Source organism: Caulobacter sp. GW821-FHT10C03 (assembly GCF_059415485.1).
The window spans coordinates 1-55,479 of sequence record NZ_JBWKNI010000013.1 but is presented as its reverse complement, the minus strand read 5'-3'; the positions used below and the strand labels follow the sequence as shown (position 1 = coordinate 55,479).

The 55,479-nt window shown below is 69.1% G+C and carries 53 protein-coding genes (1 of these 53 only partly in view); 35 read left to right on the top strand and 18 right to left on the bottom strand.

From position 1 onward, the window contains the following. The 3 genes from infC to AC07NG_RS17080 all read left to right on the top strand — a co-directional run. Positions 1 to 113, top strand: partial view of a translation initiation factor IF-3 gene (infC, locus tag AC07NG_RS17090; protein ID WP_110119117.1) — the end only. It extends 409 nt beyond the left edge of the window; only the last 113 of its 522 coding nucleotides appear in the window; the start codon falls outside the window, past its left edge; it ends in the stop codon at positions 111 to 113. 66 nt (positions 114 to 179) lie between these two features. Continuing rightward, positions 180 to 917: a 2OG-Fe(II) oxygenase gene (locus AC07NG_RS17085; RefSeq protein WP_494595269.1), complete on the top strand. Its 738-nt coding sequence runs from the start codon at positions 180 to 182 to the stop codon at positions 915 to 917. A 79-nt stretch (positions 918 to 996) separates the two neighbouring features. Continuing rightward, positions 997 to 2,958 carry an alpha/beta hydrolase family protein gene (locus AC07NG_RS17080; protein ID WP_494595268.1) on the top strand — a complete coding sequence of 654 codons (1,962 nt, stop codon included), beginning with the start codon at positions 997 to 999 and terminating at the stop codon, positions 2,956 to 2,958. Between the two features lie 195 nt (positions 2,959 to 3,153). Here AC07NG_RS17080 and AC07NG_RS17075 read toward each other — a convergent pair whose 3' ends face one another. Continuing rightward, on the bottom strand, positions 3,154 to 4,143 hold the full coding sequence (locus AC07NG_RS17075) for a GlxA family transcriptional regulator (RefSeq protein ID WP_494595266.1): 990 nt from the start codon (positions 4,141 to 4,143) through the stop codon (positions 3,154 to 3,156). Beyond that, a complete protein-coding gene (locus AC07NG_RS17070) occupies positions 4,140 to 4,685 on the bottom strand; it encodes a cysteine hydrolase family protein (protein WP_494595265.1) in 546 nt (181 codons plus the stop codon). The genes AC07NG_RS17075 and AC07NG_RS17070 overlap by 4 nt, the downstream gene beginning before the upstream one ends. Before the next feature lie 217 nt (positions 4,686 to 4,902). On the opposite strand from AC07NG_RS17070, the gene AC07NG_RS17065 reads away from it, so the two are divergent. From AC07NG_RS17065 to AC07NG_RS17020, 10 genes are all read left to right on the top strand, one after another. Continuing rightward, positions 4,903 to 5,091 carry a hypothetical protein gene (locus tag AC07NG_RS17065; RefSeq protein ID WP_110119113.1) on the top strand — a complete coding sequence of 63 codons (189 nt, stop codon included), beginning with the start codon at positions 4,903 to 4,905 and terminating at the stop codon, positions 5,089 to 5,091. 37 nt (positions 5,092 to 5,128) lie between these two features. Beyond that, entirely contained in the window at positions 5,129 to 5,929 is an 801-nt protein-coding gene (locus tag AC07NG_RS17060; RefSeq protein ID WP_494595263.1) for a transglutaminase-like domain-containing protein, read from the top strand. Between the two features lie 97 nt (positions 5,930 to 6,026). Then, complete coding sequence (locus AC07NG_RS17055) at positions 6,027 to 7,247, top strand: MFS transporter (RefSeq protein WP_487288163.1); 1,221 nt, start codon at positions 6,027 to 6,029, stop codon at positions 7,245 to 7,247. A gap of 160 nt (positions 7,248 to 7,407) precedes the next feature. Next, positions 7,408 to 7,608, top strand: a complete 201-nt coding sequence (gene rpmI / locus AC07NG_RS17050) for a 50S ribosomal protein L35 (RefSeq protein ID WP_018061454.1) — start codon at positions 7,408 to 7,410, stop codon at positions 7,606 to 7,608. 15 nt (positions 7,609 to 7,623) lie between these two features. Continuing rightward, a complete protein-coding gene (rplT, locus tag AC07NG_RS17045; RefSeq protein ID WP_058347692.1) occupies positions 7,624 to 7,980 on the top strand; it encodes a 50S ribosomal protein L20 in 357 nt (118 codons plus the stop codon). Between the two features lie 232 nt (positions 7,981 to 8,212). Beyond that, the gene (gene pheS / locus AC07NG_RS17040) at positions 8,213 to 9,286 is read left to right on the top strand and encodes a phenylalanine--tRNA ligase subunit alpha (protein WP_494595260.1); all 1,074 of its coding nucleotides are present in this window, start codon (positions 8,213 to 8,215) and stop codon (positions 9,284 to 9,286) included. Beyond that, complete coding sequence (locus AC07NG_RS17035; RefSeq protein ID WP_494595259.1) at positions 9,286 to 9,654, top strand: hypothetical protein; 369 nt, start codon at positions 9,286 to 9,288, stop codon at positions 9,652 to 9,654. Before pheS ends, AC07NG_RS17035 begins: the two co-directional genes overlap by 1 nt. Further along, positions 9,651 to 12,089, top strand: coding sequence for a phenylalanine--tRNA ligase subunit beta (gene pheT / locus AC07NG_RS17030; RefSeq protein ID WP_494595257.1), 2,439 nt, complete (start codon positions 9,651 to 9,653; stop codon positions 12,087 to 12,089). Before AC07NG_RS17035 ends, pheT begins: the two co-directional genes overlap by 4 nt. 87 nt (positions 12,090 to 12,176) lie before the next feature. Beyond that, on the top strand, positions 12,177 to 12,449 hold the full coding sequence (locus AC07NG_RS17025; RefSeq protein WP_110119106.1) for a GNAT family N-acetyltransferase: 273 nt from the start codon (positions 12,177 to 12,179) through the stop codon (positions 12,447 to 12,449). A 173-nt stretch (positions 12,450 to 12,622) separates the two neighbouring features. Continuing rightward, complete coding sequence (locus AC07NG_RS17020; protein WP_492853660.1) at positions 12,623 to 13,501, top strand: 3-hydroxybutyryl-CoA dehydrogenase; 879 nt, start codon at positions 12,623 to 12,625, stop codon at positions 13,499 to 13,501. Between the two features lie 98 nt (positions 13,502 to 13,599). Here the strand turns inward: AC07NG_RS17020 and AC07NG_RS17015 are convergent, their stop codons facing one another. Genes AC07NG_RS17015 through AC07NG_RS17000 form a run of 4 tightly spaced genes read right to left on the bottom strand, consistent with a single transcriptional unit; the run spans position 13,600 to position 16,507 of the window. Then, on the bottom strand, positions 13,600 to 13,986 hold the full coding sequence (locus AC07NG_RS17015) for a type II toxin-antitoxin system VapC family toxin (RefSeq protein ID WP_492853661.1): 387 nt from the start codon (positions 13,984 to 13,986) through the stop codon (positions 13,600 to 13,602). Positions 13,987 to 14,009: 23 nt separating this feature from the next. Beyond that, on the bottom strand, positions 14,010 to 14,282 hold the full coding sequence (locus AC07NG_RS17010; RefSeq protein ID WP_492853662.1) for a hypothetical protein: 273 nt from the start codon (positions 14,280 to 14,282) through the stop codon (positions 14,010 to 14,012). A gap of 36 nt (positions 14,283 to 14,318) precedes the next feature. Beyond that, positions 14,319 to 16,190, bottom strand: a complete 1,872-nt coding sequence (feoB, locus tag AC07NG_RS17005; protein ID WP_492853663.1) for a ferrous iron transport protein B — start codon at positions 16,188 to 16,190, stop codon at positions 14,319 to 14,321. Beyond that, on the bottom strand, positions 16,187 to 16,507 hold the full coding sequence (locus AC07NG_RS17000) for a FeoA family protein (protein WP_110119101.1): 321 nt from the start codon (positions 16,505 to 16,507) through the stop codon (positions 16,187 to 16,189). Before AC07NG_RS17000 ends, feoB begins: the two co-directional genes overlap by 4 nt. A gap of 199 nt (positions 16,508 to 16,706) precedes the next feature. Here AC07NG_RS17000 and tipF point away from each other — a divergent pair, with 199 nt between their 5' ends. From tipF to AC07NG_RS16980, 4 genes are all read left to right on the top strand, one after another. Continuing rightward, a complete protein-coding gene (gene tipF, locus AC07NG_RS16995) occupies positions 16,707 to 17,978 on the top strand; it encodes a flagella assembly cyclic-di-GMP phosphodiesterase TipF (RefSeq protein ID WP_494595254.1) in 1,272 nt (423 codons plus the stop codon). Between the two features lie 144 nt (positions 17,979 to 18,122). Continuing rightward, positions 18,123 to 18,590 carry a nuclear transport factor 2 family protein gene (locus tag AC07NG_RS16990; protein ID WP_494595253.1) on the top strand — a complete coding sequence of 156 codons (468 nt, stop codon included), beginning with the start codon at positions 18,123 to 18,125 and terminating at the stop codon, positions 18,588 to 18,590. Positions 18,591 to 18,661: 71 nt separating this feature from the next. Beyond that, positions 18,662 to 19,426 (top strand): methylated-DNA--[protein]-cysteine S-methyltransferase, encoded by a 765-nt coding sequence (locus AC07NG_RS16985; protein WP_494595251.1) that lies wholly within the window; start codon positions 18,662 to 18,664, stop codon positions 19,424 to 19,426. Continuing rightward, positions 19,423 to 20,109, top strand: coding sequence for a 2OG-Fe(II) oxygenase (locus AC07NG_RS16980; RefSeq protein ID WP_494595250.1), 687 nt, complete (start codon positions 19,423 to 19,425; stop codon positions 20,107 to 20,109). The genes AC07NG_RS16985 and AC07NG_RS16980 overlap by 4 nt, the downstream gene beginning before the upstream one ends. 99 nt (positions 20,110 to 20,208) lie before the next feature. On the opposite strand, the gene AC07NG_RS16975 is transcribed toward AC07NG_RS16980, so the two are convergent. After that, the gene (locus tag AC07NG_RS16975; protein ID WP_494595249.1) at positions 20,209 to 21,288 is read right to left on the bottom strand and encodes a YadA-like family protein; all 1,080 of its coding nucleotides are present in this window, start codon (positions 21,286 to 21,288) and stop codon (positions 20,209 to 20,211) included. Between the two features lie 287 nt (positions 21,289 to 21,575). On the opposite strand from AC07NG_RS16975, the gene AC07NG_RS16970 reads away from it, so the two are divergent. From AC07NG_RS16970 to AC07NG_RS16955, 4 genes are all read left to right on the top strand, one after another. Continuing rightward, entirely contained in the window at positions 21,576 to 22,436 is an 861-nt protein-coding gene (locus tag AC07NG_RS16970) for a TIGR01459 family HAD-type hydrolase (RefSeq protein ID WP_494595247.1), read from the top strand. A 62-nt stretch (positions 22,437 to 22,498) separates the two neighbouring features. Then, positions 22,499 to 22,918, top strand: coding sequence for a MaoC family dehydratase (locus tag AC07NG_RS16965; protein ID WP_487288150.1), 420 nt, complete (start codon positions 22,499 to 22,501; stop codon positions 22,916 to 22,918). A 14-nt stretch (positions 22,919 to 22,932) separates the two neighbouring features. Next, positions 22,933 to 23,874 carry a bifunctional riboflavin kinase/FAD synthetase gene (locus AC07NG_RS16960; protein WP_487288149.1) on the top strand — a complete coding sequence of 314 codons (942 nt, stop codon included), beginning with the start codon at positions 22,933 to 22,935 and terminating at the stop codon, positions 23,872 to 23,874. A 69-nt stretch (positions 23,875 to 23,943) separates the two neighbouring features. Beyond that, positions 23,944 to 24,927: a hypothetical protein gene (locus AC07NG_RS16955; protein WP_494595245.1), complete on the top strand. Its 984-nt coding sequence runs from the start codon at positions 23,944 to 23,946 to the stop codon at positions 24,925 to 24,927. Here AC07NG_RS16955 and AC07NG_RS16950 read toward each other — a convergent pair. Further along, positions 24,924 to 26,228 carry an acyl-CoA dehydrogenase family protein gene (locus tag AC07NG_RS16950; protein ID WP_110119093.1) on the bottom strand — a complete coding sequence of 435 codons (1,305 nt, stop codon included), beginning with the start codon at positions 26,226 to 26,228 and terminating at the stop codon, positions 24,924 to 24,926. The genes AC07NG_RS16955 and AC07NG_RS16950 overlap by 4 nt on opposite strands. A gap of 168 nt (positions 26,229 to 26,396) precedes the next feature. Between AC07NG_RS16950 and AC07NG_RS16945 the strand changes: the two genes are divergently transcribed. The 3 genes from AC07NG_RS16945 to AC07NG_RS16935 all read left to right on the top strand — a co-directional run bounded on the left by AC07NG_RS16945 (position 26,397) and on the right by AC07NG_RS16935 (position 29,629). Beyond that, a complete protein-coding gene (locus AC07NG_RS16945; protein WP_487288147.1) occupies positions 26,397 to 26,987 on the top strand; it encodes a GNAT family N-acetyltransferase in 591 nt (196 codons plus the stop codon). 144 nt (positions 26,988 to 27,131) lie between these two features. Continuing rightward, positions 27,132 to 28,349 carry a hypothetical protein gene (locus AC07NG_RS16940; protein ID WP_494595243.1) on the top strand — a complete coding sequence of 406 codons (1,218 nt, stop codon included), beginning with the start codon at positions 27,132 to 27,134 and terminating at the stop codon, positions 28,347 to 28,349. 83 nt (positions 28,350 to 28,432) lie between these two features. Beyond that, positions 28,433 to 29,629: a hypothetical protein gene (locus AC07NG_RS16935; protein ID WP_492853671.1), complete on the top strand. Its 1,197-nt coding sequence runs from the start codon at positions 28,433 to 28,435 to the stop codon at positions 29,627 to 29,629. Here AC07NG_RS16935 and AC07NG_RS16930 read toward each other — a convergent pair. Continuing rightward, on the bottom strand, positions 29,626 to 30,030 hold the full coding sequence (locus tag AC07NG_RS16930; RefSeq protein WP_494595241.1) for a VOC family protein: 405 nt from the start codon (positions 30,028 to 30,030) through the stop codon (positions 29,626 to 29,628). The genes AC07NG_RS16935 and AC07NG_RS16930 overlap by 4 nt on opposite strands. A 110-nt stretch (positions 30,031 to 30,140) precedes the next feature. Here AC07NG_RS16930 and AC07NG_RS16925 point away from each other — a divergent pair, with 110 nt between their 5' ends. Continuing rightward, a complete protein-coding gene (locus AC07NG_RS16925; protein ID WP_494595240.1) occupies positions 30,141 to 31,358 on the top strand; it encodes a hypothetical protein in 1,218 nt (405 codons plus the stop codon). A 166-nt stretch (positions 31,359 to 31,524) separates the two neighbouring features. Here the strand turns inward: AC07NG_RS16925 and mutL are convergent, their stop codons facing one another. Further along, on the bottom strand, positions 31,525 to 33,468 hold the full coding sequence (gene mutL, locus AC07NG_RS16920; RefSeq protein ID WP_492853674.1) for a DNA mismatch repair endonuclease MutL: 1,944 nt from the start codon (positions 33,466 to 33,468) through the stop codon (positions 31,525 to 31,527). 130 nt (positions 33,469 to 33,598) lie between these two features. Here mutL and AC07NG_RS16915 point away from each other — a divergent pair, with 130 nt between their 5' ends. Together AC07NG_RS16915 and AC07NG_RS16910 are read left to right on the top strand one after the other, a co-directional pair. Beyond that, complete coding sequence (locus AC07NG_RS16915; RefSeq protein WP_494595239.1) at positions 33,599 to 34,597, top strand: TraB/GumN family protein; 999 nt, start codon at positions 33,599 to 33,601, stop codon at positions 34,595 to 34,597. A 62-nt stretch (positions 34,598 to 34,659) separates the two neighbouring features. Further along, complete coding sequence (locus AC07NG_RS16910) at positions 34,660 to 35,604, top strand: TraB/GumN family protein (RefSeq protein ID WP_494595237.1); 945 nt, start codon at positions 34,660 to 34,662, stop codon at positions 35,602 to 35,604. On the opposite strand, the gene AC07NG_RS16905 is transcribed toward AC07NG_RS16910, so the two are convergent. Beyond that, positions 35,601 to 36,680 carry a S1C family serine protease gene (locus tag AC07NG_RS16905; RefSeq protein WP_494595235.1) on the bottom strand — a complete coding sequence of 360 codons (1,080 nt, stop codon included), beginning with the start codon at positions 36,678 to 36,680 and terminating at the stop codon, positions 35,601 to 35,603. The two genes, AC07NG_RS16910 and AC07NG_RS16905, sit on opposite strands and share 4 nt — an antisense overlap. A gap of 91 nt (positions 36,681 to 36,771) precedes the next feature. Beyond that, complete coding sequence (locus AC07NG_RS16900) at positions 36,772 to 37,794, bottom strand: hypothetical protein (RefSeq protein ID WP_494595234.1); 1,023 nt, start codon at positions 37,792 to 37,794, stop codon at positions 36,772 to 36,774. Positions 37,795 to 38,096: 302 nt separating this feature from the next. On the opposite strand from AC07NG_RS16900, the gene AC07NG_RS16895 reads away from it, so the two are divergent. Then, positions 38,097 to 38,621 (top strand): methylated-DNA--[protein]-cysteine S-methyltransferase, encoded by a 525-nt coding sequence (locus AC07NG_RS16895; protein ID WP_494595232.1) that lies wholly within the window; start codon positions 38,097 to 38,099, stop codon positions 38,619 to 38,621. Here AC07NG_RS16895 and AC07NG_RS16890 read toward each other — a convergent pair. Together AC07NG_RS16890 and AC07NG_RS16885 are read right to left on the bottom strand one after the other, a co-directional pair. After that, the gene (locus AC07NG_RS16890; RefSeq protein WP_492853679.1) at positions 38,618 to 39,046 is read right to left on the bottom strand and encodes a DUF4345 family protein; all 429 of its coding nucleotides are present in this window, start codon (positions 39,044 to 39,046) and stop codon (positions 38,618 to 38,620) included. The two genes, AC07NG_RS16895 and AC07NG_RS16890, sit on opposite strands and share 4 nt — an antisense overlap. Positions 39,047 to 39,085: 39 nt before the next feature. Continuing rightward, complete coding sequence (locus AC07NG_RS16885) at positions 39,086 to 39,469, bottom strand: VOC family protein (RefSeq protein WP_494595230.1); 384 nt, start codon at positions 39,467 to 39,469, stop codon at positions 39,086 to 39,088. Positions 39,470 to 39,670: 201 nt separating this feature from the next. Between AC07NG_RS16885 and groES the strand changes: the two genes are divergently transcribed. Together groES and groL are read left to right on the top strand one after the other, a co-directional pair. Further along, positions 39,671 to 39,961 carry a co-chaperone GroES gene (gene groES, locus AC07NG_RS16880; RefSeq protein WP_110119081.1) on the top strand — a complete coding sequence of 97 codons (291 nt, stop codon included), beginning with the start codon at positions 39,671 to 39,673 and terminating at the stop codon, positions 39,959 to 39,961. A gap of 63 nt (positions 39,962 to 40,024) precedes the next feature. Continuing rightward, positions 40,025 to 41,668, top strand: a complete 1,644-nt coding sequence (gene groL, locus AC07NG_RS16875; protein ID WP_487288134.1) for a chaperonin GroEL — start codon at positions 40,025 to 40,027, stop codon at positions 41,666 to 41,668. A 157-nt stretch (positions 41,669 to 41,825) separates the two neighbouring features. On the opposite strand, the gene AC07NG_RS16870 is transcribed toward groL, so the two are convergent. Next, entirely contained in the window at positions 41,826 to 42,476 is a 651-nt protein-coding gene (locus AC07NG_RS16870; RefSeq protein ID WP_494595229.1) for a tetratricopeptide repeat protein, read from the bottom strand. 211 nt (positions 42,477 to 42,687) lie between these two features. On the opposite strand from AC07NG_RS16870, the gene AC07NG_RS16865 reads away from it, so the two are divergent. From AC07NG_RS16865 to AC07NG_RS16855, 3 genes are all read left to right on the top strand, one after another. After that, positions 42,688 to 43,518, top strand: coding sequence for a TonB family protein (locus AC07NG_RS16865; protein WP_494595228.1), 831 nt, complete (start codon positions 42,688 to 42,690; stop codon positions 43,516 to 43,518). A gap of 31 nt (positions 43,519 to 43,549) precedes the next feature. Continuing rightward, positions 43,550 to 43,861, top strand: a complete 312-nt coding sequence (locus tag AC07NG_RS16860; RefSeq protein ID WP_494595226.1) for a hypothetical protein — start codon at positions 43,550 to 43,552, stop codon at positions 43,859 to 43,861. 272 nt (positions 43,862 to 44,133) lie between these two features. Further along, a complete protein-coding gene (locus AC07NG_RS16855; protein WP_494595224.1) occupies positions 44,134 to 44,817 on the top strand; it encodes a Fe2+-dependent dioxygenase in 684 nt (227 codons plus the stop codon). 188 nt (positions 44,818 to 45,005) lie between these two features. On the opposite strand, the gene AC07NG_RS16850 is transcribed toward AC07NG_RS16855, so the two are convergent. From AC07NG_RS16850 to AC07NG_RS16840, 3 genes are all read right to left on the bottom strand, one after another. Beyond that, positions 45,006 to 46,532 carry a tryptophan halogenase family protein gene (locus AC07NG_RS16850; protein WP_494595223.1) on the bottom strand — a complete coding sequence of 509 codons (1,527 nt, stop codon included), beginning with the start codon at positions 46,530 to 46,532 and terminating at the stop codon, positions 45,006 to 45,008. Between the two features lie 38 nt (positions 46,533 to 46,570). Continuing rightward, a complete protein-coding gene (locus tag AC07NG_RS16845) occupies positions 46,571 to 48,124 on the bottom strand; it encodes a tryptophan halogenase family protein (protein ID WP_494595221.1) in 1,554 nt (517 codons plus the stop codon). A gap of 125 nt (positions 48,125 to 48,249) precedes the next feature. Further along, positions 48,250 to 51,330: a TonB-dependent receptor gene (locus AC07NG_RS16840; protein ID WP_487288127.1), complete on the bottom strand. Its 3,081-nt coding sequence runs from the start codon at positions 51,328 to 51,330 to the stop codon at positions 48,250 to 48,252. A gap of 666 nt (positions 51,331 to 51,996) precedes the next feature. Here AC07NG_RS16840 and AC07NG_RS16835 point away from each other — a divergent pair. Continuing rightward, positions 51,997 to 53,034, top strand: coding sequence for a LacI family DNA-binding transcriptional regulator (locus AC07NG_RS16835; protein WP_110119074.1), 1,038 nt, complete (start codon positions 51,997 to 51,999; stop codon positions 53,032 to 53,034). Positions 53,035 to 53,101: 67 nt separating this feature from the next. After that, positions 53,102 to 55,357 (top strand): beta-glucosidase family protein, encoded by a 2,256-nt coding sequence (locus tag AC07NG_RS16830; RefSeq protein ID WP_494595219.1) that lies wholly within the window; start codon positions 53,102 to 53,104, stop codon positions 55,355 to 55,357. Positions 55,358 to 55,479 lie beyond the last annotated feature (122 nt).

The window sequence follows — 55,479 nt, the reverse complement described above, 5'->3', positions numbered from 1 at the left end:
TCGGCATGAAGCTGCTGCTCAAGGTCAAGGCCGACTTCGAGGAGATCGCCAAGGTCGAGTACGAGCCCCGCATGGAAGGCCGCCAGATGATCATGATCCTGGCGCCCCGCTAAGCTTCGGCTCTATCTTCGAAAACGCCCCGGTCACCACCGGGGCGTTTTTCGTTTCCGGTATCGTCCATGTCCCAGCCCGCCCAGCAAGCCCCCCTGTCCCTGGACCCCGGCCTGACGCCCGGGGCCTGGCGCGACGCCTTCGCCCGCAACGGCCGTCTGCACGTTCCGGGGATCCTGACCGCCGACTCGGCCGCCCGCCTACACGCGGCCCTGACCCTCGACACGCCGTGGAGCGGCGTGGTCGGGGTCGGCAAAAAGCTGTGGAACCTGCCGCTGGACGGCCCCGGCGCCCTGTCGCCGGCCGACGACCTGGCGCTGGACCGCCAGGTGGCCGAGGAAACCCGCAACGGCTTCGGCTTCCGGTTCGACAATTTCCGGGTCAGCGACGAGGTCGAGGCCGGCCGCCGCGAAGGCCGGCTGGTCGAGGCCGCCTACGACCTGCTGAACGGCGAAGCCTTCCTGGACTTCGTGCGCGAGCTGACCGGCGACGACCGGCCCGTCTATTGCGACAGCCAGGCCACCCGCTATCGCCCCGGCCACTTCCTGACCGAGCACGACGACCACGCCGACGGCAAGCACCGGCTCTACGCCTACGTCCTCAACCTGACGCCGAACTGGCGGGCCGACTGGGGCGGGCTTCTGCTGTTCCTCGACGGCGACGGCCACGTGGCCGAGGGCTACAAGCCCAGCTTCAACGCCCTCAACATCTTCCGCGTGCCGCAGAAGCACGCCGTGACCTACGTCACGCCGCACGCGGCGGGCCCGCGCCTGTCGCTCACCGGCTGGATCCGCTCGCGACGCTGATTTCGCGCACCCCCGCTCGACCTCCCGGCAAGGTAGAGCTTATACTCGCCCCGGGGACTCTTCTGGGGGCTGTAGTTTCGTGCGTATCAAGGATCTTGCGATCGCCATCTGCGCGACCGCCCTGCTGTCGGGCGTCCAGGCCAAGGCCGCGCCGCTGTCGACCTACGGCAAGCTGCCGACGATCGAGGATGTCGAGATCTCGCCGGACGGCACGCGCCTGGCGGTGTCGCTGACCGACGGCGAGCAGCGCGTGCTGACCATCCACAACGCGGCCGACAACAAGCTGATCAAGGCCCTGCGGATGGGCAACAACAAGCTGCGCTGGGTGCAGTGGGCCGACGCCTCGCACCTTCTGGTCACCGTCTCGTCGACGGCCAGCGTCGTCGGGCTGGAAGGGCCCAAGCGCGAATACTGGATGACCTCGCTGTACGACCTGGACACCGACAAGGCGCGCCTGCTGCTCGACAACCAGCCGGATTCGATGAACGTCGTGCTCAGCGCCGCCTCGCTGCGCTCGGTCGACGGCGCGCCGACGGCCTTCGTGCAGGGCATCCACTTCGTCGACAACTTCGGCCGCAACACCCTGTTCGCGGTCAATGTGAAGACCGGCCGCACCCGCATGATCGAGGCGCGCTCGGAAGACACCGACGACTGGCTGGTCGGCGGCGACGGCGTCCCGCTGGCCCAGTCGCAGTACGACGAAAGCAAGGGCGCCTGGGTGCTGCGCATCAAGGGTCCGAAGGGCTGGACCATCGTCGACCGGGCGGTCAGCCCGATGGGCTCCTACGGCGTCTCGGGCCTGGGCCGCGACGGCAAGTCGGTGCTGGTGGCCCGCGTCAACGACAAGAACGAGACCGTCTATCGCGAATACGCCGCCGACGGCTCGCAGGTCGACGTGCCGATGGAGATCCCCTTCGACGGCCTGCTGCGCGATCCCGGCAACGACGCCCTCATCGGCGGCGTGTCGCTGGTCGGCGACAAGACCCGCTACGTCTTCTTCGATCCCAAGGATCAGTCGCGCTGGAACGCCGTCGAGAAGGGCTTCGCTGGCTCGCGGGTGTCGCTGGCCTCGTGGTCGGCCGATCGCAGCAAGGTGGTCGTCCGCGTCGACTCGCCGACCGACGGCCCGGCCTACGCCCTGGTCGACATGACGGCCAAGACCGCCTCCTGGATCGGCGACGAGTACAAGGATCTGGCCGCCGCCGACATCGCCGAGGTCCGCCCGGTGAAGTACAAGGCCGCCGACGGCCTGGAGATCACCGGCTACCTCACCCTGCCCAAGGGCCGGGACCCGAAGAACCTGCCGCTGGTGGTGCTGCCGCACGGCGGTCCCGAAGGCCGCGACATGCCGGGCTTCGACTGGTGGGCCCAGGGCCTGGCCTCGCGCGGCTACGCCGTGCTGCAGCCGAACTTCCGCGGCTCGGAAGGCTTCGGCTGGGACTTCATCAAGGCCGGCTTCGGCGAATGGGGCCGCAAGATGCAGACCGACCTGTCGGACGGCGTCCGCTGGCTGGAGAAGCAGGGCATCGCCGATCCCAAGCGCGTCTGCATCGTCGGCGCCAGCTATGGCGGCTACGCGGCCCTGGCCGGCGCGGCGCTCGATCGCGGCGTCTATCGCTGCGCCGTGTCGGTGGCCGGCCCGGCCGACCTCAAGCGCATGCTGCAGGACGACCAGGAACGCCACCTGTCGCGCAACAACTCGACCCTGCGCTACTGGCTGCGCTTCATGGGCGCCGACGGCATCCGCGATCCCGACCTGGCGGCGATCTCGCCGGCCAGGCTGACCGACAAGATCGACATCCCGATCCTGCTGATCCACGGCAAGGACGACACGGTCGTTCCCTATGTGCAGAGCAAGATCATGGCCGACGCCATGGCCCGGGCCGGCAAGCCGACCGAGCTGGTCACCCTGGCCAGCGAGGACCACTGGCTGTCGCGCGGCGCCAGCCGCCAGCAGATGCTGAACGCCACCGTGCAGTTCCTCGAGAAGCACAATCCGCCCGACCCGGCCGCTCCGGCCCAGACCGCGGCCGCGCGCTAGCACGGCAGGTTCTGTGGGTGGTCCTCGTCCTTCGACAAGCTCAGGATGAGGACCATTTGCAGGCCCGGGCAGTAGAAAAACCTCATCCTGAGCCCGTCGAAGCATGCCCTTGGGCGGGCCGCGCCAGCGGCGCGACCCGAGGGGACGAGGTTTTCGTCTCAGACGTCGAATGCCGATCCGACCTTCGCCCTCACATCAGACAGAAGCCCGCGCCGCCTTGGGCGGCGTGGGGTGATGGCGGCTCCAGACGCGGCGTAGCTGGCGGGTCGAGGCGAAGCCGGCCCGCTCGGCGACGCTTTCCATGTCCAACCGCGTCGCCGACAGCATCTCGCTGGCCAGCGCCAGGCGCAGGCGGTTGACGTAGTCGGTCAGGTTCATGCCCGCATGGGCGTTGAACAGCCGCGACAGGTGGCGCGGGCTGGCGGCGGCGAGGTCGGCCAGGATCTCCAGGCTCCAGTCGCGGGCCGGGTCGGCGGCGATGGCGTCCTGCACCCGGTGGATGGCCGGATGGACGTGGTTGCGCCCCTCCAGCCACGGCGACAGCTGCGGGTCGGACGGTCCCCGGCGCAGATAGACCACCATCTGGCGGGCGATCGACACGGCCTGGGCCGGGCCGCGCAGCCGGGCGACCAGATGCAGCATCAAGTCGACACCCGAGGTGACGCCGGCGCTGGTCAGCCGCTCGCCGTCCTCGACGAACAGGCGGTCCTCGAGCACCCGGGCGCTGGGCGCCAGGCGGGCCAGTTCCTCGGTGCAGGCGTGGTGGGTGGTGCAGGCCCTGCCGGCCAGCAACCCCGCCCGCGCCGCCAGCAGGCTGCCCGAGCAGATGCAGGCCAGGGTCACGCCCGGTCGCACCGCGTGGGCCAGCCAGGCGACGATGGCCGCCTCGTCCTCGCCGTCCGCGACCGAAGCCCCGTCACCGCCCAGCACCTGATCGACATTGCCCGAGACGATGACCAGCGCACCCTCCGGCAGGGCGTCGGGCAGCGGCTGGATCCCGGCCAGCGTCAGGCCGATGGAGCTTTCCACGCTCGGCCGGGCGGCGACATAGGTCACGGCGAAGCCCGGCGCGCCGGGCTCGAACGTCGCCCGCCGCAACACCTCCAGCGGTCCGGCCACGTCGAGCAGCAGGGTGCGCGGCGGCAGGACGACGAAGACGGGGATGACGGCGGGCGGCTGGCTCATGCGGCTTCGAGGGCCTCTTCCACGGTGGCGATGCGGGCGAAGCGCTCGTGCAAAACCAGCTCGGTGCGGGTCTTGATGTCGTCGACGGTGAAGACCCGCCCGTGGCGGTCGGTCATGTCGAAGGTCAGGGTGGCCTCGGTGACGTAGTCGACGGCGAAGCCCAGGTCCGAGGCGTGGCGGGTGGTGGTCTCGCAGCACTGCTCGGTGCGGATGCCGCTGACGATCACCTTGCCGATGCGGTTACGGATCAGCCAGACCAGCAGGCCGGTGCCGGCCAGGGCGCTGTGGGCGGGCTTGTGGAAGGTGACGTCGGGCTCGAACGACAGCCCCTCGACCGTGCGCACATGGCCCGAGGCCAGGCTGAACAGCCCTTCTTCCTCGACGTGCAGGATCTGCACGACCGGCAGGCCTTTGGCCTTGGCGCCGTCGATCAGGGCCTGCTGGCGCTCGAGATAGACCCCGGCCACGGCCGGATCCCACGAGGCGCGCTGGCGAAAGGAGTCCTGGGCGTCGACGACGATCAGGGCGGTGGCGGCGGACATTTGCGTAGCTCCGTGGCGATGACGATGCCGCAAGCTACCCACGCCCTTCAAGGCGAATAAGGAAGCTGACGGACGAAGAGCGGACAGAAAAAGACATCAGGCCATCGCACCGTCTTCGCCCCATCCGCCGCGCCGGCTCGCTTTCGGCGACGTTCCGCCCCATATGATGGAGCGTGGAGCCCGCCTCGGACTTCGCCGCCGGCGAGGAGCTTCCCCCTTGAGACATCCCCTTCGTGCGCCGGAGTACCGTGCGCTGGCCGCCGCCGCTCTCGAAGCGGCCGGCAAGTGCGGCCTGCCCCACGTCCAGGCCAAGCACGAACACGCCGCCCGCACCTGGAGCGATCTGGCCGACGCCGAAGACGCGCGCGCGGCGACGCGGGTCCGAATGACGACGTCGGGCGTTTAGCGACGCCACCTTCCGCTCCAGCCTGGAATTCCGCGCGATGCGTCTCTCGATCGACTGCCGCCTGCGCTACGAGGTGCGGACCCCCACCAGCTTCATCCTGGCGATCCAGGCCGCCGACGGCGCCGACCAGAGGGTGCTCGACGAGACCATCCTGCTGCCGCCGGGCGTGAGCGCCGACTTCTTCGTCGACGCCTTCGCCGGCAACCGCTTCATCCGCTTCCTCGCCCAGCCCGGGCCGCTGGACATCGGCTACATCGCCCAGGTCGAACGACGGGCGCTGGTCGATCAGCGCGGCTTCATCGGCGGCGACGTGGTCAACGACCTGCCCGCGACGGTGCTGCCCTATCTGAACCCCAGCCGCTACTGCCCGTCCGACCGCCTGACCGCCTTCGCCCGCCAGACCTTCGGCGCCCGCCCCCAGGGCCTGGGCCAGGTCCAGGCGATCGCCGACTGGATCGCCGCGACCATCACCTACGAGGCCGGGACCAGCAGCGACACCACCTCGGCCATCGACACCCTGGTCGACCGCAAGGGCGTCTGCCGCGACTTCGCCCACATCGGCATCGCCCTGTGCCGGGCGCTCGACATGCCGGCCCGCTTCGCCGCCTGCTACGCGCTGGACCTTCAGCCGGCCGACTTCCACGCGGTGTTCCAGGTCTATCTGGACGGCGCCTGGCGAACCTTCGACGCCACCCGCCGCGCGCCGCTGGGAGGCCTGGTCCCCATCGGCTTTGGCCGCGACGCCGCCGACGTGCCGTTCGCCGCGACCTTCGGCGACGCCCGGTTCGAGGCCAAGTCCATCCTGGTGACACGGGTGGACCAGACGCCCGCCTCTTAGTGGCGGCTCCCCACGAATCGTCCGCATCCGGAAACTGACATTTCAGTCGCTTTTCCGGGCCATCGGGCGTAGAGGAGCCGCCTCGAAGGTTCCCGTCATGTCCACGCTCTCTGCTCCGGCAACTGCGCCGGCGCCCGTCCACAGTTCCCGCGCCCTCTACGTCCTACTGCTGGTGGTGTTCATCAACCTGGTGGGCTTTGGGCTGGTGATCCCGCTGCTGCCCTTCTACGCCAAGGCGCTGAACGCCAGCCCCTGGCAGGTGACGGCGCTGTTCTCGGCCTATTCGCTGGGCCAGTTCCTGGCCGAGCCGTTCTGGGGACGCCTGTCCGACCGCATCGGCCGGCGGCCGGTGCTGATCGTCACCATCCTGGCCAACACCCTATCGTACGTGGCCCTGGCCTTCGCCCCGACCATCGCGGTGGCCTTCGTCATCCGCTTCTTCAGCGGCGCGGCCAGCGGCAACATCTCGACCATCCAGGGCTACATGGCCGACGTCACCCCGCCCGACAAACGGGCCGGGCGCATGGGCCTGCTGGGCAGCGCCTTCGGGGCCGGCTTCGTGGTCGGCCCGGCGCTGGGCGGCCTGCTGGCCCACCCGGACGCCGGACGCCTGGGCTTCCAGATCCCGCTGTTCGTGGCCGCGGGCCTGGCGGCGGCGGCCTCGCTGGGCGTCTTCCTGTTCGTGGTCGAGAGCCGCGCGCCCCGCAAGGACGCCCCGCCCCCGCCGCCCCGACGCGAGGCCCTGAAGGCCGCCTTCGCCCATCCAGTGCTGTCGCGGGTGCTGATGGTCACCTTCGTCTCCACCGCCGCCTTCTCGGGCATGGAGGCGATCTTCGGCCTGTGGACCTCGGCCCGCTTCGGCTGGGGCCCGCAGCAGGTGGGGCTGTGCTTCGCCGTCATCGGCGTGGTGGCCTCGCTGGGCCAGGGCGTGCTGACCGGACGCCTGGCCCGCCGCTACGGCGAGCCCAAGGTGCTGACCACGGGCCTGGCCATCATCTGCCTGTCGATGGCGATCACCCCGTTCGTGCCCAGCGGCCATTTCGTGCCGCTGTTCGTGGGCCTGACAGCCTTTGGCCAGTCGCTGGTGTTCCCGTGCATCGCCGCCCTGATCTCGCGCGCGACGCCGCCCGACCAGCAGGGCGCCATGCTGGGCCTCAACATGGCCGGCGGCTCCCTGGCGCGGATGAGCGGTCCGATGATCGCCGGTCCGCTGTTTGGCCTGACCATGGCCGGTCCCTACTGGTTCGGGGCGTTGCTCACCGTGCCGGCCGTCGCCCTGGCGGTGACGGTGGGCCGCCGCGCCAAGGCCGCGCCCTGACCGGGAGCGGCAGTTGGGCATAAGAGTCCGCCAGGCCTTGCTTTTCACCCGGGGTTCCCGTATTCACCCCGCCTTTCCGGAACCGCCTGGCCAATTTGGCATGCCATGGCGGTTCGTCTCGCTATCCAGAGGACGGGGCCGTTAAACGCTCCGACGCGAAATGCCTAAGTTGAAGACGAAGTCGGGCGCCAAAAAGCGCTTCAAGATCACCGCCACGGGCAAGCTGAAGGCCGGCGTCGCCGGCAAGCGCCACCGCCTGATCGGCCACAACGGCAAGTACATCCGCCAAAACCGCGGAACGAAGGTGATGAGCGAGGCTGACGCCAAGACCATCCGTTCGTACCTGCCCTACGGCCTTTAAGAGGAGCGCTGACACATGGCTCGCGTTAAACGTGGCGTCACCGCCCACGCCAAGCACAAGAAGGTTCTTGAACAGGCGAAGGGCTTCTACGGCCGCCGCAAGAACACCATCCGTACGGCCAAGGCCGCGGTCGACAAGGCCGGCCAGTACGCCTACCGCGACCGCAAGGTGCGCAAGCGCGCCTTCCGTTCGCTGTGGATCCAGCGCATCAACGCCGGCGCCCGCACCGAAGGCTTCACCTACTCGCAATTCATCCACGGCCTGGACGTGGCGGGTATCGTGATCGACCGTAAGGTCCTGGCGGACATCGCCGGCAACGACGCCGTCGCGTTCAAGGCCATCGCCGACAAGGTTCGCGCGGCCCTGGCCTAAGGAACTTCCGAGCCTCACCGCTCGAACGATCCTTTAAAAGCCCTCCGGCGCGAGCCGGAGGGCTTTTTGCTGTCCGCCTGTCGGCGGCCCCCTCCGGCCCTCCGGGCCACCTCCCCCAACGGGGGAGGATCCACGCCGCGCCACCAAGATGCTCCCCCTCTGGGGGAGCTGTCGGCAAAGCCGACTGAGGGGGTCGCCCCCCGGCCGCAAATCCTCTAGACGGAACCCCGTCATGACCGATCTCAACACCCTCGAATCCGACGTCCTGGCCCAAGTGGCCGGCGCGGCCGACCTGCAAGCGCTAGACACGGTCCGCGTGGCCGCTTTGGGCAAGACCGGCTCGATCTCGGGCCTGCTCAAGACCCTGGGCGCGATGAGCCCCGACGAGCGCAAGGAACGCGGCGCGGCGATCAACGCCCTGCGCGACCGCGTGCAGTCGGCAATCACCGAGAAGAAGGCCGCGCTGGAAGCGGCCGAACTCGACGCGCGCCTGGCCCGCGAGACCCTCGACCTCACCCTGCCCGGCCCCTATCGCCGCAAGGGATCCGTCCACCCGACCATGCAGACCATGGACGAGATCGTCTCGATCTTCGCCGAGATGGGCTTCGCCGTGGCCGAAGGTCCGGACATCGAGGACGACTTCCACAACTTCACGGCCCTGAACTTCCCCGAGAAGCACCCGGCCCGCGAGATGCACGACACCTTCTTCTTCAACCGGAAGGAAGACGGCGAACGCATGCTGCTGCGCACGCACACCAGCCCCGTGCAGGTGCGCACCATGGTCAGCGAGAAGCCGCCGATCCGCATCATCGCGCCGGGCCGCACCTATCGCGTGGACAACGACGCCACCCACACGCCGGTCTTCCACCAGGTCGAGGGCCTGGTGATCGACAAGGGCATCCACATGGGCCACCTGAAGTGGACCCTGGAGACCTTCCTGGCGCGGTTCTTCGAGACCGACGCGGTGACCACCCAGTTCCGCCCGCACCACTTCCCGTTCACCGAGCCCTCGGCCGAGATGGACGTGCAGTGCGACCGCTCGGGCGGCGAGATCAAGATCGGCCAGGGCACGTCGTGGCTCGAGATCCTGGGCTGCGGCATGGTCCATCCGAACGTGCTGCGCGCCTGCGGCATCGATCCGGACGAGTACCAGGGCTTCGCCTTCGGCGTCGGCGTCGACCGCCTGGGCATGCTGAAGTACGGCATGCCGGACCTGCGCGACATGTGGTCGTCGGACAGCCGCTGGCTGGCCCACTACGGCTTCTCGGGCTTCGCCGCGCCGAACCCCGCCTCGGGGCTCAGCTGATGAACGCGCGTCCGACCATCGACGGCTCGGCCAAGGTCTTCGAGAACCTGGAGATCTCGCTGATCGACCTGTTCCGCGCCCAGCTTCAGGGCGGCGTCAACATGGTCGCCGGCCGCACCTTCAAGAACTGCCGCCTGCATGGGCCGGTGGTGATGCTGGCTCTAGAAGGCGTGACCTTCGAGTCGACCAACTTCGGCTTCAACGGCGGCGACGTCGCCAATCTCGTTCTGCGCCCGGCCGGTGAAAAGGTCATCGGCGCCCTACCCTTCAAGGATTGCGCCTTCATCGGCTGCCAGTTCTTCGCGGTCGGCTTCACCGGCCCCGAGACCTTCCTGCAGCAGATCCTGGCGTTGGAAACCACGCAATGAAGTTCACCCTTTCCTGGCTCAAGGATCACCTCGACACCGAAGCGACCGCCGCGCAGGTCGTCGCCGCCATGACCATGGCCGGCCTCGAGGTCGAGCACGTCACCGACCCGGCCGCCAAGCTGGCCGCCTTCAGCGTCGCCAAGATCGTCGAAGCCGTTCAGCACCCCAACGCCGACCGCCTGCGGGTCTGCCAGGTCGACACCATCGACGGCCGCAAGGAGATCGTCTGCGGCGCGCCGAACGCCCGCGTCGGCCTGACCACCATCTACGCCCCGATCGGCGCCTATGTGCCCGGCCTGGGCGTCACCCTGGTCGAGAAGCCGGTGCGCGGCGTCGTCTCCAACGGCATGCTGTGCTCGGGCTCGGAGCTCGAGGCCGACGACGGTTCGGAAGGCATCCTGGAACTGTCGAACGACCTGGCCGTCGGGACCCCGGCCGCCACGGCGCTGGGCCTGGAAGCCGTCATCGACTTCGAGGTCACCCCCAACCGTCCCGACTGGCTGGGCGTCGCCGGCATCGCCCGCGACCTGGCCGCCGCGGGCGTGGGCAAGCTGAAGGACCAGTCGATCGCTCCGGTCGCCGGAACCTTCCCCTGCCCGATCACGATCGAAGTCGATGGCGAGGCCTGCCCGGTGTTCGCCGGCCGCCTGATCAAGGGCGTCAAGAACGGCCCCTCGCCGCAGTGGCTGCAGGACCGCCTGAAGGCCATCGGCATCAATCCGAAGTCGGCCCTGGTCGATATCACCAACTACATCTCGTACGACCGCGCCCGGCCGCTGCACGTCTATGACGCGGCCCTGCTGTCGGGGACCAAGATCGAGACGCGCCTGGGCCGTCACGGCCTGAACGGCGACGAGCACCTGATCGCGCTGGACGGCAAGACCTACGAGCTGACCCCGGCCATGTGCGTCATCGCCGATGCGAACGGCGAGCGTCCGATCGGCCTCGGCGGCGTCATGGGCGGCGAGAGCACCGGCTGCTCGGAAGCCACCGTCGACGTCTTCGTCGAAAGCGCCTGGTTCGAGCCGATCCGCATCGCCCAGACCGGCCGCGAGACCGGCATCAACAGCGACGCCCAGTACCGCTTCGCCCGCACGGTCGACACCGGCTCGGTGGTTCCGGGCCTGGACCTGGCCACCAGGCTGATCCTGGAACTGTGCGGCGGCGAGGCCTCGGAAGTCGTCGTCGCCGGCGAGGCCCCGGCCGCGCCCGGCCCGATCCTGTTCGACCCGGCCTATGTGCAGGCCCTGTCGGGCCTGGAGATCGCGCCGGAAAAGAGCCTGGAGATCCTCCAGGCCCTGGGCTTCAAGGTCGAGCCGCCCAAGGACACGCCGGTCGCCGAGTTCGCCACCCACGCCGAGAGCGTGGTCTGCGTGACCCCGCCGAGCTTCCGCCGCGACGCCCACGGCAAGGCCGACCTGGTGGAAGAAGTGGCCCGCATCGCCGGCTACGGCGCCCTGCCCTCGACGCCCCTGCCCGAGGTCGCCCGCGCCGTCGGCGGCGTGCTGACCCCGCGCCAGGTGCGCGCCCGCGCCGCCCGTCGCGCCCTGGCCGCGGCCGGCTACGCCGAGGCCGTGACCTGGAGCTTCACCAGCCGCGCCACCGCCCAGCTGTTCGGCGGCGGCGCCGACGCCCTGGTGCTGGCCAATCCGATCGCCTCGGAACTGGACTGCATGCGCCCGTCGGTGCTGCCCAACCTGATCGAGGCCGCCGGCCGCAACGCCCGCCAGGGCTTCCCGGACGCGGCCCTGTTCGAGGTCGGCCCGGTGTTCCTGGGCGATGGCCCCAAGGACCAGCGCACGGTCGTCGCCGGCATCCTGGCCCCGCGCCCGCCGCGCGCCTGGGACAAGCGCTCGGCCGAGGACGTGTTCACGATCAAAACGGATCTGATGAACCTGCTCGAAGAGATCGGCGCGCCGGTCGCCTCGCTGCAGACCGCGCAAGGCTCGGCCTCGTCGTGGTGGCACCCCGGCCGCTCGGCCCGCCTGCAGCTGGGCCCCAAGGCGGTGATCGCCGAGTTCGGCGAGATCCACCCCGCGGTGCTCAAGGCCCTGGACGTCGCCGGCCCGGTCTACGGCTTCGAGATCACCCTGGAGGCGATCCCCGAGCCGAAGAAGAAGGCCGTGAAGACCAAGCCGGCCTTCAGCCCCTCGGCCCTGATGCCGCTGAGCCGCGACTTCGCCTTCGTCGCCGACAAGGCCAAGGCGGCCGGTGACCTGGTCAAGGCCGCGGCCGGCGCCGACAAGGCCCTGATCGCCTCGGCCCGCGTCTTCGACGTCTACGAGGGCCCCGGCGTTCCGGAGGGCTCCAAGTCGGTGGCCATCGAGGTGCTGGTCCAGCCGCGCGACGCCACCCTGACCGACGCCGAGATCGAGGCCCTGTCGGCCAAGGTCGTCGCCGCGGTCGAGAAGGCGGGCGGCAAGCTGCGGGCTTGAGCTTGATCCTTCAAGCCTAGACGCCATGTGAGGGGCGAAGGTGATGCTGCGCTGCATCCACCTTCGCCCCTTTCGCGTTTCAGGCCCATGAGCGACGACCTCTTCAGCCACAATCCCGCCAAGAGCCGCTACGAGCTGGACGTCGACGGCCTGATCGCCTTCGCCGATTACCAGCGCAGCGGCCATCGTCTGGTCATCCCGCACGTGGAGGCCGATCCCGCCCTGCGCGGCACCGGCGCCGCCGGCCGCCTGATGGTCAAGGTCGCCGAGGTGGCCCGGGCCGAGGGCATGCGGATCACCCCGCTCTGCTCCTACGCCGCCGCCTGGCTGCGGCGAAACGACCCCGAACTGATCGCCTGACGCCTTCCGACAGGCGGATAATCCGGGAACAGGACGGGGAACGTCGCTCACCCGACGTTTGCGGCGCAGCAAAGCCCTTGGCGAGCGTGCGGTTCCTCGTGCTAGAACTTCGGCGACGGTACAGCGCGCCCTGCCGGGAGCTTGCGCGATCGTGAGCGAAGGCTTGGATTTTCATGGTTGATATCAAGACGGTCGGCGTAATCGGCGCCGGTCAGATGGGTTCGGGCATCGCCCATGTCTGCGCTCTCGCGGGCTACGACGTCCGCCTGCACGACATCTCGCGCGAGCGCATCGACGCGGGCCTGGCCCTGATCGAAAAGAACCTCGCCCGCCAGGTCACCCGCAACATCATCGACCAGGACGCGGCCGACGCCGCCCTGGCCCGCATCTCGGCCGCCGAGGCCATCGAGGCCATCGGCCAGACCGACCTGGCCATCGAGGCCGCCACCGAGAACGAAGAGCTCAAGAAGGCCATCTTCCGCGGTCTGCAGCCGCACCTGAAGCCCGACACCCTGCTGGCCTCGAACACCTCGTCGATCTCGATCACGCGCCTGGCCTCGGCCACCGATCGCCCCGAGCGCTTCATCGGCCTGCACTTCATGAACCCCGTCCCGCTGATGAAGCTGGTCGAGATCATTCGCGGCATCGCCACCGACGTGCCGACCTACGAGACGGCCGTGGCCTTCGCCAAGTCGCTGGGCAAGATCACCAGCAACGCCGAGGACTTCCCCGCCTTCATCGTCAACCGCGTGCTGGTGCCGATGATCAACGAGGCGATCTACACGCTGTACGAAGGGGTCGGCACGGTCGACGCCATCGACACCGCCATGAAGCTGGGCGCCAACCACCCTATGGGCCCGCTGGAACTGGGCGACTTCATCGGCCTGGACACCGTGCTGAGCATCATGAACGTGCTCTACGAAGGCCTGGCCGACAGCAAGTACCGCCCCTGCCCGCTGCTGGTGAAGTACGTCGAGGCCGGCTGGCTGGGCAAGAAGACCGGCCGCGGCTTCTACGACTACCGCGGCGAGGTCCCGGTCCCGACGCGCTAAGGGCGCCAGGGTTAGGTGCATGCGGCTAACCCGTCCGGGGCGCACTTTAAGCATTTGAATCTGGAGCTTGCTGATCAGCAGGCTCTAGACGCGTCGGACTACCAGAGGATCGGAACGTCGTAGGCCCGCACGTCCTCGTCCACGGTGACGAGGTGAAGGCCGCGAAGCTGCGCCTGCGCGACCAGGATGCGATCCCACGGGTCACGGTGATGGTCCGGCAGCGCGGCGGCGGTCGCGCAGTCGCCAGGGAGGATCGGAAGCCAGGAAAGGCCCTGATCCTCTACCGCCTTCTCGAGATCGACCGGCATGCGTTCAAGGGGTGCTCCACGCGCCCTCAGTCGCTTGTAGAGCACCTCGTACATCGACACGGCGCTGACAAAGATTTCGTTGTCCAGATCGAGCATCGCCGCGGACGCCGCTGGCGAAAGTCTCGCCTGATCGCTCAGGCTCCAGATCAGGACGTGAGTGTCGATCAGCAGCCGCATTCCACGCCCCGGACCTGATCAGCCTACTTCCGCGGAAAGATAGGCTTGTCCATCAAGGCTTCGATCTCGGGATCGGGGCCGATGAAGAGGTCAGCCGGCAGGTCCAGCTTGAGGTGCTCCCAAACGCCCAGCCGGCGCTGCGCCTTGGGCGCATCGCGCTCTTCGGGGATCTTCTCGACATTCACCGTCGCAATGACCTTGCCATCGCGGATGAGCGTCATGTCCTCGCCTGCGTCGATCACGGCCAGGAGTTCGTCGAGGCTGTTGTGCTTGGCGATGTCGAACCGGATCGTCATGGGCGAAGCCTAACACGGCCTCGCCCGCTCGACGACTCACCCCGCCCCGAGCGCCACGGCCACGTGGTAGACGACGAACGCCGCCAGGTAGGCCAGGGTGACCATGTAGACGAACATCACGGTCGGCCAGATCCAGCTGTTGGTCTCGCGCTTGACCACGCCCAGGGTGGGCATGCACTGCGGCGCGAAGACGTACCAGGCGAGGAAGGCCAGGGCCGTGGCCAGCGACCACTGGCTGTTCAAGGTGGCCGACAGGGCGTCGGTGGAGCCGTCGGCCCCGCCCACGGCGTAGACCGTGCCCAGCGCCGCCACGGCGACTTCGCGGGCCGCCATGCCGGGGATCAGGGCCACGGTCATTTGCCAATTAAAACCAATGGGCTGCATGACGGGGGCCAGGAAATGGCCCAGGCGCCCGGCGATGCTGTAGTCGATGGCCGGCCCCGTCGCGCCTTCCGGCGGATAGGGGAAGGTCGACAGCACCCAGACCAGCACCATCAGAGGCATGATGATGCGGCCGGCGCGGTTCAGGAAGATCTTGGCGCGGGTCCACAGGTTGAGCAGCAGGTTGCGCGGCTCGGGCCAGCGATAGGTCGGCAGCTCCATCATGAACGGCTCGACCGTGCCCCGCCAGAAGATGCGGCGGATGACGAACGACACCAGCAGGGCGAAGACGATGCCGGCGGCGTAGAGGCCGAACATCACCAGGCCCTGCAGCGACAGGCCGTTGACCGTGGTCCGCGGGATGAAGGCGCCGATGATCAGGGTGTAGACCGGGATCCGCGCCGAGCAGGTCATCAGCGGAGCCACCAGGATGGTGGTGAGCCGGTCCTGCTTGTTGTCGATCACCCGCGTGGACATGATCCCCGGGATCGCGCAGGCGAAGCTCGACAGCAGCGGGATGAAGGCCCGGCCGTGCAGGCCCGCCCCGCCCATGATCTTGTCCATCAGGAAGGCCGCGCGGGTCATGTAGCCGCTGTCTTCCAGCAGCAGGATGAAGAAGAACAGGATCAGGATCGGCGGCAGGAACACCAGCACGCTGCCGACGCCGGCGATCAGGCCGTCGGCGATGAAGCTGGAAAGCAGCCCCTCGGGCAGGTGGGCGGTGACGAAGGCGCCGAGCGCGGCGAAGCCGCCGTCGATGGCGTCGGCCGGGATGGTCGCCCAGGTGAACACCGCCTGGAACATCACGAACAGCAGGCCAAACAGGATCACCAGGCCGGCGACGGGGTGCAGCAGCACGTCGTCGATCTTGCCGGTCACCGTGTCGGGCCGCTCGGGCGGGCGCACGCAGGTCTTGAAGATGCGCTGGGCCTCGGCGTGGGCGGCGCGGATCTCGCCCGCGCTCGGCTCGCGCCAGGTGTTGTCGCCGACGTTCGAGTGGGTCAGCGTCAGGGTGTCGACCTGGGTCAGCAGCTCGTCGAGGCCGCGCTTGCGGGTCGCCACCGTGGTCACGATCGGCGCGCCGACCTCGCGGGCCAGCTGCTCGACGTCGATCCGCAGGCCCTGGCGCTGGGCGATGTCGAACATGTTGAGGGCCAGGACGAACGGCCGGCCGACCTGCTTCAGCTCGAGCACCAGGCGCAGGACGAGGCGCAGGTTGGTGGCGTCGGCCACGCAGACCAGCACGTCGGGCGCGGTCTCGCCGGCCAGGCGGCCCAGCACGGCGTCGCGGGTGACGACCTCGTCGGGGCTGCGGGCTCGCAGGGAATAGGTGCCCGGCAGGTCGAGCACGCTGACGGTGCGGCCGCCCGGCGTGACCAGCTGGCCTTCCTTGCGCTCGACGGTGACGCCGGCGTAGTTGGCGACCTTCTGGCGAGCCCCGGTCAGGGCGTTGAACAGCGCGGTCTTGCCGGAATTCGGATTGCCGACCAGCGCGATGCGCGAGGGCCGGATAGCGGTGTCGGTCAAAGCGTCTTTCCGTCGAACTGAACGGTCACGGCGCGCGCCTCGCGGCGGCGCAGGGCCACGCGGGTGTCGTCCACCCGTACGGCGATGGGATCACGGCCAAAGAGGCCTTCCTGCAGGATCTCGATGCGGGCGCCTTCGACGAAGCCCATCTCCAGCAGGCGCCGCTCCAGCTCCTCGGCGGCCACCGCCTCGGGCGAACCGGTCTCGCCGCGCACCGCCACGATCACGCCCTTGTCGCCTCGCGCGGCCGTGCTCAGGGCGCGGGTCGGGGCGTCGGAAGCTATGGAGGCGTCGGCGGTGAGGACGGCGTCGGTCATCTGGGGCCTCGCGGCAAAAAGTTGCGAACGATTATCAGCCCTAACCGCCACTGTCGACGAAAGGATGACCGCCGCGAACGGCGGTCTCGAAAAAAATCAACAGGGGATGCGCGGCGTAATGGCCCAGCAGCGTTAATCTATTCGACTCAAGGCCGCAGCGGTTGCATTAATTTTTGCAAGCGATTCGTAGGGACCTGAAATGCGAAGGCTAAAGCTGGCTCTTCTGACCGGCGCCTATCTCTGCCTGGCTCTGATCGTCTCCCTGCTGCTGTGGCGCATGGGCGCGACCCCCGCTGTCGGCCTGTCGGCCTTCATCGGGTCGCTGGGCCTGTGCTTCGCGTTCCACGGCATCATCAGCAACGTCTTCGACAACGCCCAGCTGAAGCTGGACATCGAGACCGTGCGCGAGGCCCATTCCATCCTGGTCGAGCAGATCGAGAAGATCGACGCGCGCATGACCACCCTGGTCGAGACCGTCGCCGAGGACGCCGAGAAGCGCTCGGCCGAACTGACCAGCGAAGTCCACCAGCTCGAAGACCTGATGCAGCGCATGAGCGAGCGCCTGGAAAGCCAGCTGACCCACCAGGTCGCGGCCGCCCGTCACAGCGCCAGCGCCAACGCCCGCGTCGCCGCCCCGGTCAACGCCATGCTGGAGATCGTCCAGGACGCCCTGGCCGAGAACCGCGTCGACCTCTACCTGCAGCCGGTCGTCAGCCTGCCCCAGCGCCGCACCGTCTTCTACGAAAGCTTCTCGCGCCTGCGCGACGAGACCGGCCGCGTGATGATGCCGGCCGAGTACCTGGCCGTCGCCGAGTCCGAGGGCCTGATGACGGCCATCGACAACCTGCTGCTGTTCCGCTGCGTGCAGATCGTCCGCCGCCTGGCCAAGCAGGACCGCAAGGTCGGCATCTTCTGCAACATCTCGCTGGCCAGCCTGGCCGACGAAAGCTTCTTCCCGCAGTTCCTCGAGTTCCTGCAGGGCCACAAGGACCTGGCCGGCTCGCTGATCTTCGAACTGGGCCAGACCGCCTTCAACCAGCGCGGCCCGGTCGAAGCCCGCCACATGGCCCGCCTGGCGAGCCTGGGCTTCCAGTTCAGCCTCGACAAGATCATCGACCTGGACCTCGACTTCCAGGACCTGGCCCGCGCAGACGTCAAGTTCGTCAAGGTCGGCGCCGAGATGATCCTCGAGCAGCTGGAAGAGCAGGACGGCAAGCTGGTGCTGAGCTCGCTGCCCGACCTCAACGCCGCCGACTTCGCCGCCCTGATGCGCCGCTACGGCGTCGAGGTGATCGCCGAGAAGGTCGAGAGCGAGCGCCAGATCGCCGAGATCCTCGATCTCGACATCGGTTACGGCCAGGGCCACCTGTTCGGCGAACCGCGGGCCATCCGCGACGCCGTCCTGGCCGAGACCGCCCCGCCGGCCGACTTCGTCCAGGCCCCGCTGCGCCGCCGCGCCGCCAACTGGTAGGCCTTCCAGAAACATGATCCTTTCGACCGCCGTCCGGACCCACCGGGCGGCGGTTTCGCATTAAGCCTGCGTCATGAGCCGGAATTCACTCGGCTCTCGCCCCCTGCCCCGCCAAGGTCCTGACGACATGACAGGGAGGGGATCATGCGCAAGGCGATGATGGCGGCGGCGCTGCTGGCGGCGATGGGCGGGACGAGCGCGGCATGGGCGGCCGAACCGTCGCTGACCGAGACGATCACGGCCCAAGACCGCAGGGTCTTCGACGCCTACAACGCCTGCGACCTGGAGACCTTCGGCGCGGCCTTCGCGCCCGACGTCGAGTTCTATCACGACGAGGGCGGCGTCACCTGGGAGCGCCAGTCGGTGATCGACAACACCCGCAAGTACATCTGCGGCAAGGTGCGGCGCGAGCTGATCCCCGGCACGCTGCGCATCTATCCGATCAAGGACTTCGGCGCGGTCGAGGAGGGCGAGCACCGCTTCTGCCAGAAGGACCAGGGCTGCGCCGGCATCGCCAAGTTCGTCATCGTCTGGAAGCCGCAGGGCGAGACCTGGATCGCCACGCGGGTGCTCAGCTACGGCCATCGCACGGCCACGGCGGAAGAACGCTGAGACCGCAAGCATCGGAATGACGGGCGCGGGCGGCGGCGCGATGGTGGGCTCAGATCCGAAAGGAGCCCGACATGACCACCGCCGATCTCACCACCGCCTATTCCACCGACGAAGCCCGCTGGGCCGCGATCGAGCGCCGCGACCGCGCCGCCGACGGCGCCTTCTTCTGCGGCGTGCGCACCACCGGCGTCTATTGCCGCCCCAGCTGCTCAGGCCGTCCGCTGCGCAAGAACGTCGCCTTCCATGACACCCGCGAGGCCGCCCGGGCGGCGGGCCTGCGTCCCTGCCTGCGCTGCCGGCCCGACGAGCCGATCGAGACCCTGGCTTACGGCTTCGGCGACACGCCGCTGGGCCTGGCCCTGGCGGCGACCTCCAAAACGGGTCTGGCCCTGCTGATCATGGGCTGGGACCGCGCGGAGATGCGCGAGGACCTGGCCGCCCGTTTCCCCCGCGCCCGGTTGCTGGAGGATGACGCCGCCGCCGGCCCCGCCCTCGCCGCCCTGGTCGCCGCCATCGACAGCGGCCGCCCCGGCGACCTGGCGCTCCCCCTGGCGCTCGACGAACGCGGCACCGACCTGCAGCGCGCCGTCTGGAAGGCCCTGCGCGACATCCCGGCCGGAACCACCGCCTCCTACGCGCAAGTGGCGCGCGCCATCGGCCGGCCCTCGGCCGTACGGGCCGTGGCCCAGGCCTGCGGGGCCAATCCGGTCGCCGTGCTGACGCCCTGCCACCGCGTGGTGCGCTCGGACGGCGGGCTGTCCGGCTACCGCTGGGGCGTCGAGCGCAAGCAGGCCCTGCTGGCCCGGGAAGGCGCCCAAGGGGAACACGCCGCGTGAACCTGGACTGGACCCGCATCGCCGCCGAGCTCGACGCCCGCGGCTGGGCGACCACGGGCCCGGTGCTGACGCCGGAGACCTGCGGCCGCCTGGCCGGCCTCTATGCCGAGGAGGCGCCGTTCCGCAGCCGGGTGGTCATGGCCCGCCACGGCTTCGGGCGCGGCGAGTACAAGTACTTCGCCTATCCCCTGCCCGAGACGGTGCAGAAGCTGCGGGCCGGCCTCTATCCGCCGCTGGCCCGCATCGCCAACGGCTGGATGCAGCGGCTGGGCGAGGAGCGCCGCTTTCCAGACGGCTTGCAGGAGATGCTCGACCGCTGTCATGGCGCGGGCCAGGCGCGACCGACGCCCCTGCTGCTGACCTATGGCCCCGGCGACTACAACTGCCTGCACCAGGACCTCTACGGCGAGCACGTCTTCCCACTGCAGGCCGCCTTCCTGCTCGACGAGCCGGGGCGCGATTTCGAAGGCGGCGAGTTCGTACTGGTCGAGCAGCGCCCGCGCCAGCAGTCGGCCGCCCAGGTCGTGCCGCTGGCCCAGGGCGAGGGCGTGATCTTCGCCGTGCGCGAACGGCCGGCGGAAGGGAGCCGGGGCGTCCATCGCCGGATACTGCGCCACGGCGTCAGCGAGGTGCGCGGCGGAACAAGGCGCACCCTCGGCGTGATCTTCCACGACGCGGCCTGAGCGCCGATGCGAAAAGGCCCCGGAGCAAGCTCCGGGGCCGTGTCGTTTCACGCCTTCTGCGTGGCTGGCGCTTCTGCGCTCCGAATTATCGGGGCTGGATTACCAGGCGAAGCCGACGCTGCCGCCGCTCATCACGTCGCGGCCCGTGGCCGAGAAGCCGACGTTGTAGCTGACGGCGCGGCTGTTGTGCGAGTAGCCCACGGCGATGGCGCCCTGGCCGCGATAGCCGCCGACGGCCACGGCCAGGCGGTTGGTCAGGCCCGCGCCCTGGCCGGCGTTGTTGGCGGCCATCATCGACATGGCCGAGCTCATGGCGCCGACGCCGTTCAGGCGGCTGGAAACCTCGTTGATGCGGTTGTCCATCTGGGTGGCCAGGGTGTCGACGCGCCAGTCGGTATAGGCGTTGGCGGCGGTCAGCGTCGCGGCGGCCTTGGTGTCGGTATAGGCGTTGGCCGAGCTCAGGGTCGTGGCGGCGGTGGCCGTGGTGAAGGCGTTGGCCGTGGTCACGGCGGCGGCGGCGGCCGTATCGGTATAGGTGTTGGCGGTCGTCAGCGTCTGGGCCGCGACGGTGTCGGTGTAGGCGTTGGCCGTGCTGACCACGCCGGCCACGGCCGTGTCGGTGTAGGCGTTGGCGCTGGACAGGGTCGAGGCGCTGTAGCTTTCCAGCTGGCCCAGGTTCACCGCATCGGTGCTGTTGACGCCGTCCGAGACGTTGGTGATGCGGCGGGTCGAGCCCGACGAACCGACCGAAACGGTGTTGTCTTCGTCGGCGACCGAGCCGTAGCCGATGGCCACGCTGTTGGTCCCTGTGGCGTAGGCGTTGGCGCCGAGCACCGAGCTGTAGTCGCCGGTCGCCGAGGAATAGTTGCCTACGACGGTCGAGTATTCGCCCGAGGCCTCGCCGTGCGCGCCGATCTGGATCGCGGCCGTGCCGCTGGCGATGGCGCCGTGGCCTACCGCCAGGGCGTGATAGCCGCTGGCCGTGGTGCTTTCGCCGAGGGCGTTCGAGTAATCGCCGCTGGCCGTGGCGTAATCGCCGACGGCGACCGAGTCATAGCCGGTGGCCGAGGCCGTGCCGCCGCTGCTGACCGTGGTCTGAGCAAAAGCGCCTTGAGCGGCGAAGAACGAGATCACGACGGCCGAGCAAAACAGAGCCGACTTCTTAGCAACGTTACGCAATATACTAACTCACTTACAAAATAGGCTCGGAATTCTTCCGCCGCCCCCTGTCGATGAGAAATAGTCGCCATTTCTTATTGTAAGGTGAATCGCAAATTATTAAATTCCGTAGATAAATTACCTACAATAACGAACAACGTTACTTCCCATTTTGAGCGAAATACCTATCAACAGAAGCTGTTGATATCTTGGCGGGTGATCACCACATGCGAAGCGTGGCCGCGCCCCTCCGGCTCGCCGCTCGCCCGCCATTGACGCTCGGACTCTCGCCCGGTACCCGCCCTGCCATGATCGACTTTCCCGCCGGCCTCTCCGCCCTGACCGACCGCTACGACGTTGTGCTCTGCGACGTATGGGGCGTGATCCACAACGGCGTGCGCAACTTCCCGGAAGCCTGCGACGCCCTGGAGCGCTTCAACCGCGACCACGGCCCGGTGGTGCTGATCTCCAACGCCCCCCGCCCCTCGCCCGACGTGCTGTCGCAGCTGGACGGCCTGAAGGTGCAGCGCGAGGCCTGGAGCGCCTTCGTCACCAGCGGCGACGCCACCCGCTCGCTGCTGACGCCCCAGGCCGGCAAGAAGGTCTGGAAGGTCGGCCCCAACCGCGACGCGCCTCTGTGGGCCGGGCTCGACCTGACGCTGGCCGGCTGCGAGGACGCCGACTTCATCCTGTGCTCGGGCCTCTATGACGACGAGACCGAAGTCCCCGAGGACTATCGCGACCGCCTGAAGGTCGCCGCCGATCGCGGCCTGCTGTTCATCTGCGCCAATCCCGACCGGGTGGTGCAGCGCGGCGACAAGCTGATCTACTGCGCCGGCGCCCTGGCCGACCTCTATGAGGAACTCGGCGGCAAGGTGGTGATGGCCGGCAAGCCGTTCGCGGCGATCTACGACCTGGCCCTGGCGCAGGCCGAACGCCTGAAGGGCGGCCCGGTGGATCGCTCGCGCGTGCTGTGCATCGGCGACGGCGTCATCACCGACGTGCTGGGCGCCGAGAACCAGAAGCTGGCCTGCCTGTTCATCGCCAAGGGCATCCACGGCGAGAAGGCCCTCGGCCCCGACGGCCTGCTGTCGCCCGAGGCCGTGGCCAAGCTGCTGGCCGCCGAAAGCGTCGGCGCGACCCACGCCATCGCCGATCTGGTCTGGTGAACCCCGCCCGGCGCGCTACAAAGCCCGTCTAAGAGCAATAAGAACGCAGGATCGGGGATCGCATGGGTCTCTTTCTCGAGGACTTGAGCGTCGGCCAGAGCGCCGAACTCAGCCGCACCGTGGGCGAGGCCGACATCCAGGCCTTCGCCGACGTGACCGGCGACACCAACCCCGTCCACCTCGACGCCGACTATGCGGCAAGCACCAGCTTCGGCGAACGCATCGCCCACGGCATGCTGTCGGCCGGCTACATCTCGGCGGCGCTGGGCACCAGCCTGCCCGGTCCGGGCGCGGTCTATCTGTCGCAATCGCTGAACTTCAAGCGGCCGGTGCGCATCGGCGACACCGTCGTGGTCAAGGTGGCGGTCACCGCCATCGACGAGGCCAAGGGCCGCGTCACCCTCTCCACCACCTGCATCGTCGGCAAGAAGGCCGTGGTCGACGGCGAGGCCGTGGTCCTGGTTCCGAAGAAGGGCGCCTGAGCATGGATCCGCGCGTGCGCCTGAAGATCGTCCACGGCTGGAAGGACGTCTCCCCCGAGGAGAAGGGCGCGGCCGTGGCCCTGGGCAATTTCGACGGCGTCCATCGCGGCCACCAGCAGGTGATCGCCGAGGCCGCCCGCGCCGCGCGCGAGCTGAAGGTCCCGCTGGGCGTGGTCACCTTCGACCCGCACCCCCGGCGCCTGTTCCGCCCCACCGAGCCGGCCTTCCGGCTGATGACGGTCGAGCAGCAAGCCCGCCTGCTCAGCGACCTGGGCGTCGACTTCCTCTACCTGCTGCCGTTCGACTTCGAGATGGCGACGCTGGACGACCGGGCCTTCGCCGAGCGCGTGCTGCATGACGGCCTGGGCATCCGCCACGTGGCCGTCGGCTTCGACATCTCGTTCGGCAAGGGCCGCACCGGCAGCCCCGAGGCGATGAAGGCCTATGGCGAAGAACTGGGCTTCTCGGTCTCGGTCGCCGAACCCGTGGCCAACCGCGACGGCGAGAAGTTCTCGTCCACCGGCGTGCGCGAGGCCCTGCGCGCCGGCAAGCCCGAGGAAGCCGCCCGGATCCTGGGCCGCCCCTTCGCCATCGAGGGCGTGGTGCGGCGCGGCCAGCAGCTGGGCCGCCAGCTGGGCTTCCCCACCGCCAATGTCGAGATCGTCGACTACGTGGTGCCCAAGCTCGGCGTCTACGCCACCCGCACCCGCCTGCCCGACGGCCGGGTGATCCCAGGCGTGGCCAACCTCGGCAACAACCCGACCACCGGCGAGGTCGAGACCCGGCTGGAGACCTGGCTGTTCGACTTCGACGAGGACCTCTACGGCCAGGTCATCGAAACCCAGCTGATCGCCTTCCTGCGCCCCGAACTGAAGTTCGACAGCATCGAGTTGATGATCGACCAGATCCGCTGCGACGAGACCCAGGCGCGGGCGATCGTCGCGCCGACGTTCTGACGGCACGGCGCTTGCCACTCCCGCAGCGGGCGTACTAAGCATCCAAGCTCAACCGCGGAGCGCCGACGCATGTCGAAGACATTTGCCATCGTCGGCCTGCTCGCGGCGCTCGCGGCCGCCACCCCGGCTGCGGCCGGTTGGCTTCCGACCGAGCCGGCCGCATCGTCGACGTCAAAGAATCTGACCTACTGGAACCCCGCCACAATCGTCCGTAACGGCGACATGGTGGAGTTCGAGACCCTGGTCCTCACACCGGGTGAGACCAAGGCCAACAATGGGCGCGCCAACCTCATCGCCGTTCGGCTCGATTGCGGCTGGCGCGCGCAGTCAAACGCCTGGATCGAAAGGCTCCCCGCCACCGGGAATCGCAACCCCAACGCCAAAGCTCCCGCCTGGGACGCTTGGCGCTTCCTTTTCGACGACGACGCCGTAGCGACGGTCGCTCGTCAGGCCTGTCGCGGAGAAGCGCCCCAGGGCGGGATGGACATCGCCGCGACGATGGAAGAAGGCGCGCGGCGACTGGGCTACGCTGACGCGGCGGACGCCTTCACGCACCGCCCCAAGGCTCCGCTTCTGATAAGCCCCGCCCCTATGAGCGTCGACACTCCAGTGCGGGCCCAGGGCGCGGGGGCGTCCTACGATCTCATATGGTCGGGGCCGCAGCGCATGGTGCTGACATCGCCCGCCGCCACCTTCACCGATAAGAAGAACGACAAGGTGAGAGGACGGTCCATCTGGACCATGACCTCAACAGTCCCGGAAAATCACGACGACCGCCCCGCCTACGCCTTCCGCGATTTCGAGGCCGACTGCCGCGACAAGACGCTCGCGATCCAGACCGTGCGGCGCTGGCCGTTCGAAGCTAGCGACGAAGAACCGGGGCCGGCTCTACAGAAGGTCACCGAGCCCGCCGCCCCGGTCGTGGCGGGCGGCCCGACCGAGGCGATCTGGGCCAGCGCCTGCACGAAGCGGGCGCCGCTCGAAACCATCGGCGACGCCCGATTCCTCGTCGCCAGGATCAAGATGGCTAAAGCGGCCGCTCCTAAGCCCTAGCGAATCCCCGGCACGTGCAGAGCCGCTTCGCGCTCGGCCTTCTGCTTGAAGGCCAGGTCGCCGTACTTCGAATATTCCATCCGCGCGATCGTGCGGCAGTGCACCTCGTCGGGGCCGTCGGCCAGGCGCAGGGTGCGGATGCCGGCATAGAGCTTGGCCAGGCCGAAGTCGGTGGTGACGCCGCCGCCGCCGTGGGCCTGGATGGCGTCATCGATGACCTTCAGGGCGATGCGCGGCGCGGCGACCTTGATCATGGCGATCTCGAGCCGGGCGGCCTTGTTGCCGGCCTTGTCCATCATGTCGGCGGCCTTCAGACACAGCAGGCGGCACATCTCGATGTCGATGCGGGCCTCGGCGATGCGCTGCTCCCACACCGACTGCTCGGAGATGTACTTGCCGAAGGCCTTCCGGGTCATCAGCCGCTTGACCATCTTCTCCAGCGCCACCTCGGCCGCGCCGATGGTGCGCATGCAGTGGTGGATGCGGCCGGGGCCAAGGCGGCCCTGGGCGATCTCGAAGCCGCGGCCCTCGCCCAGGATCAGCCCGTCCTCGACCGGCACGCGGACGTCTTTCAGGATCACCTCGGCGTGGCCGTGCGGGGCGTCGTCGAAGCCGAACACCGGCAGCATGCGCACCACCTCGATGCCCGGCGCATCCAGCGGCACCAGGATCTGGCTCTGCTGCTGGTGGGTGGAGGCGGTCGGGTCGGTCTTGCCCATGACGATGGCGACCTTGCAGCGCGGATCGCCCACGCCCGAGGACCACCACTTGCGGCCGTTGATCACGTAGTCGTCGCCGTCGCGCTCGATGCGGGTCTCGATGTTGGTGGCGTCGGAGCTGGCCACCTCCGGCTCGGTCATCAGGAAGGCCGAGCGGATCTGGCCGTTCATCAGCGGCCGCAGCCAGCGCTCCTTCTGCGCCAGCGTGCCGTAGCGCATCAGCACTTCCATGTTGCCGGTGTCGGGCGCCGAGCAGTTGAAGACCTCGGAAGCGAAGCCGATCTTGCCCAGCTGTTCGGCGATCAGGCTGTATTCGAGGTTGGTCAGTTGCACGCCCTCGAACTCGAAAGTGTCATCGACATGCACCTGGCCGCTGTGGGGCGGCATGAAGAAGTTCCACAGGCCGGCGGCTTTGGCCTTGCCCTTCAGCTCCTCCAGCACCTGGACGACCTTCCAGCGCTGGTCGGCGGGAACGTCCATCTCGGCTTCGTAGGTCGGGATCGCCGGCCGCACGTGGTCCTCGATGAAGGCGTTCACCCGGTCGAGGAATTCCCGCTGACGGGGAGAGATGTCGAAGTCCATGGCGTTCCCGATCCCTGGTTCAAACACTTGTTTGAAGACGTTGTAACACCGAGTTTACGGGCGCGGCAAGCGGGCGATGCGGGGCCATTTTGAACGATCCCGCCGCTTCGGCCCCGGATCCTCGCCTGGCGGCTTGTCAGCCGCCCGCTCCTGGCGGAAAACACCGCCATGAACCTGACCATCAAGCCCCTCGAAGGCCGCTACGTCCGGCTGGAGCCCATCACCCCCGAACTGCGCGACGAGCTGCGCGGCGCCATCGACTGCGATCCCGAGAGCTGGGAGATCATGTCGGTCAACGGCTGCGGCGAAGGCTTCGAGGACTGGTGGGGCGCACTGCTGGGCGAGAGCGACCGCGGCGAGCGCGTCGGCTTCGCCATCCGCCGCAAGTCGGACGGCAAGATCGTCGGCACGTCGAGCTATCTGAACATCCGCCGCCTGCACAAAGGCCTGGAGATCGGCTCGACCTTCCTGCACCCCAGCGCCCGCTCGGGCCCGGTGAACCCGGAGTCCAAGCGCCTGCTGCTGGGCCACGCCTTCGACTCCGGCGTCATCCGCGTGGAGTTCAACATCGACGTCCGCAACGCCCGCAGCCAGGCCGCGGTCGAGAAGCTGGGCGCCAGCAAGGAAGGCGTGCTGCGCAGCCACAAGATCACCTGGACCGGCCACGTGCGCGACACGGCCGTGTTCTCGATCACCGATTTCGACTGGCCGGGCGTCAAGCAGCGCCTGGAGTTCCGCCTCAGCGAGGACTTCGTCTGAGCCTGTCGCGGCGGGTCGTCGTCAGGTAGAGCTTCCAGCGATCGCGACAACCTGCCGCAGCTATACCTGGGCGAAATAAGAAAAACCGACGTTATCCTTGCTTTGTAAGGATTTCGCCAAGCATTGGCCGTCAGATTGCCGATCATGACGGCCATTGCCTGCCTGCGTATCCTGCTCACCGCCGCGGAGACGGCGGGCGCCAGCGTTCCTCCTGCTCAGGTAGAGGTCGCGGCCGACCTTTACCTCAAGCATCGCTGGAAGGCCCCGCGCCGCTACGGCGTCGTCGCGCCCCTGGCCTTCGTGCTGGCCGACACCAAGGCCGAGCAGCTTGATCCCACCGAGATGCAGGCCCTGGCCATCGAGCTGGAGACCTCGCTGTTCCCCGGCCGCAAGAGCGGCCAGGTCTGCCTGATGACCTTCGAGGGCGACGAGAACGCCGTGCTGCAGTTCGCCAGCCTGTCGCAGGGCGAACTGGCGGGCCTGATGGCCGGCCGCGGCTATTCCGGCGCTCCGGGCCACGTGCAGGTGATCACCGCCGAGGAAATCCGCGCGGTGCCCAGCGCTCCGGCCGCCGCGCCCGAGCCGGCGCCCGCTCCTGCAAAAGCCGCCGCCAAGCCGCCCGCCCCGATCCGCCCCATCACGCCCGTCGCCCCGGCCAAGCCCGCCGCGCCGCTGACCACCGGCTGGAGCGCCATCTATCACCTGCCCGGCGAGACCGTGGTCGGCGCCCTGCTGGGCCACAAGGCCGATCTCGCCGCGCCGCGTCCGACCGAGGATTCCGACCTGCTGGCCCGCGACCTCACCGGTCTCAACGACGCCCAGTTCGGCTTCCCGACGGTCAAGAACGGCGACGGCGCGCTGTTCCTGCCGCTCAGCTTCTGGAACCTGACCACCCCGGCCTCGCAGGAGGCCTACAAGCGCCGGCTGTCGCGCTTCCCGCTCGACCTGCAGCCGCGTCTGGGGGCCAGCGTCTACGACACCCCGCGCGAGCCCTCGATGGGCCTGCTGCAGCAGATCCGCGGCTTCCTGCAGGGCTCGTTCGCCTTCATCGACCTCTGCATCTCCGACCCGAACTTCCCGGTGAACACCCTGCCGGGCGACATCGCCTCCAGCATCTCGCTGGAACTGGGCGACGAGTCCGACGCCGAGCGGATCAAGGCCATCGCCCTCTTCGCCTCGCGCCAGTCGATCTATCGCGGCAAGGGCGTGCGCCAGGCGGTGCTGGGCGTGCGCAGCGCCAAGGAACTGGACGCCTGCCGCGCCGCCGGCCTGCGCTTCGCGGCCGGTCCCGCCGTCAGCGCCCTGCTCGACAAGCCGCCGGCCCTGGGCGCGACCCAGGAACTGCCGCTTCGAGCCGCCTGAAGACTTCAAAAACCGGCGTTCGCGACGCTGGGTCGCAGCTGACCTATAACGCGTGATAACCTCGTTCGCGCAACCTGTGCGTCATGACCGCCATCGCCTGCCTGAAGGTCTTCGTCGGGGACGATCCCGCCGAGACCGAGCGTAACGCCGCCCTCGTGGCCAAGGTCGCCGCCGAGCACCTGAAGACCGCCTGGACGGCGCCGCGCCGCCATGGACTGGTGGCCCCGTTCTCGTTCGTGCTGGCCGATCCGCGCGCCACGCGGCTGGACGCCCGCGAGCTCCAGGCCCTGGCCCGCGCTCTCCAGCACCGCCTGTTCGGCGACGACGACGCCGGCGAGATCGTCATGCTGATGTTCGAGGGCGATCAGCACGAAGTCATGCGCTTCGCCGGCCTGCCCGCCCGCCAGCTCACCCTGCTGCTGTCCGGCGAGGAGGACGCCTCCCTGGCCGGCCGCGTCTGCCGCATCACCCCGCGCGAGGTGCGCTCGGTCATGCCGATGGGCGGCCCGATCACCGGCGTGCCGACCATGGAGGCCCTGGCCCGCCTGTGCCCCCGCCCGCTGCCGGCCCGGGTCGCCTGGCGCGGCGTCTATCACACCGGCCGCCAGCTCTTCGTCGGCAACGTCGCCGTCTGGCGCGAGGCGGGCCATGCCGGCGTCGCCTACGAAACCTATGTCGACGGCCAGCGCGCCCTGCACGACATGGCGATCCTCAAGGGCGCGATCGCCGCCCTCGGCCCCAACACCGGCGTCGCCTACGTGCCGATCGGCTTTTCCTCGGTGCTCAAGCCGGGCCTGCGGGCCGAACTGGAAAGCCGCCTGCGCGCCCTGCCCGGCGACCTGCGCGGACGACTGGCGGCGGGGGTCTACGGCGTGCCCCGCGCCCCGTCCCTGGCCGCCCTGCGCCAGCTCAAGGCGTTCCTTGATCCCTATTTCAGCCGGCTGGACCTGCGGGTCAGCGACCCGGCCTTCCAGGTCGAGGACCTGCCCCCGACCCTGGCCGCCAGCATCACCTTCACCCCCGAGGGCGACACCGAGGCCAACCGCCTGGCCGCCATCGCCCGCTTCCTGAAGGACGGCCCGCTCTATCGCCGCCGTCAGGTCTGGCAGGGCGTCAGCGACCTGCGCGGCCCCCGCGAACTGGCCGCCGCCCTGGACCAGGGCGCCTCGTTCGTCAGCGGCGGCATGGTCACCGAACTGCTCGAGGCGCCGACCACCGTCGCGCCCTATCCGCGCGGCCAGCTGCCGCTCTACGGCTGGACCGCCGAGGCGGCCGCCTAAGGCGTCTCGAACGTGAACACCACGCTGTCGGACGAGCGCTTGGCCGGCCCGTGGAACACCGCCTCGATGTTGTTGCCGTCCGGATCCCACAGGAAGGCGGCGTAGTAGCCGGGATGGTAGGGCCGCTCGCCCGGCCCGCCGTTGTCGCGTCCGCCGGCCGCGAGGCCCGCCGCGTGAAAGCGCCGCACGGTCTCCTGGTCGCCGGCCTGGAAGGCGAGATGCACGTGGGTGGCCGGCTCGCCGGCGTCGACCCACAACTCGTCGGCCGACAGGTGATCCTCGGCGTCGTCGAAAGGAACGCCCAGCGCCTCCAGCACCGCTCGGTAGAAGCGTTTGGTCGCCTCCAGGTCCCTGGCGCGCAGGTGGACGTGGTCGATCAGCCGGCCGCGATGGATCTGCATGACGATCTCCTCCCTCGCCACAACGCGTCGGCAAGATCGAGGTTCGTGCGACGTCTGGCCGCAACCGCATAGGCGCCTGTCGGTAACCACCGCGCGCGAAGGTTGCTCCCATGACCGCCGTAGCGTGCTTGAAGATCTTCGTCGGCGACGAACTCCGGTTCGCGGACAACGACGCCATGGCCGCCCTCGTGGCCAAGGTGGCCGGGGCCTATCTGGAAACCACCTGGCTGCATCCGCGCCGCTATGGCCTGGTGGCGCCGTTCACCTTCGTCCTGGCCGATCCCCGCGCCACGCGGCTCGACGCCCGCGAACTTCAGGCCATGGCCCGCGACATGCAGCGCAAGCTGTTCGGCGTCGAGGGCGACGGCGAGGTCAGCCTGCTGCTGGTCGAGGGCGACCAGGCCGAGGTCATGCGCTTCGGCGGCATGTCGCTGGCGGCCGTACGGGCCCTGATGGTCGATGGAGCCTATCCCGAGGGCCTGGGCCGGGTCTGCAAGGTCACGCCCGACGGCGTGGTCTCCCTGGCCCCGCCCGGCGGACCGGTGGCCGGCGAGCCGCCGATGGAAGCCCTGCCCAAGATCGTCTCGCGCCCCGAACCGACCGGCCCGCTGGGCTTCCGCGGCGTCTATCACCTGCAACGCGAACTGTTCGTCGGCAGCGTCGTCGTGCACGCCCTCGTCGAGCGCCGCGCCTTCGACCAGGACGTCCACGCCGAGGCCGAGGACGCCGACGCGGCGGCCCTGGCGGCGCTGCCCGGCCTGCTGAAGGCCGACGAAGCCGGCGTGATCTTCGTGCCGATCTGCTTCTCCAGCCTGGTCAAGCCGAGCGGTCGCAACCTTCTGACCGTTGGCCTCTCGGCCCTGCCGGCCTCGGCGCGCGGCCGCCTGGCGGCCGGCATCTACGACACCCCGCGCGCGCCGTCGTTCTCGGCGCTGTCGCAGATCAAGTCGTTCCTGGCGCCCTATTTCTCGCGGCTGGACCTGCGGGTGCGCGATCCGGCCTTCCGGGTCGAGGACCTGCCGCCCGACTTCGCCAGCAGCGTCACCCTCGACCTGCCCGACGCGGCGGAGGGCGAACGGCTGGCGGCCATCGACCGCTTCATGCGCGAGGGGCCGACCTATCGCCGCAAGCGCATCTGGCAGGGCGTCACCGGCGTCTCCCGCCGGCGCGAACTGCTGGCCTGCGTCGACCACGAGGTGCCGTTCGTCACCGGCCCCGAAGTCACCGACCTGCTGCACGCCCCGGCCACCGTCTCGCCCTTCGCCCGGCCGATGCTGCCGCTGCACGACTGGCACGACGTGCAGTCGCTGGATCCGCACATGGCTTAGATCCCTCTCCCCCTGCGGGAGAGGGTGGCCTCCGAAGGAGGTCGGGTGAGGGGTCTCTCAGAACTCGAAACCGCGCAAAGCGGTCAGGCCGGGTGGAGCGTCTCATGTCTGAGAGACCCCTCATCCGGCGCTTTGCGCCACCTTCTCCCGCAAGGGGAGAAGGAAATCAGCGCCGCCCGAACAGCTTCTCGATGTCCGAGAGCTTCAGCTCCACATAGGTCGGGCGGCCGTGGTTGCACTGGCCGGAGTGGGGCGTGGCTTCCATCTCGCGCAGCAGGGCGTTCATCTCGGCGGCGTTGAGGCGGCGGCCGGCGCGGACGCTGCCGTGGCAGGCCATGGTCGAGCAGACCTCCTCCAGGCGCTCCTTCAGGGCCAGGGCCTGGCCGTTCTCGGCCAGATCGTCGGCGATGTCGCGCACCAGGCCCGCCGCGTCGGCCTTGCCCAGCAGGGCCGGCGTCTCGCGCACCAGCACCGCGCCGGGACCGAAGCTTTCCAGGACCAGACCGAGCGAAGAGAGTTCCTCGGCCCGCGCCACGACCCGCTCGGCCTCGGCCGGATCCAGCTCGACCACCTCGGGCAGCAGCAGGGTCTGGCGGGCGACGCCGCCGGCCTCCATCTCGTGCTTCATCCGCTCGTAGACCAGGCGCTCGTGAGCGGCGTGCTGGTCGACGATGACGACGCCGTCTCGGGTCTGGGCGACGATATAGGTCTCGTGCACCTGGGCCCGGGCCGCGCCCAGCGGGAAGTCGATCGGGTCGAAGGGCTGGCTCGGAACGTAGTCCTGCCCGGGATAGGCCACCGACGGCGGCGCGTCGTAGCCGCCATAGGCCGCCTCGCGCACGGCCTCGGCGACGCCGCCCCCGGCAAATCCACCACCGAGCGTCTGATAGGCCTCCTCCGGCCGCGCCTCGTGGCGGGCCGAAACGTCCGACAGCCCCGGCAGGTCCATCGGCCTTTGGGTCGGCGGCGTCCAGCCGCCCTCGCGCCAGGCCGAGAAGCCGGCCGGCGACGGACCCGGCTGGTAACCGGGATAGACGTTCTGCGCCCGGATGCTGTCCAGGGCCTGGGCGGCCGTGGTGGTCGAGGCGCGGTGGCCGGCGCCCGCCAGGGCATGGCGCAGGGCCCCGACGATCAGGCCGCGCACCAGCGCAGGATCCCGGAAGCGCACCTCGGCCTTGGCCGGGTGCACGTTGACGTCGACCTCCGAGGTGTCGAGCGTGACGTACAGCGCCGCGCTGGGGTGGCGGTCCCTCGCGAGAAAGTCGGCATAGGCTGCCCGCAGGGCGCCTTGCAGCAGCCGGTCGCGCACCGGCCGGCCGTTGACGAACAGGTACTGGTGGGCGGCGTTGCCGCGGTTGTAGGTCGGCAGCCCCGCGAACCCCGACAGCCGCACGCCGTCGCGGGTCTGGTCGATCTCCAGCGCATTGTCCTGGAAGTCGCGGCCGAGCACAGCGGCCAGGCGCGCCAGGCGCCCTTGCGGCCCCGGATGCTCGGGCGGCAGGCGCAGGATGCGGCGGCCGTCGATGTCCAGCGAGAAGCCCACCGACTCGTGGGCCATGGCCTGGCGCTTCAGCTCCTCGGTGATCGCCTGGGCCTCGGCCCGCTCGGACTTCATGAACTTCAGCCGCGCCGGCGTGGCGTAGAACAGGTCGCGCACCTCGATCCGGGTGCCGTTGTCGCCGGCGAAGGCGGCGGGGGCGACATCGTCGACGCGGCCGCCCTCGACCAGGATCGACCAGGCCTCGCGCTGGCCCTTGGCGCGCGAGCTGATCTGCAGCCGCGCCACCGAGCCGATCGACGGCAGGGCCTCGCCGCGGAAGCCCATGGTGTGGATGCGCAGCAGGTCCCACAGGCCCTCGTCGTCGGGGGCCAGCTTGGAGGTGGCGTGGCGCTCGATGGCGACGGGCAGTTCCTCGGCGCTCATGCCGCAGCCGTCGTCGGCGACCAGGATCCGGGTCAGGCCGCCGCCGTGAGCTTCCACCTCGATGCGGGTCGCGCCGGCGTCGATGGCGTTGTCGACCAGCTCCTTGATGGCGCTCGCGGGCCGCTCGACCACCTCGCCGGCGGCGATGCGGTTGACGGTCTCGGGCGGCAGGCGGCGGATCGGCATGGAACGGACTTTCGGCGCAGGACGGGCCTGCATTGCGGCGACTTAATTTGACCGCCTCGGTTGAGAACGGTTCAGCTTGCGACGAACCGCCATTCTAGAACGATTCCGAACAAGCCGAGGACGAGAGATAGTGATCCATCGCGTCGCCGCAGCCCCCGCCCTCGCGGCTTTCCTCCTGGCCCTCTGCGCCGGTCCCGCCCTGGCGCAGCAGGCGGTCGACGCCTCCGGGCCGATCGCGCTGCAAAGGGTCGATCCCAACGAGAACCTCGTCGAGGAACTGATCGTCAACGCCCGCCTGCCCGGGCCGGCCTGGTGGAAGGTCAGCGACGGCGACACCACCGTCTACGTGCTGGGCGTTCCTGCCATGGTCCCCACCGACACCAAGGCCGAAGAGTCGGTGCTGCGCCGGCGGCTGGACGGCGCCAACGTGCTGATCATGGGCCAGGAGGCCGATATCAGCGTCGTACGCCTGATCTCCCTGGCCATGGGCGGCCGCAAGCTGTTCGTCTCCGACCAGCCGATGCGCCAGACCCTGCCGCCGGACCTGCGCCAACGCCTGGAGGCGCGACTGAAGGCGATGAAGCAGAAGCCGGACTCGATGGACGACACCAAGCCCGCCTTCGCCGGCTTCCTGGTCGCCAACAACCAGGAGGGCAGCGTCTCGATCAGCGTTGGCGGCGTCACCGACCGCATCCGCGACATCGCCAGGAGCCGCGACCTGGCCAAGCGTCCCCGCATCCAGAACCTCTCGGGCTACAGCCTCGCCGACGCCATCAAGGCCCTGGCGACCGCGCCGCAGCCCCTCCAGCTGCTGTGCCTGGACGCGGGCCTGCGCCAGGCCGAGAGCGGCGAAGGCGGCATCAAGGTCACCGCCCGGCGCTGGGCCGAGGGCCAGGTACGCGACGTGGTCGCGGCCGATCGCGGCTTCCAGCGCTGCCTGGACTCGACCCCGTCGATCGCCCGCGAGCTGCGCGACGGCCGCGACGACGCCGTGAAGGCCATCGAGGCGGCCCTGAAAAAACCAGGCAAGGCCGTCGCCGTCATCGAACTGCGTTCGCTTCTGGCCCAGGATGGGGTGCTCGACCAGCTGCGGGCCAAGGGCCTGAAGGTCTCCACGCCGGACGAGTGACGCCCGACAAGTGACACGGGGCGAGTGACACGAGGCCAAGCGCGCCAGAAGGCGGAAACATCTTGCGGAAACTGACCCTGATCCTGGCCGCCCTGACGGCTCTGGCGGCGACCTCCGGCGCATGCGCCCAGGTCATCGACGACCCCGAGGCCAATGTCGTCGAGTCCCTGGTGGTCCAGGCCAAGCTGCCCGGCCCGGCCTGGTGGAAGGTCAGCGACGGCGACACGACGATCTACGTGCTGGGCATCCCCGGCAGCGTGCCCCAACGCCTGGACTGGGACACCTCGGTGCTCGACCGGCGGCTGGACGGCGCCTTCGTCCTGCTGACCCCGGCGGTGAACCGCACCCAGCTGGCGGACCTGCCCATCTTCCTCAGGACGCGCCGCCGGTTGAAGGACGGCTCGTCCCTGACGCAGGTGGCCCCGGACCTGGCGGCCCGTCTCGACCGGGCCTGGAACAGGACCCACGCCAGCGGCGACTGGCGTGACTGGAAGCCGCTGGGGGCGGGGCTGATGCTGTCGGCCGCCGCCCGCAACGACGCCAGGCTGACGACCAGTCAGCCGGACCGCACGATCAATCGCCTGGCCCGCAAGCACAGGGTTCCGATGCGGCCGGCGGCGATCTACGAGGCCACGCCGCTGCTCGAAGCCGTGGTCGCCCAGCATTCCGACGCCGCGGGCCTGGCCTGTCTGGAAGGCGTGCTGGACGAGGTCGAGGCCGGCCCCGAGCCCATACGCCGCGCCGCCCGCGCCTGGGCCGAGGGCGACGTGCGCGGCGCGCTCGCGGTCCCGCGCCAGGGCGAGCGCTGCGCCATGGTCCTGCCGGGCGTCGCCGACCGGCTGCGCAAGAGCTCGGCCGCCCAGGTCGAGGCGATCAGCCTGGCGATGGACACGCCCGGCAAGGCGGTGGCGATCTTCTCGCTGCGCAGCTTGGTGGCCCAGGGCGGCGTGCTCGACACCCTGCGGGCGCGCGGTTTCAAGGTGACGACGCCGGAGAGCGCGAACTAGCCGCCCCTGCGCCTCAGCCGAGGCGTGATCGTCGTGGTCATCAGCCGGCCCTCGCGGATCAGCACGAAGGGCGTCGGCACGTCGATGCAGGCGTGGTCGAGCACCCGCAGCATATCGTCCAGGCCGGTCAAAGGGCGTTCGCCGGCCTTGATCAGCAGGTCGCCAGCCCGCACCCCGGCCTTGGCGGCGGGGCCGCCCGGGTCGGCCTGGGCGACGAACACCGCATAGCCCTGGGTGACCCCGGTCGAGCGGGCCAGCAGCGGCGGCACCGGGGCCTGCTGGGCGACGACGCCGATCGAGGCCCGCCGCACCTGGCCGTGGGCCAGCAGCTCGCCGATCACGAAGCGGGCGGTGTTGGCGGCCACGGCGAAGCACAGGCCCGGATAGCCGACGATGACGGCGGTCGCCACGCCGATCACCTCGCCGTTGGAGGCCACCAGCGGTCCGCCGCTGTTGCCGGGATTGAGGGCGGCGTCGGTCTGGATCAGGTCCTCGATCAGCCGCCCGCGCTCGCCGCGCAGGGACCGGCCGAGCGCCGAGACCACCCCGGTGGTCACCGTCGCCTCGAAGCCGAGCGGCGCGCCGATGGCGATGACCAGCTGGCCGCGCCGCAGGGCCTTGGAATCGCCCAGCCGCACCGGCGGCAGGTCGACGGGCTGGTCGATCTTCAGCAGGGCCAGGTCGGTGTCGGGATCATCGCCGATGCAGCGCGCCGTCAGGCTGCGGCCGTCGGCGGTGATGACCACGAAGCGGCGCGCGCCCTGCACCACGTGGCTGTTGGTCAGCAGCACCCCGCCCTCGGCCACGGCGAAACCCGAACCCACGCCCTGCAGGTTGGGGTCGTCGAGCATCGGGTGGATGCGCACCACGCTGGGGCCGACCGTCTCGACGGCCCGGACCACGGCGTTGGAATAGGCGTCCAGCAGGTCGCCCTGGTCGGCCCGGGCCGGACGCGCCGGCGGCGTCCCCGCGTCGAACACGAACTGGGCCTCGGCCGGATAGGCCAGGATCTCCCGCGCCCGGCTGGGGCGCGGGCGCCTGGCCCTCGCGAACAGTTCGTACTTCCGAGCCTTCATCCCCGCCCCCCGCCCCCGTCCCCTGGGGCCTGCGCCGGGGGAAAGGTTAACGATGACGGCGTTCGCCGATCAAGCCTTCTTCACGCCCGGCTCAGCGCGAGCCTTCGGCCAGCACCGCCGGCGAGACGCTGGCGACCGGGATCACGAAGCCCTGCGGACGGGGCGGCGGCGAAGGCGCGGCGGCCGGCGCGACCGCTCCGGCGCCCGCCGCGTCGTTGACGCACTGGGCCGTGTCGATCAGCGCGTGCTGGCCCAGGCAGAAGACGTCCTCGTAGTGCGGACCGGCGACGGCCAGGCACTGGTAAAGGTTCAGCTTGGCGATCTTCATGCAGAAGTTGGCCTTTTTCTCGCTGAGCACCGGGGCCAGACGGGCCACGTCGGCGTCGCCGGCGGCGTCGAGCACGGCCAGGGCCGCCAGGGCCGCCGAGCGCACCGTCACCGGGGTGAACACGCGGCCGCCCTCGGCGAAGCCGCCGCCGCCCGCGCCGGTCGCGGCCTGGATCAGCCGGCCGGCGTCGTCCCGGCCGGGCGTGAACACCGTGGCCGACAGCTGCTTGACCCGCGCCAGGCGGCCAGCGTTGTCGGCGACCGCGCCCTTGGACCAGGTCTGACGCTGGATGTCATAGGCCGACTGCTTGACCGAGCGGCCGGCGACGGCCAGGGGCGCGCCCCGGCCTTGCAGGGCGGTCTGGGCCCGGGCGGCGGCCAGGCCGACGCCCTCGATCTCGACGACGCTCTCGGGCGAGGCCAGCAGGCGCTCGACCAGGGCTTCGCGCGAGGTTTCTCGGGCCGCGCGGCGCACGCCCTCCAGGAAGGTCGGCTCCTGCAGGGCGGCGATGGCGCCGTAGGCGATCATGCCGGCCTCGAACTGCTCGGCCTTGTAGGCCGCGCCGGCCTTCAGGGCCCCGGCGACGCCTTCGCCGTCGGTGAAGGCCGCGGGCGAGATCGCGCCGGCGCCGCGGGTGTAGGTCTCGAAGGCGCTGGCCGCGGCCACCACGTCCTGGGCCAGGCTGACGCCCGGCGCTTCACGCTCCTGGCGCGCTGTCGCCAGCCCACCCATGGCCAGGGCGACCACCGCCGCACCAGCCACCATCCAATGCTTGTTCCACGCCATGCCCAAAGGCCTCCCGACTTCGAGGGCATTGGGCGGCCGGCGCGGTTGACGACATCGTAATCGGTGTAGTGAATCGGCCTTTAACCGACATGTATTCAACCAGTTTTCGTGCGCATAATGTCGCACCTGAACGGCGAAGTTTTCAGTAAGTCAGAGACACGACAAATTTCCAATCCTTATGTCGGCGAACTGACATTCTCCAAATGCGACGCAATGCAGACGGTCATTCAACCGTCGCAAGAGAAACGCGGGATCGCAAGAAGCGGGCGGACACCGAAGGCTGACCCCGCCATAATGTCGCCATGCCGACGCCGACCCCTCGCCTCATCCTCGACCGCGCGCCAAGCCCGATCGGCGAGATGCTGCTGGTCACCGACCAGGACGGCCGGCTGCGCGCCGCCGACTTCCACGATCACGAGGATCGCCTGCACCGCCTGCTGCGGCTGCACTACGGCCAGACGCCGCTGGCGAGCGGCCCGGCGCCCGCCGCGATCCGCCAGGCGCTGGCGGCCTATTTCGAGGGAGACCTCGCCACCCTGTCGGCCATCCCCTGGGCGACCGGCGGCACGGCCTTCCAGCAAAGCGTCTGGCGGGCCCTGGGCGAGGTGACGGCGGGAACGACCCTGACCTATGCCGGCCTCGCCGCCCGCATCGGACGCCCGGCGGCCGTGCGCGCGGTCGGCGCGGCCAACGGCGCCAACCCGCTCAGCATCGTCGTGCCCTGCCATCGCCTGGTCGGCGCGGACGGCTCGCTGACCGGCTACGGCGGCGGCATCGAACGCAAGGCCTGGCTGCTGGCGCACGAGGGCGCGCGGCCGGGGCTCTAGACCAGCATGCTGGCGCCGACGCGATGCAGCGGCAGGGCGCCCTGGTTGAAGAACGGCAGGGCCAGGGTGATCCCCATCAGCAGGTCCAGGACGATGCTGCCGTAGTTGAAGCGGCCGCCGGCCTTCTGCATCAGCATGGAGACGAAGCGCCCGAAGGCCGCGCCGAACCAGGCCACCGCCAGCACCAGGGCCATGGCCGCGCCGGCGCTGGACTGCCAGCCCAGGAACAACGCCGCCGCGCCGTGCGAGGCGATCAGCAGGCCGCCGAAGGCCCGTCCCTCGGTGACGGCGGCGCTCTCTTCCTCGCTCTTCAGACCGGCCAGGCCCAGCATCGAGTCCGGCCGCGCCAGCACCAGACCGCCCAGCACGCCCCCGATCACGCAAGCGACCACGGCCAGGATCAGCGACAGGGCGTAGCTCGACATCAGGGGCGGTCTCCGGAAAAGGACTCAGACGGGCGGGACTCAGGCGGGCGCGTGGCAGACGGCTTCGACATTGAACCCGTCCGGGTCCAGAACGAAGCCGCCGTAATAATGTTCGTGGTAATGAGGGCGAAGTCCGGGCGCGCCGTTGTCGGTCCCGCCGGCCTCGAGCGCCGCCGCGTAGAAGGCGTCGACCTCGGCCCTGGTCTTGGCCGAAAAGCAGACGTGCAGCTTGCCGCTCGTCCCGCCGCCGCCCGAGATCCAGAACTGCGGACGCTGGGCGCCGTAGCCGACCGCGTCGATGCCGCCGGTATATTCCTTGGGCACGGTGTAAAGCCGCTTGATCCCCAGCGGCGCCAGGGCCGCGTCGTAAAAAGCAGCCGAGCGCTCGAAATCGGCCACATCGAACCCCAGATGATCGAACATCGAAGACCCTCCCTTTTCGCCCTCGTTGCACCGCGCCATTTACCGCGATCGTAAAAAGTTCGCCGGCGTCGTCCTTGACTCCCCAAGGACCGGCGCCTAACTCGTGCCTGGCGTTGGCACTCGATGGGAGCGACTGCTAACAGCGACGCTCCCTCGGCCTAACGAAGCCTTTTACAGAAACCGTTCCGACGGAGAAGACACATGAAATTTCGTCCCCTGGGCGACCGCGTCCTCGTGAAGCGCGTCGAAGAAGAAACCACCACCAAGGGCGGGATCATCATCCCCGACACCGCCAAGGAAAAGCCGCAAGAAGGCGAAGTCGTCGCCGTCGGCCCCGGCGCCCGCAACGACAAGGGCGACCTGGTCGCTCTCGACCTGAAGGCCGGCGACCGCATCCTGTTCGGCAAGTGGTCGGGCACCGAAGTGAAGGTCGACGGCAAGGACCTGCTGATCATGAAGGAAAGCGACGTCCTGGGCGTGGTCGAAGCCTAATCGGCTTCCCTTCCCGACGGCTTCCTTCCTCACGAAATTCTCAAGATTAGAAAGGCGCCCACCATGGCCGCTAAAGACGTTTATTTCGGCTCCGACGCGCGCGACAAGATGCTGCGCGGCGTCAACGTTCTCGCCAACGCCGTGAAGGTGACGCTCGGTCCGAAGGGCCGCAACGTCGTCATCGAAAAGTCGTTCGGCGCCCCGCGCACCACCAAGGACGGCGTCTCGGTCGCCAAGGAAATCGAACTGTCTGACAAGTTCGAGAACCTCGGCGCGCAGATGATCCGCGAAGTGGCTTCGAAGACCAACGACAAGGCCGGCGACGGCACCACCACCGCCACCGTGCTGGCTCAAGCCATCGTCCAGGAAGGCCTCAAGTCGGTCGCCGCCGGCATGAACCCGATGGACCTGAAGCGCGGCATCGACAAGGCCGTCGCCATCGCCGTCGAGGACATCAAGAAGTCCTCCAAGAAGGTCACCACCAACGGCGAAATCGCCCAGGTCGGCACCATCTCGGCCAACGGCGACAAGGAAGTTGGCGAGATGATCGCCAAGGCCATGGACAAGGTCGGCAACGAAGGCGTCATCACCGTCGAAGAAGCCAAGACCGCCGAAACCGAACTCGACGTCGTCGAAGGCATGCAGTTCGACCGCGGCTACCTGTCGCCGTACTTCATCACCAACGCCGACAAGATGGAAGTTCAGCTCGAAGAGCCGCTCATCCTGCTGTTCGAAAAGAAGCTGTCGTCGCTGCAGCCGCTGCTGCCGGTGCTGGAAGCCGTCGTCCAGTCGGGCCGCCCGCTGGTGATCATCGCCGAAGACGTCGAAGGCGAGGCCCTGGCCACGCTGGTCGTCAACAAGCTGCGTGGCGGCCTGCGCGTCGCCGCCGTCAAGGCTCCGGGCTTCGGCGATCGCCGCAAGGCCATGCTGGAAGACATCGCCATCCTGACCGGCGCCCAAGTGGTGTCGGAAGACCTGGGCATCAAGCTCGAGAACGTGTCGCTCGACATGCTCGGCCGCGCCAAGAAGGTCTCGATCACCAAGGACGACACCACCATCGTGGACGGCGTCGGTGAGAAGGACGCGATCGAGGCCCGCATCGCCCAGATCAAGCGCCAGATCGAAGACACCACCTCGGACTACGACAAGGAAAAGCTGCAAGAGCGTCTGGCCAAGCTGGCCGGCGGCGTCGCGGTCATCCGCGTCGGCGGCTCGACCGAAGTCGAAGTGAAGGAAAAGAAGGACCGCGTCGACGACGCCCTCAACGCGACCCGCGCGGCCGCCGATGAAGGCATCGTCCCCGGCGGCGGCACCGCCCTGCTGAAGGCCTCCAAGGCCCTGGCCGGCGTGACCGGCGACAACGACGACCAGACGGCCGGCATCGCCATCGTCCGTCGCGCCCTGCAATCGCCGATCCGCCAGATCGCCGAGAACGCCGGCGTCGAAGGTTCGATCGTGGTCGGCAAGATCCTGGAAAACGACAGTCCCTCGTTCGGCTTCAACGCCCAGACCGAGCAGTATGTGGACCTGGTGACCGACGGCGTCATCGACCCGGCCAAGGTCGTGCGCACCGCCCTGCAGAACGCCGCCTCGGTGGCCGGCCTGCTGATCACCACGGAAGCCGCGATCGTCGAAGCCCCCAAGAAGGGCGGCGGCGCTCCGGCCGGCGGCGGCATGCCGGGCGGCATGGGCGACATGGATTTCTAAGAGAAATCCATGTCGCCCATCCTCGAAAGAGATCGGGATCGGCACGCCGATCCCGAGCGGCGACATGGATTTCTAAGAAATCCGGTCAGCACCAGCTGAACCAAAGAGAAGGGCGGGGCCGCGAGGCTCCGCCCTTTTTCTTTGCGCCTGGGCCCGTCTACCGCGTCACGCCCCGGCGAACCCACAGCGCCTCGACCGTCTTGTCGATCTTCAAGGCGCGGGCGATGTCGGCGTCGCCCTCGGCGTCCAGTCCCAGCCGACGCTTGACGACGCCGCGCATGAACAGAGGCGAGGCTACGCGCGGATAGGCGTTGAGCACCGCCTGGTAGTCAGCCAGGGCCAGGGCGTACTCGCCGCGCCGAAAGCGCACGAACCCGCGCGTATCCACTGCATCGCTCGTCGCGCCAAGACTGACCGCCTTTTCGCTGTCGGCGAGGGCGCGGTCGAGATCGCCGCCGCGCAAGGCCTCGATCCAGGCCACGTGGCTCCATGCGTTCGGCCGGGTCGGCGCTAGGCGCACCGCCTCGGCGTAGTCGACCGCCGCGCCGGCCAGATCGCCCGAGGCCTCGCGGACGAAGGCGCGCTCGGTGATCACCGGCGCGAAATTGGGCTCCAGCTTCAGCGCCTCGTCATAGGCGGCGATGGCGGTGGCGTGGTCGCCTTTCTTGGCGGCCGTCCGCGCCTTGCCCAGCGCCCTCGCCGTGGCCGCACTGACGGATTTGTAGCCGGCGTCCGCCGCGACGGCCATCGAGGACAAGCCGCCAAAGGCGACAACCACCGCCATCAGCGGCGCGAGACCCAAACGCATGATGCAACCCCCATTCGCAACGCGGCGACGCTACCCGCCGGGCGACACCGTCGCAATGACCCGATCATCGAAGCCCCGAGAAGGTTCGGACCGCCCGGGCGGCGCCCGGTTTCCTTGCCTATCGAAGAACAGTCGATAGCGAACTCGCACCCTGGTTGCTCCAGCAGCCAAGCTCCACTAGCAACGACATGGAACGTCGGGGGACGGGTGGATGAACTTGCTGATCGCGGCGATGATGATGGCGGCGGCGACCGCTGGCGCGGACTGTCCGGCCGGCGGCGATCCGTCCATTCCGCGGGTCCGCGCCAACTGGAAGACGCCCCTGTCGGCCGACAGCGTCATGTGGGCCTATCCGCCCCAGGCCGTGGCCACCCGCCAGGGCGGCAAGGCCGTGATCCAGTGCACGATCGACACCTTGGGCAAGGCGACCGAATGCTTCGTCGTCTCCGAAACGCCGACCGGATTCGGCTTCGGCGAAGCCGCCGTCAGTCTTCGCCCCCTGATGGAGTTCATGCCCGAGCTCCGCTGCGGCAAGCCGACCTCGTCCACCGTAACGATCCCCATCACCTTCTCGCCCCCGGCCGAGCGCAAGGTCGCCGCCGGTCCGATGCCCGCGCTGGCCGACCAGTTGCTCGGTCGCCGGCTGGCGCTGGCCCTGCGCATCGGCGACGACGCGGAAGCCGAGCTGATGGCCTACGGCGCCACCATGCTCTATCGCACCGACAGGCCCGTACCGCCCGAGCAGCGGCGCGCGCTGTACGAGATGCTGCAGGAAACGCGCCCCAAGGCGCGCCAGATCGTGGTCGAGGCCGCCGGCGTCGCCCTGGCCCGCGAGATGAGCTCGGCCGACCTGGAAGCCGCCGTCGCCTTCTACGAGGGCCCGGTCGGACAGGCCCTCGTGCGGGCCCAGGGAAACTTCCGCTATCAGGCCGGCAACGAGGCCCAGGCGGCCGGGGCCTCGATCCGCAACCTGCTCGACACCCAGTTCTGCGTGATCACCGGGATCTGCAAGGACGAGACCGCTCCCGCGCACGGCAATTGAACCTGGGCCGCCGGACCGCTACATCCGGCCCATGTTCCGACAGCGCCCCGACGCCGACATGACCCCCCAGGGCTGGGTGATCGCCGTGATGGTCGAGGTTCCCGGCGAGCGGACGCCCGTCCCGCACTACTTCGCCGTCGGCAAGGCCGACCGGGCCCTGGCCGAATGGGCGGCGACCGACCTGGCCCAGCAGGCCGGAACCATCGCCTCCAGCCCCGTCGATGGCCGCGAACCGGTCGACGCCATGCGCCAGATCCTCGCCTACCGCATGCGCGAACTGGGCCTGAAGACCGGCGAGGCCCGGGCGTTGGGCGACAAGTATCCGAGGCGTTGGCTGTTCTAGAGGCCTGAACGGAAGGCGGATTCCCCCTCCCCCGTAAAATCCCCGCGAAAGCGGGGACCCAGGTGTTTTATCGTTGAGCGCGGTGGGTTTCAGAAAAAGCCTGGGTCCCCGCTTTCGCGGGGATTTTACGGAAGATGGAGCGGCCCGCCTCGTCGAGAACGCACGGTCGCATCCTCTCACCACCCTTACGCAATCTTCTGCGAGCCGTTCGCATTGCCCGCGGCCGCCTCAGGCCCTAAAGCCTGAGCACGAGACGACGAAGGCCGACCGCCATGATGCTGCAGATCCCCGACGTGCTGACCCCCGATGAAGTCGCGCGCTGCCGTGCGATCATCGACGCCGCCCCGTGGGTCGACGGCAACGCCACCTCGGGCTTCCAGGCGGCCATGGCCAAGAACAACCAGCAGCTGCCGCAGGACGGCGCGGCCGCCCGCGAGGTCGGGGCGATCATCGTCCAGGCCCTGCAGAGCAACCCGCTGTTCGTCTCGGCCGCCCTGCCCCACACCATCCTGCCGCCGCTGTTCAACCGCTATGGCGAGGGCATGGGCTTCGGCGACCACGTCGACAATTCGATCCGCCGAAACCCCGCCACGGGCGCCCAGATCCGCACCGACCTGTCGGCCACCCTGTTCCTGACCGATCCCGACGACTACGACGGCGGCGAGCTGGTGGTCGAGGACACCTACGGCAGCCACCTGGTGAAACTGCCGGCCGGCTCGCTGATCCTCTATCCGGCCTCCAGCCTGCACCACGTGACCACGATCACGCGCGGCGCGCGCACGGCCAGCTTCTTCTGGATCCAGAGCCTGGTGCGCGACGACGCCAAGCGCAGCCTGCTGCTCGACATGGACGTCTCGATCCAGCGCCTGGCCGGCCAGGTCGGCCAGGGCGACGCCTCGGTGCTGTCGCTGACGGGCACCTACCACAACCTCCTGCGGATGTGGGCCGAGGTTTAGGACGCGCGAAACCCTCTCCCGTGGGGAGAGGGAGGGGCCCGCCGCGCAGCGGTGGGAGGGTGAGGGCGTACGCCGTCGGCGGTCCCGCCACCGTTGATCCCTGCCCTGTCCGGAAGGTCCCTAACCCCTCACCCTCCCAGGCTATCGCCTGGGCCCCTCCCTCTCCCTCTGGGAGAGGGGAAGAAAATCTACCCCGCCTTCCTCAGCGCCTCCGGAACCGGGGCCGGGCAGTACTGGCGCAGGAAGTCGCCGTGGCTGGGCAGGGTGTCGACGAGATCACTCAGCATCGGGGCGGACTTGTCGAGCAGGCCCTTCACCACCCCGGCCGGCAGGGTGTCGACCAGCTGCTGGTAGCGCTGGGGCCGGATGCCCATGCCTTCCATCACCGACTGCCAGCTGGGGGCGCGGAACATGTCGTCGACGCCGTCGCGCAGCACGCCGCCGGCCTTGAACAGCGCGATCCGCTCGCGAAGGCTCTCGGGCGGCGTCACCTGCTGGTAGGCGCGCCAGAACGGCGTGTCGTCGCGCTTGGTCGTGAAGTAGTGCAGCACGATGAAGTCGCGGATCTCCTCGTAGTCGGCCCGCATGCGCCGATTGTACTCGGCCGCCAGGGTGGCGTCGCAGTCGCGGTCGGGGAAGAACCGCAGCAGGTAGTCGACGCCGCGATAGATCAGGTGCAGGGCCGTCGACTCCAGCGGCTCGATGAAGCCGCCCGCAAGCCCGATGGCCACGCAGTTCTTGTTGAAGAGCTGCTTGCGCATGCCGGTCTTGAACGGCACCAGCCAGGGCTCGCGCACGGCCTCGCCCTCGACCTGGCTCATCAGCGTCGCCCGAGCCTCGTCGTCGCTGCAGAACTGGCTGCAATAGACGTAGCCGTTGCCGGCCCGGTGCTGCAGCGGGATGCGCCAGCGCCAGCCGGAGTCCTGGGCCTGGGCCAGGGTGTAGGGGTGCGGGTCGCGGATGTTGGCGGTCTGCACGGCGATGGCGCGGTCGCACAGCAGGACGTCCGACCAGTCGAGGAACTCCGTGCCCAGGGTCTTGCCGTTCAGCAGCGAGCGGAAGCCCGAGCAGTCGATGAAGAGGTCGCCTGAGGCCTCGCGGCCGTCCTGCAGGATCACCTTGTCGATGAAGCCGTCGGGCCGCGTGGCCACATCGCTGACGATGCCCTCGGTGCGCTTGACGCCCCGGGCCTCGGCGAACTTGCGCAGGAACCTGGCCAGCAGGGCCGCGTCGATGTGCACCGCGTAGTTGGCGTTGGCGATCATGGTGCGCGGGGCCATGGCCGGCGACATGAACTTCCAGCGGTCGGCCATCACCGAGGCCGGGGCGAAGTCCTGCAGGGCGGCGGGATGCCCTTCGGCCTTGCCGCGCAGCCAGACCTGATAGAACTCGTGCACGTCCACCGGCCCGCCGATCAGGCCGAACGGGTGGTAGTAGACCTCGCCCTTCTGGCGCCAGTTCTCGAAGCGGATGGCCAGCTTGAAGGCGGCCTGGGTCTCCTGCATGAACTCGACCTCGTCGATGCCGAGGCCGCGGATCAGCTGCAGGAAGGGCGGGATGGTGCTTTCGCCGACGCCGATGATGCCGATCTGCTCGGACTCGATCAGCTCGATCTCGCAGGGGCTGTCCTTGAGATAGTGGCTGAGCATGGCCGCCGTGATCCAGCCGGCCGAGCCGCCGCCCACGATCACGATCTTCCGCAGATTGTTGGCCATCGGGCCTCTCCCGTCGTCTTGTCTTTTATCGTTGTCGTCTATTCGGCCGCCGCCGGCTGGGCGGCGACGTAGCGGCGCAGGAACTCGCCGTGGGAGGGGGCCTCGGCGACCACCCGGGCCACGCCCGCCCGCATCTGGTTGAGGCTGGCGGCCAGGGCCGCGCCGTCGATCCCGTCCAGCGCCGGATCCCAGCCTTCGGGGCGGATGTCGAAGCCGTCGAAGATCGCCAGCCAGCTGGGCGGCTGGAACATCTCCCAGCGATAGCGGGCCACGTGGCCGCGGGCGCGGAACAGCTCGACCTTGCGGGCCAGGGTCTCGGGGATGTCGGCGTCGCGGGTGGTGCGCCAGAACGGCGTGTCGCCCCGCTGGGCGGCCTTGTAGTGCAGAATCACGAAGTCGCGCACCCGCTCCATCTCGCGCCGCGACCAGTCGTTGAACTCGTCGATCACCGCCGGGTCGAAGCGCCGGTCCGGGAACAGGGCTTTAAGCTTCTCGATCCCGGTCTCGATCAGGGCGATCGAAGTGCTCTCCAGCGGCTCCAGGAACCCCGACGCCAGGCCCAGGGCCACGACGTTGCGGTTCCACACCTGCTTGCGGCGGCCCGGCGTGAAACGGATCAGGCGCGGCTCGTGCAGCAGCCTGTCGGGCACGGCGGCGACCAGCTCGGCCTTGGCCGCCTCGTCGTCGATATGGCGGCTCGAATAGACATAGCCGTTGCCGTAGCGGTGCTGCAGCGGGATGCGCCAGCGCCAGCCGGCGTCATGGGCGGTGACGTCGGTATAGGGCGGCGGCTCGGCGCCTTCCCCAGAAGAATTGGCAGGAGGCTGGCTCTGCACGGCCAGCGCCCGGTCGCAGAACAGCCACTGCGACCAGTCCTCGTAGCCGGTCTCCAGCGCCTCCTCGATCAAGAGGCCCCGGAAGCCCGAGCAGTCGATGAAGAGGTCGCCCTCGATGGTCTGGCCCGTATGCAGGTCCAGCGAGGCGACGAAGCCGTCGTCGGGCCGCAGATTGACCTTCACGACCTTGGCGTCGATGCGACGCACGCCGTTGGCCTCGGCCACGCGGCGCATCAGCTGGGCGAAGAGGCTGGCGTCGAAGTGCAGGGCCCAGTCGAACACCGACAGGCTGGACGGCGGATTGGCCGCCGGCACGGTGAACTTGCCGGCCGCCGCCAGGCTGGCGCCCAGGCAGTACTCGCCGAACGCCCCGACCTCGCCGCTGGCGCGGGCCTTGGCCCAGTAGTGCTGGAAGGCCACCCCGTTCAGGTCCTGGCCATAGAGGCCGAAGGGATGGATGAAGGCCGAGCCGGGGGCCATCCAGTCCTTGAAGCGGATGCCGAGCTTGCAGGTGCCCTGGGTGGCGCGCAGCACCTCCAGGTCGTCGAGACCCAGGTTGCGGTAGAAGGCGCGGATGGTGGGGATGGTCGCCTCGCCCACCCCGATCGTGCCGATCTCGGAACTCTCGACCAGGGTGATGTCGATCGGCGCCTGACCGAAGTGGCGACGCAGGGCCGCGGCCGCCATCCAGCCGGCGGTGCCGCCGCCGACGATGACGATGCTGCGGATACGCCCTTCGCGGACGTCTTGGCTCATGGCCGATCCTCCCCGACCGAAACTGGCGCCCGAAGGCGCAAACGGAAAGCACCTGCTGAAACAAAAAAGACCCGTCGCGGCGGCCCTAGGGGAGCCGCCACGACGGGCGCAGGAGGAAAGTCAGATCACCACTTGGCGCGCAGGCCGATGGTGTAGCGAGGCTCGAACTCGTTTTGCTTGATGTACTGCGTCTTGCCCTTGGCGAACCGGGCGTAATAGGTCTCGATCTCGCCCGAGACGTTCGAGCCGTTCAGATAGACCGTGACGTTGTCGCGGATGTTGTAGCTGACGTTCACGTCCACGTAGCCGGTGGCGTCCTGGTAGATCGGGATGTTGTTGCTCATCACCTCGGCCAGGCGATCGTTGCGATAGTTGTAGGCCACGCGGGCCTGCAGCTTGTCGTCCTGATACCAGCCGACCAGGTTCCACTGGTGCTTGGAGTTGTCGACGAAGGGCAGCTTGTGGCCGTCCAGGCCGACGCGCGACTCCTCGCTCGGCGAGTAGGTGTAGTTGGTGTCGATGCCGAAGTTGGACAGGATCGGCATGTCGGGGATCACGTCGGTGAAGGCGATCTTGGCCCCCACTTCCACGCCCTCGACCGAACCGCTCTGGCCCTGCACCGGCAGCGAGACGTTGACCGGATCGCTGAGCGAGCCGTCGCCGTTGGTGAACCGGCCGGTGGTGACGCCGCTGGTCACGAAGCTGTCGATCTTCAGCTTGAAGGCCGACAGGTTGAACATCGAGGCCCGGCCGAAATAGTACTCGACGGCGCCGTCGAAGTTGTCCGAGCGCCACGGATCCAGCATCGGGTTGCCCGACGAGCTGGCGCCGGTGACGCAGCGCACGCCCGGCTTCACCGAGCCGCAGTCGGCGGTGAAGATCGACAGGCCGCCGCCGTAGTTGCCCAGGTCCAGCGGCTGCATCGTCTTCGAGAAGGCGAAGCGGAACTTCCAGTGGTCGCCCAGGTCGTAGACCGCGTTCAGCGACGGCAGCCAGTCGGTGTACTTGCGACGGGTGACCGTGTCGCCGACGTCGGCGTTGGTGTCGCCGTAGGCCAGGGTGTCGCCGGTGTTGTTCTGCTTGACCAGCAGTTCGGTCTGGATGACCCGCAGGCCGAAGTTGCCCGACAGGTTGCCGATGGAGAAGTCGGCCGCGCCATAGGCGCTCTGCTCCTTCAGGTCGACGTCGTAGGTCTGGCCGGGCACCTGCACGCGGGTCGCGCCGCCGAACACCTTGTTCTGGAAGGCGACGATGTCGTCGAAGTCCTTCGGGTCGATGGCCCAGAAGCCGGGCATGCCCGAGGTGACGCCGCCCAGGTCGGTGACGAACTGGATGTTGTTGTAGGTGTAGAGCTTGGTCGGGCGGTTGACGGTGTAGGGCTGGAACTCGGGCACGCCGGTGATCGGGTTGGGCACGAACTCGCCCGCCGAGCACTGGTTGTTGTCCATGGCCACGTCGATGGCCTTCCACTGCGCCATGCAGCCGGCGGCCGGAACGGCCGTGCCGTTCTTCTGCACCGCGCCAGCCACGCCGCCGTAGAACGACGAGAACAGGTGGAACTGCTCGACGCTGATCGAGCGGTCGCTCTGGCGGACGCCGGCGTCGACCTTGGTGATGAAGCCCAGGAACTTGTCGTCGAAGCGGTAGTGGCCGTCGGCGCGGAACACGTTCATGTCCGACTCGACCTCGTTGTTGCCTTCCGACGAGAAGGCCCCGATCGCGTAGCTGTCCTTGTTGGCCATGTAGTCGCGCAGGGTCTTGCCCGCGCCCAGGCCGCCCGAGATCGGCGTGTCGAAGCCGCTCCACACCGGGTGGCCGCCGCTGATGTCGTAGTGCAGCTGCGGGTTCTCGCCGTAGCCCTGCGGGTTGGGCGTCAGGTAGCAGCCGCCGGCCGAGCCGGCCACGGCGTTGCTGCGCTGGCTGGCCGGATACTGGTCGCAGATGGCCTTCGGATAGAACGGGCCGCGGGTGCGGTCCTGCGCGTTGCGGAACAGGTTGAAGCGGTTGGGCGCGTACTGCCAGTTGCTGAGGTCGCCCTGGGCCTGCCCGTTCATGCTCAGCTTTTCACCGTTGGCGCGGATGGCCCGCACCTCGGAGGTGAACTTGCCGCCGTTGTCGTACTTCAGTTCGAGGTTGTAGTTCTTCGATTCCGACTTGGTGACGCGGTTGACGCTGAACGAATTGATCCACCAGGCGTCGATGTCGTACTCGCTGACGGCCTGCCAGCCGCCGATGCCCACGGGCTGGAAGTCGGTCGGCTTGGTCCAGTTGCCGAAGGCGCCGCCGTCCCAGCGGTTGGAGATGTTGATGCCGATGGCGCGGTTGTATTCGTCGAGCTTGGCGTAGAAGCCTTCCGCGATCAGGGTGAAGCCTTCGCCCAGGTCGGCCTCGAACGACACGTTGACGCCGGTGCGCTTGCGCTCGACGACGCGGTTGAAGCTCTCGTAGCCGTGCGGCGAGATGAACGAGTTAGGGTTGGTGCCGCCCCAGTCGTTGTTGCCCGACAGCGCGACGGTGCCCGAATAGTTGTTGCCCAGGTTCGACTTGCTCTGGGCGGCCGACACCAGCAGGCCGACGCGGTCGTTGCGCCAGCTGGCCAGGATGTTGCCCAGGTAGTCGTCTTCGCTGGTGCGGTCGCCGCGCTGGCCTTCGACCGCGCCGGCGAGCGTGAAGCCTTCCGACATCTGGAACGGCCGGCGGGTGCGCAGGTCGATGGTGCCCGAGATGCCCGACAGGGCGTTGTTCGGGTCGGTCGACTTGTAGACCAGCACCTGGTTCATCAGCTGCGAGGGCACGTCCAGCAGGTTCGGCTGGGCCTCGCCCATGTTGCCGGCGCTGAGGTACTGCTCGCCGTTCAGCAGGGTGATCACCTGCTTGAGGCCGCGGATGTTGACGGTCTTGCCCTCGCCGGCGTCACGCTGGATCTGCACGCCGGTGATCCGCTGCAGCGAGTCGACGATGGTGACGTCGGGCAGCTTGCCGATGTCTTCCGACGAGATGGCGTCGACGATCGAGGCTTCCTTGCGCTTGACGTCGACGGATTTCAGCTGCGAGCCGCGCACGCCGGTGACGACGATCTCGTCGACCGCGGTCTCTTCGGTGGTCTGCGCCAGGGCGGTTGTGGTGATGACGGCCTGAGACGCGCCGGCCAGCAAGGCCAGGGTCAAGCCGCGAGTCCAGACGGACTTCGAACGTGGTGTGGTCAAGTCGATCGCTCCCCAATGTCTTTGTTCTTGCGTTCGGGCCGCGACGCTCTTTGCGCGCCGCGGTGGGTCTTGAGCCCGGGCCTTGGCCTTCACGCCAACCTGCTTCTGGCGGCCTTGACCCGGTGATGTCCTGTCGGCGACCCCCGGCGCCGGAACGGTGCTGCGAGACAGCCCTCAGTCGCCGCTCACGGTGGCTACATTCCCAAATGTCCCGAGCAAGTCAACAAGAATGTCAACGTTGTCATTTCTGAAAATCGCCGGAATGCAACATGTCCGCGAGGCGCTCAGGCCCGATCAGATCGAGCCCGAGAGACGGGATAGTTCCCTATTATATAAGGCATTTTACCTCACACACTTCGGCCTGAGCGACAAAGGAGACAGCGCTGCCAACCCCGCTTCGCCTCAACTCAATAAAATCTACGGGCGAGGCCACGAAGGGAATCAAAACCGCAGGACGCAGGCGACAAGGACGCCGAGGCCACGCCTAAATGTCCGACAAGACATTTGCGGGACAACACAATGTCCGACAATAAGACAATTTTTGACCCGAACCTGTCCCATTGCATGACAAGCCGATCCAGCTGCGGTATGGCTGGTCAAGGGAGCCGTCCGGCCGCCGTCCTGCCGGGCGCGCGGCGACGGCCGAGTCGGGTGCGGATCCTCTAAATGTCGACGATTCACGATGTGGCCCAGCGGGCCGGGGTCTCGGCCAAGACGGTCTCGCGGGTCCTCAACGACCACGCCAGCGTCACCGCCAAGACCCGCGACAAGGTCCGCGAGGCCATGTCCGCCCTCGGCTACCAGCCCAGCGCCGTGGCCCGCCAGTTCCGCGCCCAGGGCTCGTCGGCCGTCGGCGCCCTGATGGGCGACCCCAGCGGCGGCTATCACACCCGCACGCACCACGCCCTGCTGCTGGCCTGCCTGGAGACCGGCCGTCACCTGACGGTCGAGCTGTTCGACGGCCCGATCGCCGGCTGGCAGGACCGCATCCGCGCCTTCGTCGAGGACGGCGGCATCCGCGAGGTGGTGCTGCTGCCGCCCGAATGCGACTTCGGCCCGCTGAAGGCGCTGCTGCGCGAGCTGGAAGTGCGCTGCGTGCTGATCTCGCCGACCACGCCCGACCCGCATTTCCCGGCCATCGCCATGGACGACCGCGCCGCCGCCCGCGAGGTGGTCGAGCACCTGTTCAGCCTGGGCCACACCCGCATCGGCCACATCTCGGGCCACCCCGACCACGCCGCCAGCACCCATCGCCGCAACGGCTTCTTCGAGGCCTACGCCGCCGCCGGCCTGCCGCGCCCGGCGCCGGAGCTGATCGTCCAGGGCGAGTTCACCTTCAAGACCGGCCTCGACGCCGCCAGGCTGCTGCTAGAGATCGACGAGCCGCCGACCGCGATCTTCGCCGCCAACGACGAGATGGCCGCCGCCACCTGCATGGAGGCCCAGCGCCGCGGCCTGCGCATTCCCGACGACATCTCGGTGGTCGGCTTCGACGACGCGCCCATCGCCGGGGTCATCTGGCCGACCCTGACCACCATCCGCCAGCCGTTCGAGCCCATGGCCCTGCGCGCCCTGCAGACCTTCGCGGCCTGGAACAGCGGCGAATCCGGCCTGCGCACCGGACCGTTCCTGGCCCAGCACAGCCTGGTGATCCGCGAATCCACCGGCCCGGCCCGCAAGGGCCCGCCGGCCAAGACCAGCTGACGGATCCTCTCCGTCCGCGAAAACACCGCCGGTTACGCCGGCCAATAACATCCGTGTGGGAGGTAGAATGAACTCGCGTTTCCGCGCCAGCGCCCTGGCCCTGACCATCGCCCTCGGGGGCCTGGCCGCCCTGCCCGCCTGCGCCCAGGATCACGCCGGCCACGCCGCGGCTCCGGCAAGCCAGCCCTGGCTCGATCCCAAGCTCGACGCCGACACGCGCGCCGACCTCGTGCTCAAGGCCATGACCCAGGACGAGAAGCTGACCCTGGTCTACGGCTACTTCGGCGCCGACATGAAGCCCAAGTACACGCGCATCGAGGGCTCGCTGCCCGGCTCGGCCGGCTATGTGCCGGGCCTGCCGCGCCTGGGCATCCCGGCCCAGTGGGAAACCGACGCCGGCGTCGGCGTGGCCACGCAAGGCAGCGCCGCCGAATTCCGCGAACGCACCGCCCTGCCCTCGGGCATGGCCACCACCGCCACCTGGAACCCGGAGCTTGCCCAGAAGGGCGGCGCGATGATCGGCTCGGAGGCCCGCAACTCGGGCTTCAACGTCATGCTGGCCGGCGGCGTCAACCTGGTCCGCGAGCCGCGCAACGGCCGCAACTTCGAATACGGCGGCGAGGATCCGCTGCTGGCCGGCGTCATGGTCGGGGCCCAGATCAAGGGCATCCAGTCGGCCAAGATCGTCTCGACCATCAAGCACTACGCCCTGAACGCCCAGGAGACCGGCCGCTTCGTGGTCGACAGCCGGATCGGCCAGGCCGACGCCCGCACCTCCGACCTGCTGGCCTTCCAGATCGCCATCGAGGCGTCGGAGCAGCATTCGGTGATGTGCGCCTACAACCGCGTCAACGGCGACTACGCCTGCGAGAACGACTGGCTGCTCAACAAGGTGCTCAAGCAGGACTGGGGCTACAAGGGCTACGTCATGTCGGACTGGGGCGCGGTGCACTCCGGCTCCAAGTCGGTCAACGCCGGCCTCGACCAGGAATCGGCCGGCGACGCCTTCGACAAGCAGCCCTTCCTGGCGAGCGTGCTGAAGGCCGATCTGGCCAGCGGCGCGGTCAGCCAGGCGCGCCTGGACGACATGGCCCGCCGCATCGTCCGCTCGCTGTTCGCCAGCGGCGCGGTCGATCACCCGGTGAAGATCGCCCCGATCGATCTGGCCGCCAACGGCAAGGTCAGCCAGGCCGACGCCGAGGAAGGCATCGTCCTGCTGAAGAACGACAAGGGCCTGCTGCCCCTGGCGCTGAAGGCCCAGAAGATCGCCGTGATCGGCGCCTACGCCAATGTCGGCGTGCTGTCGGGCGGCGGCTCCTCGCAGGTCTATCCGGCCGGCGGCCGCGCCGTTCAGGGCCTGGAGCCCAAGACCTGGCCGGGCCCGGTGATCTACTACCCGTCCTCGCCGCTGAAGGCGCTGCAGGCCCGCGCCCCGCAGGCCAAGTTCACCTATGACGACGGCAAGGACCCGGCCGCGGTCGCCAAGCTGGCCGCCGACAGCGACCTCGTCATCGTCTTCGCCGACCAGTGGACCACAGAGTCGGAAGACGCCCCCTCCCTGACCCTGCCCAAGAACCAGGACGCGACGATCGCCGCCGCCGCCAAGGCCGGCAAGAAGGTGGTCGTGGTGCTGGAGACCGGCGGGCCAGTGACCATGCCCTGGCTGAACGACGTCGGCGCGGTGCTGCAGGCCTGGTATCCCGGCACCAACGGCGGCGAGGCCATCGCCCGCGTGCTGACCGGCGAGGTGGACGCGACCGGCCGCCTGCCGGTGACCTTCCCGGCCAGCGAGGCCCAGCTGCCCCGCCCCGTGCTCGACGGCGATCCGAAGACGCCCGATGCGCTGTTCTCCGTCGACTATTCGATCGAGGGCGCGGCCATCGGCTACAAGTGGTTCGACAAGAAGGGCCTGCAGCCGCTGTTCCCGTTCGGCCACGGCCTGTCCTACACCAGCTTCGCCTATTCGGACCTCAAGACCGCGACCACCGGCGGCAAGCTGACCGTGTCGTTCAAGGTCACCAACACCGGCAAGCGCGCTGGCAAGGACGTGCCGCAGGTCTATGTCTCGCCCAAGGCCGGCGGCTGGGAAGCCCCGCGCCGCCTGGCCGGCTTCCAGAAAGTCGCCCTCGCCCCCGGCGCCAGCCAGGCCGTCACCCTGACCGTCGACCCGCGCCTGCTGGCGGCCTGGGACGACGCCGCCCACGGCTGGAAGGTCGCGGCCGGCGACTACGAGGTGCAGCTGGGGGCGTCCTCGGCGGCGATCAGCGCGAAGGCGACGGCGACCGTGGCGGCGCAGAGCGTGCCGGTGGGGCTGCTGAAGTAACTCTCCGGCCAGCCTCGCCAGCGGCTCCCTGCTCCTCCCCCGTGAAACGGGGGAGGTGGCGCGGTGCGGATACGCGCCGTGACGGAGGGGGCGACCGCCGGCACAGAGCCCAGTCTCGGGGG

Excerpts from the sequence above, each read along its gene's own strand:
- AC07NG_RS17085 (WP_494595269.1), top strand. The coding sequence starts at position 180 with ATGTCCCAGCCCGCCCAGCAAGCCCCCCTGTCCCTGGACCCCGGCCTG.
- AC07NG_RS17075 (WP_494595266.1), bottom strand. The coding sequence starts at position 4,143 with ATGAGCCAGCCGCCCGCCGTCATCCCCGTCTTCGTCGTCCTGCCGCCG.
- AC07NG_RS17070 (WP_494595265.1), bottom strand. The coding sequence starts at position 4,685 with ATGTCCGCCGCCACCGCCCTGATCGTCGTCGACGCCCAGGACTCCTTT.
- AC07NG_RS17060 (WP_494595263.1), top strand. The coding sequence starts at position 5,129 with ATGCGTCTCTCGATCGACTGCCGCCTGCGCTACGAGGTGCGGACCCCC.
- AC07NG_RS17055 (WP_487288163.1), top strand. The coding sequence starts at position 6,027 with ATGTCCACGCTCTCTGCTCCGGCAACTGCGCCGGCGCCCGTCCACAGT.
- rpmI (WP_018061454.1), top strand. The coding sequence starts at position 7,408 with ATGCCTAAGTTGAAGACGAAGTCGGGCGCCAAAAAGCGCTTCAAGATC.
- rplT (WP_058347692.1), top strand. The coding sequence starts at position 7,624 with ATGGCTCGCGTTAAACGTGGCGTCACCGCCCACGCCAAGCACAAGAAG.
- pheS (WP_494595260.1), top strand. The coding sequence starts at position 8,213 with ATGACCGATCTCAACACCCTCGAATCCGACGTCCTGGCCCAAGTGGCC.
- AC07NG_RS17035 (WP_494595259.1), top strand. The coding sequence starts at position 9,286 with ATGAACGCGCGTCCGACCATCGACGGCTCGGCCAAGGTCTTCGAGAAC.
- pheT (WP_494595257.1), top strand. The coding sequence starts at position 9,651 with ATGAAGTTCACCCTTTCCTGGCTCAAGGATCACCTCGACACCGAAGCG.
- AC07NG_RS17025 (WP_110119106.1), top strand. The coding sequence starts at position 12,177 with ATGAGCGACGACCTCTTCAGCCACAATCCCGCCAAGAGCCGCTACGAG.
- AC07NG_RS17020 (WP_492853660.1), top strand. The coding sequence starts at position 12,623 with ATGGTTGATATCAAGACGGTCGGCGTAATCGGCGCCGGTCAGATGGGT.
- AC07NG_RS17015 (WP_492853661.1), bottom strand. The coding sequence starts at position 13,986 with ATGCGGCTGCTGATCGACACTCACGTCCTGATCTGGAGCCTGAGCGAT.
- AC07NG_RS17010 (WP_492853662.1), bottom strand. The coding sequence starts at position 14,282 with ATGACGATCCGGTTCGACATCGCCAAGCACAACAGCCTCGACGAACTC.
- AC07NG_RS17000 (WP_110119101.1), bottom strand. The coding sequence starts at position 16,507 with ATGACCGACGCCGTCCTCACCGCCGACGCCTCCATAGCTTCCGACGCC.
- tipF (WP_494595254.1), top strand. The coding sequence starts at position 16,707 with ATGCGAAGGCTAAAGCTGGCTCTTCTGACCGGCGCCTATCTCTGCCTG.
- AC07NG_RS16990 (WP_494595253.1), top strand. The coding sequence starts at position 18,123 with ATGCGCAAGGCGATGATGGCGGCGGCGCTGCTGGCGGCGATGGGCGGG.
- AC07NG_RS16985 (WP_494595251.1), top strand. The coding sequence starts at position 18,662 with ATGACCACCGCCGATCTCACCACCGCCTATTCCACCGACGAAGCCCGC.
- AC07NG_RS16970 (WP_494595247.1), top strand. The coding sequence starts at position 21,576 with ATGATCGACTTTCCCGCCGGCCTCTCCGCCCTGACCGACCGCTACGAC.
- AC07NG_RS16965 (WP_487288150.1), top strand. The coding sequence starts at position 22,499 with ATGGGTCTCTTTCTCGAGGACTTGAGCGTCGGCCAGAGCGCCGAACTC.
- AC07NG_RS16955 (WP_494595245.1), top strand. The coding sequence starts at position 23,944 with ATGTCGAAGACATTTGCCATCGTCGGCCTGCTCGCGGCGCTCGCGGCC.
- AC07NG_RS16950 (WP_110119093.1), bottom strand. The coding sequence starts at position 26,228 with ATGGACTTCGACATCTCTCCCCGTCAGCGGGAATTCCTCGACCGGGTG.
- AC07NG_RS16945 (WP_487288147.1), top strand. The coding sequence starts at position 26,397 with ATGAACCTGACCATCAAGCCCCTCGAAGGCCGCTACGTCCGGCTGGAG.
- AC07NG_RS16940 (WP_494595243.1), top strand. The coding sequence starts at position 27,132 with ATGACGGCCATTGCCTGCCTGCGTATCCTGCTCACCGCCGCGGAGACG.
- AC07NG_RS16935 (WP_492853671.1), top strand. The coding sequence starts at position 28,433 with ATGACCGCCATCGCCTGCCTGAAGGTCTTCGTCGGGGACGATCCCGCC.
- AC07NG_RS16930 (WP_494595241.1), bottom strand. The coding sequence starts at position 30,030 with ATGCAGATCCATCGCGGCCGGCTGATCGACCACGTCCACCTGCGCGCC.
- AC07NG_RS16925 (WP_494595240.1), top strand. The coding sequence starts at position 30,141 with ATGACCGCCGTAGCGTGCTTGAAGATCTTCGTCGGCGACGAACTCCGG.
- mutL (WP_492853674.1), bottom strand. The coding sequence starts at position 33,468 with ATGCCGATCCGCCGCCTGCCGCCCGAGACCGTCAACCGCATCGCCGCC.
- AC07NG_RS16905 (WP_494595235.1), bottom strand. The coding sequence starts at position 36,680 with ATGAAGGCTCGGAAGTACGAACTGTTCGCGAGGGCCAGGCGCCCGCGC.
- AC07NG_RS16900 (WP_494595234.1), bottom strand. The coding sequence starts at position 37,794 with ATGGCGTGGAACAAGCATTGGATGGTGGCTGGTGCGGCGGTGGTCGCC.
- AC07NG_RS16895 (WP_494595232.1), top strand. The coding sequence starts at position 38,097 with ATGCCGACGCCGACCCCTCGCCTCATCCTCGACCGCGCGCCAAGCCCG.
- AC07NG_RS16890 (WP_492853679.1), bottom strand. The coding sequence starts at position 39,046 with ATGTCGAGCTACGCCCTGTCGCTGATCCTGGCCGTGGTCGCTTGCGTG.
- AC07NG_RS16885 (WP_494595230.1), bottom strand. The coding sequence starts at position 39,469 with ATGTTCGATCATCTGGGGTTCGATGTGGCCGATTTCGAGCGCTCGGCT.
- groES (WP_110119081.1), top strand. The coding sequence starts at position 39,671 with ATGAAATTTCGTCCCCTGGGCGACCGCGTCCTCGTGAAGCGCGTCGAA.
- groL (WP_487288134.1), top strand. The coding sequence starts at position 40,025 with ATGGCCGCTAAAGACGTTTATTTCGGCTCCGACGCGCGCGACAAGATG.
- AC07NG_RS16870 (WP_494595229.1), bottom strand. The coding sequence starts at position 42,476 with ATGCGTTTGGGTCTCGCGCCGCTGATGGCGGTGGTTGTCGCCTTTGGC.
- AC07NG_RS16865 (WP_494595228.1), top strand. The coding sequence starts at position 42,688 with ATGAACTTGCTGATCGCGGCGATGATGATGGCGGCGGCGACCGCTGGC.
- AC07NG_RS16860 (WP_494595226.1), top strand. The coding sequence starts at position 43,550 with ATGTTCCGACAGCGCCCCGACGCCGACATGACCCCCCAGGGCTGGGTG.
- AC07NG_RS16855 (WP_494595224.1), top strand. The coding sequence starts at position 44,134 with ATGATGCTGCAGATCCCCGACGTGCTGACCCCCGATGAAGTCGCGCGC.
- AC07NG_RS16850 (WP_494595223.1), bottom strand. The coding sequence starts at position 46,532 with ATGGCCAACAATCTGCGGAAGATCGTGATCGTGGGCGGCGGCTCGGCC.
- AC07NG_RS16845 (WP_494595221.1), bottom strand. The coding sequence starts at position 48,124 with ATGAGCCAAGACGTCCGCGAAGGGCGTATCCGCAGCATCGTCATCGTC.
- AC07NG_RS16835 (WP_110119074.1), top strand. The coding sequence starts at position 51,997 with ATGTCGACGATTCACGATGTGGCCCAGCGGGCCGGGGTCTCGGCCAAG.
- AC07NG_RS16830 (WP_494595219.1), top strand. The coding sequence starts at position 53,102 with ATGAACTCGCGTTTCCGCGCCAGCGCCCTGGCCCTGACCATCGCCCTC.